Raw genomic sequence first — 57,671 nt, 5'->3', positions numbered from 1 at the left:
ACTTCATACCTGAACTAAAAACTGATGCTGAACCTATGAACATTATGAGCAAAGCCAAAATCAAAATAGGTTTTGCTGGTAGAATATCCAAACCAAAGGGAATTGATACAATTATACTTGCAATGGACGAACTGAAAAAAAGGGATATCAATGATACCGAGCTTTTTGTGGTAGGATACCCTGAAGATAAAAACTACCACGAATACCTACTCAAGCTCGCCGAGGAAAAAGGAGTAAAGGTAACATACCTCGGAAGCCTTAGTCTAGATAAGATGTTTTCCTTCTACAAGGCCATAGATGTCCTAGTCTTACCTTCCAGAACCGTATCGTGGTGGAAAGAACAATTCGGAAGAGTTTTAGTGGAAGCAATGTCTTGCGGAACACCCTGTGTAGGATCATCTTCAGGAGAAATACCCAGAGTCATAAATAACCCTGACTTAATATTCCAAGAAGACAATTACATTGAGTTAGCAAACATCCTTGAGAAATTTTATACCGGAGAATACTCAAAAGAAAAAATGTCAGAAAGTCTGATACAGTATTCAAAAAACTTCACCTTAGAAGAAGTATCTAGGCATAAAGCAGAAATTATCAAAAAAGTAGTAACACAATAAACTACGTAAGATAGGTTGATTCAAAGTAAACACCTTATCTCTACCTACCCACCACAAGTAGAAGTAAAGGAAGAATAATACAAAAAATAACTATGGAAAGATAGTACTTGCAGAGAATGACTAAATCTCTAGCTAAATTCAAGCTTTTTAATAAAGCTAATTTTATTTCTACAGAAGCCATTACTCATAATAGTTTGCTATGAAAAAGCTTGCACTAACATGTATAGGTAAAGATAAACCGGGAATAGTAGCAAAGGTCTCCGAAGTTCTGTTTAAAGCAGGATGCAGTATTGAAGGCTCAAGAATGTCACTACTACAAGGAGAATTTACTATCATACTGATATTCACACTCTTTGAGGAAAAAAACTACCACTTCCTGAAAAGAGAACTTAAAAGAGTTGAATACGAGATGGATATAGAGATAATTATCAGAGAAATTGATCCCGAGGAATATATTGAAGTGCAAAAAGTCCCTAAAAAAACCTTCGTAATCAATGTATATGGTGCAGACAAGCCAGGAATTGTATTCAACGTCACCAACCTTCTCTTCATCAACAACATAAACATAATTGATCTATTCACAGATGTTATAGAGTCTGAGGGGAAAAAGCTATATATTATGTCCATAACTGTTGACGGTAGTAATATTTCATCAATAGAATTTCTCAAAGAGAGGATTGAAAAAATCTGCAAAGACATGGGACTTGAAGTTAGTGTTGAAGAGATAGAGGAAGTGGAGATGTAGTCATGATTCTGAATGTGCTAAAGATCCCCGATCCTAGACTTAAGGAGATTGCCAGCGAAGTATCACCAGAGGAGCAAAACGAAGAAGAACTACAAAAGTTCATAGATGATCTTATAGAAACTATGTACAACTGTCCCGGAGGAATCGGAATCTCTTCACCCCAAGTAGGAGTGCCAAAAAGAATAATAGTTGTAGATGCAAGAAACAATAAAAAAACAACACTAACACATGGACTCATTGTTCTAATAAATCCAAAAATAACTTACTCAGAAGGGAAAGTGATAGTTAGAGAGGGATGTATAAGCATACCAGACTATACTGGGAATGTTGAAAGGTCCGCAAAAATAGTTGTCAGAGGACTGGACAGACAGTTTAGAGAAACCGAGATAGAAACCGAAGGCATGGAGGCAGTAGTGATACAACACGAGATAGATCACCTAGATGGCATTCTCTTCATTGATAGAATAAAAAATCTCCACACAGACCTATTCAGAAGGAAAAAATACCTGTAGCCTAAAACTTGGGTAGCTTTGAAACGATAAACCCCCTAAGGTATAAAGTCTCAGGCATCTGTAGTATCCAAGGATGATCTGGAGACTGCAACAGTTCTCTCTCTATTCTCAATCTTACCCCAAGTTCCATCCCAGCTATTCTTATAGCAGCAACAAAGTGCTCTTTCAACAAATTGTAGGAACATGTAAAAACTATAAGCTTGCCTTCAGGTTTTAGAAGTGAAAGAGAAGACTTTATTAAGCTTATAAACGCAGGCAATCTCTTTCTAGACTCCGATAAGCTCTTTACAAAAGTAGGTGGATCAAGAATGATCAAATCAAACCTATCATCAACCTCTTTTACTTTCTCAAAAGCATCCCCAACTACAACACTAACATTCTCTTTCACATCATTCATCAAAGAGTTCTCCCTTATAAGATCCGAGTAATATTCATTTTTTTCAATACACACAACCTTAGCCCCTTTCTTGGCACAGTATATTCCAAATCCCCCAACATAACTAAATACATCCAAAACCTTCATTCCATAAGAACACAAACCAGCAACAATCTCTCTATTAACACTCTGATCTAGGAAAAAACCAGTCTTCTGTCCCTTAAAAGGATCAAAAACAAACTGCAACCCATTCTCCCTAATTCTAATAAGTTCGGGAATTCTCCCCTTAACAGGAACATTCCTTGACTGCAATTTCTCTTCCTCTTCCCTTGCCTCACCATAGCTTCTCTCGTAAATATTCTCAACCTCAATAAACTTCACTATGCTATCCACTACCACATCCCTTAAACTCTCAAAAAGCCTGTTTCTCAGCTGTATCCCAACAAATTCCTCATACTTGTCAATTATCAGTCCCGGAAGAAAATCAGACTCAGAATAAACAACCCGGAAGTTTTCGCTATCAATCACCCCCGAAAAACCAAGCTTCCTACGCATCTCAAAAGAAAATAAAATCCTCTTCTTCACCTCAATATCAACATTCACGTTTCTGTCATACGAAAACACCTTAACAGGTTTAGAAACATCAGGAGAATAAAAACCTTTGCAAATAAAATCCCCATCCTCCGTTAACACCGAAACCCATCCTTCTCTATTACCACTAAACGAAAGCTTCTTTATGTCATCTTTGTATACCCAAAGATAAAAATTCCTCACCCTTTTCTCAGCCTTTTTCTTTAAAAAAACCTCACCAATAGTCTGCATAAAAAATATTATCTATTTCAAAAAATACTATTTTCTAGTTAAAACGAAAATTCAGTAAATTTCAATCCTATCATCCACCCTCTCCTAACTTCTTAAACTTCTTGTCTCCAAAATAACATTTCAAAGGTTTAAAACTTCCACCAACTTATGGTCTGGCAATCAAAAACTTCTCTAACTTGCCGGCAGTATTCCTCCGCTAATATACTTTCTATCCAGACAGAATACACCATATGGAAAAGCTAAACAAAAACTTGGGCTTCATAGGCTTTGGTAATATGGGCAGTGCCCTAGCTAAAGGATTACTCTATGCAAAAGATAGCATCATTCCAAACGAAAACTTCTACGTCTACGACAAAGATGAGAATAAGATGAAAGAGGCAAGAAATGCCGGACTGAAAACTCTTGATAGTGTTACCTCTCTGTTCAACACCTGCAACATAATATTCCTATGTGTTAAGCCCAAAGACTTAACCAACTCACTCAGAGAAGTAAAACACATGATCAACGAGGCAATAGACAAAAGAAATGAAGCCTATCTCTCACTTATCAAAGATAAAGTACTAATATCTATTCTTGCAGGCATTAGGGTTGAGAAGATAGAAGAAGCAATAGGTGGTCAAGTGCAAATAGTCAGAGTAATGCCAAACACTCCTACTTTGGTTGGAGAAGGAGCATTTGGAATATTCTTCAGCGAGAAAGTAGAAGAAAAGAATAGGGGAATCGTTTTAAAACTTTTTGAACAGCTCGGTAAGGGAGTGGTTGTTGAAAATGAGGATCTTATTGACGTAGTAACAGGACTTTCTGGAAGTGGTCCTGCATATATATTTATGGTCATACAAGCTCTTGCGGATGGAGGAGTGAGAATGGGACTTAGCAGAAATGACGCTTTATTACTTTCCGCACAAACTGTGCTAGGAAGTGCAAAGATGGTTTTGGAAAACTTCAGCAAACTACACCCTGAGGCTTTAAAAGATATGGTAATGTCCCCCGGTGGCACAACTGCCGAAGGCATAAAGGCCCTTGAAGAAAATAGGCTCAGGTTTGCCTTCATCAAGGCAGTTGAAGAAGCAACAAAAAAATCTAGAGAACTATCAAAATGATCTCATCCATCGTAAAAAAACTACTCTCAAGATACATACCTCCAAGTATGTCAATAATGTACTCCATTCTCTCCAACTGGAAAAATATAGCAGGAGATTTTCTCTTCAAGCATGCGGTCCCCTATAAGTTTTTTGTGAAAAAATCAGAGCTTTACATAGCTTGCGATGACCCCATCATAGCCAACGAGATCTACTTCAGCCAAAACGAACTAAAAAGAAGAATAAAAGAGGAAACCAAACTAACAGTGAAAACGATAAAAACAGTGTATGACATAAATAAATTCACTAAATTCAGTTCCCTTCTTGGAAACGAAAAAAAAGAGAAAGAAACTACTCCCAGCATTACTACCGAAAAAAAGAGAAAGATAGAAAAACTCACTAGCAAGGTAAAAGATACCGAACTAAAAGAAGCTCTAAAAACCTTCTTTGAGACACTCTCTATTGTAGAAAAGTATAGAAAGCTCTAGATTGATATTTTTGCTTTGTTAAGCAACTCAACGAAAATTCTTTTCCAATCTTTCACCTCCCCACTCTCAACTTTATCAAGCATTGACTCCATATAAGATGTTAGTCCTAGATCCACAACAGACGGATAATTTTTCTTTAGAAATTCATATACCGCAAACCCCAATTCAGTAGGAACAAGAGATTTACCCTTTTTTTCAACATACTTTCTAGCTATCAACGTTGAGACAATGGTAGCATAAGTTGAAGGTCTACCAATCCCTTCATCTTCAAGCTTTTTTATAAGGGTAGCCTCTGTATACCTCGGTGGTGGTTGAGTCACCTTTCTACCATAAACTAGCCTAGCAGGCACTAGTTTTTCTCCTTCCTTTAATGAAGGTAAAAATACTTCCTCAGGAATACTGTGAGGATAGAAGTTGAGAAACTGCCTGTCAACAACTATCTTTGAAACTCCATAGAAACTATATCTACCGTCGCTAACTAAAACCTCAGCTGTTTCCACAACAGCATCTTTCATCTGACTTGCCAGAAATCTCTTCCATATAAGTTCATACAACCTAAAATGTCCATCAGGTATCTTACCTTTTAAAGAAACTGGAACCCTGTACACATCCGTAGGCCTTATACATTCATGAGCACCTTGTTCATCATCCCTACCCTCATAAACCCTAGGTAAGGGTGGCAAATACTCTTCTCCCAATCTTTCCCTTATAAACTCTCTAACCCTCTTTAGAGCATACTCCGAAATTCTCACAGAATCAGTCCTAATGTAGGTTATCAACCCTACGAATTCTCCGTCTATCTCAATCCCCTCGTATAACTCTTGGGCAATCTTCATAGTTTTTGACGGAGTGAAACCTAGTTTAGCTGAAGCTTCCTGTTGTAAAGTGCTAGTTTTAAACGGAGGTAAAGGCTTTATACTGTCTCTAAACTTTTTTGAAAAAACAACCCTAACATCCGAGAGGTTAACATTATCTTTTATCTCACTTAGCTTCTCTTCGTTTATTCTATTATCAGGACCAAATTTCACTTCCTTGTCTCCCAACCTTTCACTAACCAACTTCAAAAAGAAAGTTTTTCCATCTCTCTCACTCTCAAGCATAACGTCATAGTAAGCTAGAGGTGTAAAATTTCTTATCTCCAACTCTCTCTCACAAACCAACCTAAGAGCTGGTGATTGAACCCTACCAGCAGAAAACGACTTTCCTTTGAACATCCCCCTAAAGTGCCTAAACAGAATTGGTGATATTACATACCCAACAACTCTATCCAACATTCTCCTAGTCTTCTGAGCATTAACAAGGTTATGATCTATATCTCTTGGCGATTGCAAAGCGTTCAATATCCCTTCCTTAGTCACTTCAGTAAACTCAATCCTCTTAGTTTTACCAACATACTTTGACACAATCTCTTTCACATGAAGTGAGATTATCTCACCTTCTCTGTCCTTGTCCGAAGCAAGTATAACCTCCTCAGACTTCTTCGCAAGCTCAACAATCCTCTTCACAATCTTTCTCTTTCCGGGTAAAAAAACATATCTCGGCTCAAGCCTTACGAAATCAATCCCCATCTCCTTCCGTGGTAAATCTCTTATATGCCCCATCGTCGCAATAACTACAAAATCCCTCCCAAGGTATGACTTAATAGTCCTTGCCTTAGCGGGAGACTCAACTATAAATAATTTCATCTCAACCCCAACAAAAACTACCAAACACCAAAATAATTGACACCTTTACAGAGAATCTTCAGTCCTCTAGACAATTATTTTCTCTAAACTCACTTTTTTCCTTCAAGTTCACTTTGGGTAGTCTAATAAATCCAAAATTTGATGATCAAGTATGGTTTTCATTTTGTTTCCATCGTAGTCCCTATCTGAACTAGGTGCAGTTTTTTCCTATTTCTCTCGTAACCCTAGTTAGGACTGGTTAAAATTGTTCTCTTAATGAAAGCCGAAAGTTAAATGTAAAGTGACACTCGGAAATTAGAATCTATTGAACTTGGAGTTTTCAACTAGAAAAAAGTATGTACTCGTGAATATACTTAAGCTATGAAGAAGAATAAAAAAGACGAACTACTGTCAGTGCTACTTAATGGAGGTATAATCTCAGGAGAAAATATAGCCAAAACAATAGGCATAAGCAGAGTAATGGTCAACAGATACATAAAGGACCTACAAAAGGAAGGTTTTGAAATAGAAACCTACAAAGGAATAGGATACAGAATTGCAACAATTCCTGATGTAATGTATCCATCCTTGATCAAATCCAGAGGTGGTCCGATATCTGAATATGAAATTTTAGTTTTTGATTCACTACCCTCAACTAATGATTACTGTCTCAAAAACTCAGACACAATTAGAAACAAAACTGTTGTAATAGCAAGGGAACAAACAAAAGGTAGAGGTAGGCTTGGTAGAAGTTGGTATTCCGAAAAAGATAAAGACATCACAATGAGTATAGTTCTAAAACCTATGGTATCAACTGATACAATCATTAGATACTCTATCTCAATTTCTCTATCTGTAGTTGACACACTAAGAGAGTTTGATATAGAAGAGATCTTCATAAAATGGCCTAACGACATCTACTACAACGATAAAAAACTTTGTGGAATACTCATTGAAAGCACAATTCAATGTGACACAGGCTTAGTTGAACTTCTAGTTCTAGGAATTGGACTGAATGTAAATAGTTGTACAAGCAGGACCATTCCTACAGCAACTTCTGTTTACGAAATATTAGGTTTTGAAGTAAAGAGAGCTACAATAATAAACAAGATAATCTCTAACTTTGAAGAAAATCTATCTCTAAATTACGATACTTTGTTCAAGAAATGGAAGGGAAATATGGGACTTATTGGCAAAAACATAATTATTAAGTCTGGTGACGAGGAAATAAAATGCAAGTTTATAGATGTATCTAAATCAGGAGAAATAATTGTTGAGGAAAACAACAAAATCAGGAAATTCAGTTTCGGTGAAGTTAGTCTAAGTATTGACTAACCTTTCGTTAATCTTCTAGAAAAATCGAAAACTGGTTTTCTTATTCTAACCATAGTGTAAAAAGTAGAGATCTCTAGAACAGTCCTTGTATAGCAAAAACGAATTGCCAGTTTTCAAAAAACTTATCACTTAAGTAGAGCTTAGGAATACTATTTTCAAACACTATCTGGCGAGCGAGATAGATTCTTATAGGAAATCCTGGAATATTTATCATAGCTCCTAGTCCAAAGCTACCATAGTATCTATCCAAGAATGTGGTATATAGTTGCGGGTCGGAAAACATAGAACCTAGGTCAGTAAACATTACTCCCCAAAGCTCATTTCCGTAGATAGGAGCCCTAAGTTCTGAGGAATAGAAAGATTTTACTCTACCTCTTATACCTCTTCCTCCCCACCCTCTAAGCTCGTAATACCCATCAAACCAAAAAAGATCAAGAGTTTCATACTCCAACCTACCACTCAATTGTGGTAATATAATCCCATGCGATGTATACAAAACCCAAACAAGCTTATACTCATCAGTTATAGGTATTGATTGGTAGAACGAAAAGTTAGCACTTAGTTTTAAAAATTCAAAAAACCCACCGATCAAGTGCCCAACATAATCAAAATACACTCCTCCACTGACTCCTTTAGTAGAAGCTAAAGGAGCATCTCTGCTATCAAATGTAAAATTTAAGCTTAGGGAACTCTTTAACTTACCTCTGTAAATCTCCCACCAATTACTAACATATGTAAGTGTTAACTCTTTAACAACACTTTCATCGTAAGCATTATCAAAAGTCTTATCGTGAGTTATCGTGGAGTATACTGAATATCCAGCACCTAGACTATAATAACTACCTATTCTTCTACTCACATTTAGTCCCAATCCCAATTTTGTCTGCCAGTAACTTCCGTTAGTCCTTTCTGAAGTTCCATCTCTATCATCATCAACTAAAATATTCTGCACCAACGTATTGTAAAAATATATTGAAGTTGAAAAGGAGAACAAAGAACCAAAAAGATAAGGCTCAGTAAATGATAGATTCACCCCCTGCTGATTCTGTCCTACTTCTATCTTTCCTTGGATCTTCTTACCAGTTCCAAAAAGGTTAATATGTGAGATACTTCCACTGACAGTAAACCCGCTAACCGAACCATATCCAGCACTAAGTGAAACAATTCCCGTTCTACCCTCTTTTACCCTAAAAATCAGATCCATTACTCCTTCTGCCTCACCTTCCCTAACCTCCCACTCAACTTTTTCAAAATACTGCGTCATGTTAAGTCTTTCTATGCTTCTCTGTAGCTTGTTTACAGTAAAAATCTCCCCTTCCCTGATCTCAAGCTCCCTCTCAATAACATAGGTCCTTGTGTAAGTATTTCCAACCACAACTATGTTCCCAATATGTCCTATATCACCCTCATAAATGTTAACCTCAATATTCACAACCTTCGTCTCCTCATCTTTCTCAATCTTTTTATCAACCTTAGCAAATACATATCCCCTATCCCAATACATCCTACTAACCTTGTACATCCACTTATCAAACTGATCTTGAGCAAACACATCACCCTTAAGGAAAGGAAATTTTTGCATAATATCATCCTTAGTAAAGGCTCTAGTCTCCCCAACTATAGAAATCTTTCCAAAGTAGTATCTACTACCCTCAGAAACCTCCAAAAGTATATAAACATGCTTCTCAGTAAGGTTGGTTTGATTCTCGTAGAAATTACTTACCGTGATATTTGTAGAAATAACCTTAGCGTCAATAAACCCCCTTGAACTATAGAAATACTTTATCTTCTCAACATCCTTTGAAAATTTATCAGGATCAAAATATCCTCTAGTTATAGGTAATCCGAGAAATCTTACCTCTTCTTTAGTGTCAATAACTGCCTTAATATCACCTTCACTTATATTTGAGACACCCAATAGTTTTATACTCTTCACTATGCTTCTAGGTCCCTCCAATACTTCAAACGTCAAGGTAAGTTTTCCATTCTCATCTCTAGAGAAATAATGTTTTATCTCAACATCTAGCAGTCCTTCTTCCTTATACTTATGCTTCATTGCCAATATGCTACCGTAGATCTTTCCTTGACTTATGTGATCCCCCTTTCGTATAGTGATAAGCTCCTTAAGGTCATCAGGTTGAACACTTTTACTACCAACAATCTTGACTTCATCTACAATATCTGCTTCCTTACCAACTATGTAAATGTCAACAAGTTTTTTACTCTCATCAACTATGTTATACTCAACTCTAAAGTCATAAAGAATACTCAATCTATATATACTTTTTGTTGACTCAACAAGTTTATTAAAATCAATTTCTTCCCCCTCCCTTATAGTAATAACCTCCCTTATAAGGCTCTCACACTGCCTTGATAACTTTTCAAAAACAATTTTTCTTATCCTATATCCGTCAATATCACGCCAATCTGCAAAAATACAAGACAGCTTTACTACAAAGACAATAGCGAAAATAAAAAACACGAATCTTCTCATCACTACCTCCGAGATAGGAGTATATTTTAAACTAAGCCTGAAGAGTATTGAAAGTTAGAAGTTGAGGTTAGTTTGCAGAATTTGAAAAGAAAACAACAAATTTGAGATAATATTCAAAATATGAATATACTTGATGTAATAACAATCTCAGTTGTTCTACTAGGACTAATCTGGGGTGCAAGGAAGGGTTTTATCGGAGTAATAATACTCGTGATAGGAATAATTGTCACAATAGTTGTAGTTGATGCTTTTGGTGTACCATTATCATCATTTTTCACCAAGATTGGAGTGGATGAAAATTTATCTTATGGTGTGGCTGTTCTTTCAATTCTTGTTGTGTGTTTTGTCGTGTTTTTTACAATCCACCTACTTTTAAAAAACCTTGTTGACATGTTTAGAATCGGTTGGATAAATAGAATTCTTGGGGCAATCTTGGGCGGATGGGTTTTGTTTGTATTTTTGGGATCACTCTTATTCTTTTTCTCCAAAATACCTCTTATAAACTTCAAGAAATACATTAACTCTTCTGCGATAGCAAAATATTCCCACCTTCACGCTAAGGACATAATGTCTCTCTCAGGCTCTGAAGAGAGGATTGAGAAGTTTATTGAAGGAGAAGAATAATAGGGTGCTGAGATAGAAAAAGAGGAGGGGCAAAGCCCCTAAATCTATCCTCTCAGTAATGCTAATATAGCTTGCGGTCTAGCATTTGCTTGTGCAAGCATTGAAATACTAGCATTAAGCAATATCAGGTTTTTGGTAAAGTCACTCATCTCATTTGCCATATCTGTATCTCTAATTCTTGACTCTGCTGCTTGCATGTTCTCATACCCGGTGAGTAAAGACTTTGCAGCATACATCAATCTATTTTGATATGCTCCAAGGTCAGCTCTTTGCTTATTGACCTTAGAGAGTGCCCTATCAATTAAGCCTATTGCAGAGTTAGCCTTATCTGGCGTAGACAAAGAGATAAACGACGCGGTCAGAGGATTACCCACAGGATTCTTCAGTCCAAGTCCTTGAGAGTTCATCGTTCCAATGTAAATCTGGATTCTCTGATCCATATTAGCTCCAATATGTAGCCACATACTTCCAGTTATAGTGTTTTCACCTGTAAACTTTGCAAATCTACCTGTAAGCAAGTTCACACCATTAAACTGAGCATGAGAAGCAATTCTATCAATTTCAGCTATAAGCGCAGATACTTCAACTTGGATGTAAAGCCTATCTTCATCTGTATAAATACCGTTTGAAGCCTGAACCGCTAGCTCCCTTAGCCTTTGTAAAACATTGGTTGTTTGTTCAAGATATCCTTCTGCAACTTGAATGAAAGAAATACCATCTTCAGCATTCATCTCAGCTCTTCTTAGCCCTCTGATCTGAGACCTCATCTTCTCAGAAACCGCAAGTCCTGCTGCGTCATCCCCGGCTTTATTGATCTTCATCCCCGAGGATAGCTTCTCAACGTTAGCATCAACATCCCAACCTTTGGTCTTAACCATTCGGTTGGCAAAAATTGAACTGATATTATGATTGATTATCATACACATCCTCCTTGATGTTTTTTACTAGGCATCCTTGCCTAGCTTTCAGTAAGATTTTCGTTAATTTCAGAAAATTCTTTAGCTTTTTAAACCAATAAGGAACAAAATTTGAATTGGTAATAATCTACCTTACATAATTACAAATTAGGAGGAACTTATGGACGCCGTAACCTCGGAAATTATGGATAGGCTAAGAAGTATTGTTAACGAAACTCAGATTCTTGAAGTTCAAATCCAAAAGCTAAAAGATATCGTTGTAACCTCAGAGCACGAACTACTGAAGGTGAAGGAAGGAGTCTTAGAAGGGTTTCATTACCTAAACGCGAAAGTTAACAATCTTGAAAAAATGGTCCTAGAACTAAACACTAAAGTTGACAAACTATTGGAAGGAAAATGAAGTTTTTGGTTGTTGCAGGTGGAACGGGAGGACATATCTCCCCCGGCATCGCAATCTACAAAAAACTAAAAGAAAGCTACAAGGAGGTTTTATTCGTAACTAACCCCCACGGGCTTAAGTTTCCAATCGTCAAAGAAAACGTGGAAAGCAATGACCTGTTTATCCTTCCAATATCTAGAAGTTTCTCCAAAAACTTAATAGGAAACTTAACTACCCTCAAAGAATTTATAATCTCAATATTCTCATCTCTTAAGCTGATTTTTTCCTTTAACCCTGATAGAGTAATACTCACCGGAGGATATGTATCGGGACCAATAGGAATAGTTTCCACCATTTTTGGTAAAAAAGTCATCCTTCTTGAACAAAACTCTGTGATGGGACTCACCAACAAGATACTTTCGCTCTTCGCAAAAAAGGTTATCCTAAGTTTTCCCCTCAAAGGCCAAAAAGACTACCCTAGCAAATATGAAAGAATAGGAAATCCCATAAGATACTCAGAAACAGATATCCTAATAAAGGAATATGCTAAAAATACCTATGGATTTTCAGAAGAGGATAAAGTTTTAGGAATAATTTTAGGTAGCCAGGGGGCTAAAAAAGTAAATGAATTTATCTTAGAACATATTAAAGAGTTGGCAGAAAGATACAAGATACTCTGGATTACAGGACAAGATCATTACGAAATGGTCTACAGAAGATGCATGGAAGAGAAAAACATCAAAGTTTTTCCTTTCATAAACGAAATCAATGTCTTTATGAGTGCAGTAGATGTTGCTATATCAAGGGCAGGAGCAAGCACACTATCAGAACTATCTTTTTTCGGTGTGCCTACGGTAATTATACCCTTCCCATTTGCCTCAAAAAACCACCAATACTTCAACGCATTATTCTTCGAAACCCACGGAGCAGGAATAATAATCGAAGAACCAGATCTAACTATTGAAAAACTTCTATCAGCCCTAGATACAATCTTTAGAAACATAGAAATATTTAGATCAAATGCGAAAAAAATATCACCTAGTAACGCCACTCAAAAGGTAATCCAGAAAGTTTTGGATCTTTAGGACCTACCTAGAGAACATTTTTAGTTGAAGGTATAGAGTCCGAAACTACAGATATTGAAGCTTTTAGAGCAGTTGCAAAGGATTTGAACACAGATTCTGCGATATGATGTTTATTGCTACCTCTGACTAAGTCAATATGAATAGTAATTCTAGCTTCCCTCACAAACGCAGAGAAAAACACCTCCAGCAGTTCCATATCAAAATCTCTTATCCTACCCTTCAAAATCCTTTTATCAAAATATAAGTAACTTCTCCCACTTATATCTATAGATACTTGGGTCAAGGCTTCATCCAACGGAACTGAAGAGAAAGCAAACCTAGCTATTCCTCTTTTATCCCCCACTGCCTCACTAAAGCACTTACCAAGCACAATCCCAACATCCTCAACAAGGTGATGGAAATCTACATAAATATCACCAACACATTTCACAATTTCCACATCAATTGAAGAATGCTTAGCAAGCAAAGACAGAAGATGATCAAAAAAACCTACTCCTGTAGTTCCAGAAAATTTCCCACTACCATCAAGATTCACATAAATCTCTATAGAAGTCTCTGCAGTTTCCCTAAGAAATCTTGCATTTCTCATTAGAAAAACCCTAACATCATCAGAATAAGGGCAACAAGGATCAGGCCCCCAGCTGCTATGCCAACGAAAATCAGAATATTAGTAATACTATCACCCTTTTGCAAACTTTCCTCACTCAACACCTGATCTGATCTTGGACCTTTCAATATCTCTCCCTCATACTTCTTTATTTTCACGTTATCTTCTTCTATGGATTTACCGTAAATTCCAGGCCCTATGCTTGTCAATATAACATAACTCTTACCAACAACCTTTATCTGTTCAATCACAGAAGGAATAGGTTTTTCTTCATTAGTTTGAGTGTTAATAGCCCCAAGTAGCTCCTTAAAATATTGTCCCCGTTGGGTCTTCTCCGTTATCCTAGTCAAAACCTTATCTCCAGGTTTTAACTCATATATCGGAACTCCTGTTATAGGAGATAAAACTAGTGATGACTCAAGAACTATCGAGTTTGGAGGTAAGCTAAATTCATCAGTATCCTGCTTTACTGTCTGTTGAGCCTGCTGAGACTTCTTCTCCGACTCCTTCCTCATCCTTCTCAAGTTTATCTCATCAACTTCATCCTGACTCACAGTCTCCAGTTCCACATCAACAGAAACATTTCTATCACCTGTAGGCCTCTGTAATACAGCTTGCAAAAACTCTGCTACCTTAGGAGTAGCACCTCTAGAAATAAAATATACTATCTCCTCTATCCTATCCTTGGACTTGAGTTCGTAATCCACCGCCTTTTGTATATCGTTGGTAATACTTATAGAGTATTCCCCCCTCCACTTAACGTTTATAATTCTCTCCTCAAAGTCATACCAAGGCATCTGAGGATTGTTTTCATAAATAGAACTAAAGTGAGAAGAAGCTACTTGTATCTTCTCCAAACTCTTTGAGAGTAGATTAAAGGAAACAAACACCAGTCCAAAAGTGTTTGTCCCAACAGCCTTAAATCTACCCTTTATAACTCCATACGCAGGAACACCAGACTCTGGCATTTTCCCACTCCAACCTTAAAGATTTTCGGAATAATTCCCTCACATCTAAATTGTAAAACACAAACACCTAAAATGAAAATTTAGCAAACTTGAGTAAATTCAAGAGCATCATACAGAATTAATCATAAATATGATCATAAAGGGCAAGGTCTGGAAATACGGCGATGATATAGACACTGACAAGATAATCCCTGCAAGGTATTTGAACACAACAGATCCAAAAGAACTAGCAAAACACTGTCTTGAGGACGAAGATCCAACGTTTGCAAGTAAAGTCCAAAAAGGAGACATTCTCGTTGCAGGGAAAAACTTTGGCTCAGGTTCCTCAAGAGAGCATGCAGTCATATCAATAAAATCCGCTGGAGTAAGTGCAGTTGTCGCTAAATCGTTTGCAAGGATATTCTTCAGAAACTCAATAAACAGAGCACTACCCATTGTTGAGGCACCCGAAGCTGTTGACAACACAGACACTGGAGACATAATTGAAATTGACCTAGAAAAAGGTATTGTGAGAAACATTACCAAAGACAAAGAGTTCAAGATAAAACCTTTCCCAAAAATACTCTTTGAGATATTTAGACACGGCGGTTTGATGAACTACGCCAAGGCAAGAATAGAAAAAGCAAAAGTTAGTAAAACAACGGGCGGTTAGCTCAGTGGTTAGAGCGCTTGCCTTACAAGCAAGAGGTCAGAGGTTCAAATCCTCTACCGCCCAAATACTTAAGGTTCTATCCACAAAATGACTTACCTAGAGTTTGTCAAAAACCGCTTCTTCTCAAATAAGCTAGGTATCATTGGGCTTTCTATCGTTTTTCTCCTTCTCTTTACCGTCATATTCTCACCGTTTGTCGCCAACAATAAACCCATATTCTGCATACTTGACGGGAGAGTATTCTTTCCAGTGCTTCTACCCTCCAAATACGCCGAAGAGGTAGATTGGTCAAAAAGTAGTTTCAAAATAATGCCACCTATTCCACACAACCCATACACAATAAACCTTGAAAAAAAACTCCTACCACCCTCTAAAGAACATCTTCTCGGAACTGATGACCTAGGAAGAGATGTTCTCGCAAGAATAATATACGGGACTCAAGTCTCAATATCCGTAGGAATCGTAGCAATGGGAACAGCATTCATCATAGGCACTACCCTAGGACTTCTAGCAGGATACTTCAAAGGAATAGTTGACGCTATCATCATGAGGGTAATAGAGGTTTTCATGACCTTTCCAACTCTCTTTCTTATCCTCACTATCTTAGCCTTCCTACCCCCCAACATCTATAACATAATGTTCGTAATAGGACTCACTGGCTGGACAGGAGTAGCTAGGCTTGTAAGAGGAGAAACCCTAAGAGTCTCAAATATGGACTTTGTTAAAATCTCTAAAATAACAGGAACAAGTAATATATACATACTGACAAGACACCTCCTACCCAACGCTATAAATCCCGCTATTGTCTCCTTAGTCTTTGGTATAGCAGGAGCAGTTCTTGTTGAATCATCCTTAAGCTTCCTAGGACTCGGAGTCCAACCTCCTACCCCAAGCTGGGGTAATATTCTCCTCCTCGGAAACCAATATATAAGTTATGCATGGTGGCTGGCAGTCTTCCCAGGTATCGCTATATTCATAACCGTGGTTGGACTAAACCTACTAGGAGAAGCCTTAAGGGATGCTATGGACCCAAGAGTGCATATTGAATAAACAAGGAGTAGAAATATGATACTAGGTAAAAAGAACTTCTTAGTATTAGGATTCACTCATAGAACAGGCTTTCATACTGCCAAGTTCCTAGCCGAAAAGGGTTGCAACGTTTTAATCTCCGACAAAGTCAGAGACCCCGAAAAAGAAGAACTTCTATCCAAGGTCAAAGAAAAAGCAAAAGGAGAAGTCATTGACCTACTAGGCACAGAGGATGCAGAGCTTGATAATGTAGAGATGATTATCTCAAGCCCAGGTGTGCCTCTGACTAATCCAATTATAGCTAAAGCTTTGGAAAAAGACATTGAAGTCATAGGAGATATTGAACTTTTTTACAGGCTAAAACCCAATATCAGATACATCGCTATAACAGGAACGGACGGTAAAACAACAACAACCAATATAACACACAAAGTCCTAAGTTCCTACCTCCCTAAAACATTCATTGGCGGTAATGTAGGCATACCAATATTCTCACTCTTTGAAGAGGATATTGAAACTCTCGTTCTAGAGATAAGTAGTTTTCAAATAGATACCACAAGAGAGTTCACCCCAAAAATAGGAGCTATAACTAACATTGCAAAAGATCACCTTGATAGATACCCCTCGTTTGAAGATTACATTGCGTCAAAGTTTTCCTTGTTCAAGAACTCTGAGGAGAAAGAAATAAGCGTTCTAAACAAATCCCTTCTGAACTTACCGCAAGTAAATAACCTAAGGTGCAGAAAAATCTTTTTCTCGGCCTATGAAGGTAGAAACGGAAAACTAAGTAGCAAAGAGGTATACCTCAGAGACGGCTATATATGGTTTGAAGAAGAAAAAGTTATCAATACAACTAGAGTTAAACTGATAGGCAAACACAATATTGAGAATATCATGATAGCAGTTGCAATAGGAATGGAAATGGAACTACCCAAAGAGATAATTGAGGAAAGCATTTACTCTTTTGAACCATTACCACACAGGATGGAATTTGTTACAGAAATAGATGGAGCAAAATACATAAACGACTCTAAGTCCACAACTATAAACGCAATGGTTAGTGCAATAAGAAGTCTAGATAACCCAATAGTCCTGATCGTAGGAGGACTTGACAAGGGAATGGACTTTGACGAAGCTGTTCCCATAATAAAGAAAAAAGTTAAGTATGTTATCGCAATCGGAAGCACTAGAGAACTTATAGTTGAAAAACTCAAAACCCAAGGATACAACAAATTCTACAAAGCAGAAAATCTAGAAGACGCAGTAACAAAAGCAAGAGAAATTGCTGATAAAGGAGATATCGTCCTATTCTCACCAGCTTATGCAAGCTTTGACATGTTCAAAAACTATGAACACAGAGGTGAATGTTTTAAAAGCATAGTCAGAAAGTTAGCAATAAATTCCAATTTTCATTAGGAGAGTAAACAAGATTCTAAAATTTTTGCTCACTTCTATTTATCCCCTTTGGTTCTAGGCAGTGTTCTTCGGTAACAAAACCTCATTTCATACTAGGCTAGGTGCTTGCCAAAAGAGAAGTTCATCAGTCCCGCCAGGGACTGCGAGGAAAATAAGGAGAAGAAACTGCACCCAACTGTAAATCTTAGACTTCATAGGAAACTAGTGAGCTAAATAGATAATAAGGTTTGCTTAAAATAATTGACAACCTCTACTCTAAGTAGACTCTATCAATAACTGTCATTCCCGTTCTATTTTTCTGTATATCATCCAGTTCAAAGCATCTTTTGATAAGATTGATATCATCACCTCCGTATCTTTTTAGCAGTGCACTTAGAAGCTCAATAGCAACTACAGATTCAACAATGACACCCAATGATGGAACTGCAGAAACATCAGATCTCTCAACATGAGCTAGGAGTTCTTCCTTAGTAACTATATCAACCGATCTTTTGGGTCTTACTAGCGTAGAAATTGGTTTCATAACACACCTTAGTATTATAGGTTCACCATTTGTCACTCCTCCCTCAACTCCACCAGCATTGTTTGTCTTTCTAAAGAATCTCTGACCATCCCAGAATATCTCATCATGCATCTCACTTCCTCTGATTTCCCCAGCTTTAAAACCTATCCCAAATTCAACTCCCTTTACCGCTTGTATGCTCATAACTGCATAAGCTATCCTAGCATCAATTTTGTCCTCCCAATGAGCATAACTTCCCAAACCAACAGGAGGATTTAAAACAACTACCTCCACTACTCCCCCCAGAGTATCTCCCCCCTCTTTAGCTTTGTCAACACACTCTTTCACATCTTTTTCAAATCTAGGGTTACCAATCCCAACATCTGAAGACAATGAGTTTTCCATTATTTGTCTATAGGTAAGCCCCTTTAGGTCAATCTTCACACCACCAAATAACACAACATGTGAGAATATCAAAACATCAAAAAACTTCTCCAAAGTATACTTTGCTAATGCACCTACTGCAACTCTAACAACTGTCTCCCTTGCACTTGCTCTTTCCAAGACATCCCTTATATCGTCAAAACCATATTTCAAAACTCCAACCAAATCTGCATGTCCTGGACGAGGTTTTGTTACTCTAGGTAAACTTCTGTCTTTCCAATTTTCCCAATCTCTATTCCAGACAACCATTGATATTGGCACACCCAGGGTTTTACCACCCCTTACTCCACCTAAGATCTCAACAACATCCTTTTCTATTTTCATTCTATCACCACGACCATAACCTCTCTGCCTTCTTGAAAGACAAGAATTTATGTAATCCAAGTCAACAGGTATATTTGACGGAAAACCATAGACCACAGCAGATATCCCTTTACCGTGAGACTCGCCCGAGGTAAAATACCTTATCATTTCACTTTACCTCATAAGCTCCAATGTTCCTAAACTTCGCATATCTCATTTTCAAAAGCTGTTCATTTGAAAGTTTGAGCAGATACCCAATATCCTTTATTAGCTCTGCTTTCAAATTACTAAAAACTAAATCAGGATTTCTATGAGCACCCCCTAACGGTTCTTTTATTATCTTATCCACTACACCAAACTCTTTGCACCATCTTGCGGTGAGTTTTAACGCTTTTGCAGCCTCAGGCGCCTTAGATGCATCCTTCCAGAGGATAGAAGCACACCCTTCGGGAGATATTACGGAATATGTAGCATACTCAAGCATATAGATTCTATCCGCAACACCAATAGCTAAAGCTCCACCACTTCCTCCCTCTCCTATGACCACCGATATTATAGGGGTTTTAAGCCCAGATATCTCCATAAGGTTTCTAGCAATAGCTTCTCCTTGTCCTCTTTCTTCCGCTCCAACACCAGGGTAAGCACCAGCAGTGTCTATAAAGGTTATCACTGGTATTCTAAACCTCTCAGCAAGCTTCATAACCCTGATGGCCTTCCTATAACCCTCAGGATGAGGCATACCGAAATTTCTCCTTATCTTCTCTTCAACTGACTTGCCTTTCTCCTGACCAACTATACAAACAGAAATGTTATCAAGCTTGCCAAACCCAGCAATTATCGCCTTATCATCGCCAAAATATCTATCTCCAGCAAGCTCTATAAAATCAGTAAATATTGCACTAAGGTAGTCAACAAAAGTTGGCCTATTCGGATGCCTAGAAATCTCAACAATCTGCCACTCAGAAAGGTTAGAGTAAATCTTATTCTTTATATCCTCCAACTGCTTGTGTAAATTCCTTATCTCGGGTGAATCATCATTCAGCCCAAGAACTTGTTTCATCTCTTCTATCTTTTTCTCCATCTCAACTATAGGCATCTCAAAACTAAGCGGTTTTATGTTCTCCATTTACTTCTACCTCCGTTCTACTACTTTACTGAAAACCCTCTTATCATCAGCATATTGTCTCTATAGAACTTCACTAAAAACTTCTTAGCATCTTTATTAGCTTTAGCAAAATCTTGGAAATCAGAAAGTGTATATATCCTCTTACCGTTAATCTCCACAATTATATCTCCCTTCTGTAAGATTCCACTAAAAACACTATCCTCCTTCACTGTCACAACGACTACTCCATTACCATTCGGATTGCTAACAACTACTACCCCCCTATACTCATACTGATTCCCACGATAACCTTCCTCACCACTCTCAAACTTCTTCGCAAGTTCCTCTTCAGAAGGTCTCAAACCAACCTTAATACTAAACTCTAGGTATTTATTATCTCTAAAAACCCTAACTTTCGCCACTTCACCAGGAGACTTTGACGCTATCTTGTTAACCAAAGCATCACTAGAAGTAATTCTTTCTCCATCAACCTCAGTTATAACATCTCCTTGTTTTATACCTGCCTTGTCTGCAGGACTATTCGGCTCAACCATACTAACCAACACACCTAAATCTTCTGGTAATCCCATCTGCTTTCTAGTTTCACTATCAAGATTCAGCACCGTAACTCCCAAATACCCTCTCTCCACCCTACCTTTCTCAACCAACTGTTTCACCACCTTCTTAGCAGTATTTATAGGTATAGCAAAACCAATACCAATATTACCCCCAGTTCCCATCTGACTTGTAGAAACTATGAATGTATTTATTCCAATAACCTCACCAAAAAGATTAACAAGAGGTCCACCACTGTTCCCAGGATTTATCGGAGCATCAGTCTGAATATACTTTGAGAAAACAATACCTTGTATATCCCTGTTCACTGCACTTATAGTTCCAAATGTAAAGGTTCCATTAAGCCCAAATGGGTTACCTATCGCAATAGCAAAATCTCCCACCCTAACCTTATCAGAATCCCCCAGGGTCACTACAGGTAACTCCTCCTTTGGCTCAATCTTTAGAACTGCTATATCTGTCGCTTCATCATATCCCACAACCTTGGCCTTATATTCTTTACCAGACTTAAGAACTGTAACGATTATATCCTTTGCCATTTTGCCTCCAGGTCTTACAACGTGAAGGTTGCTAAGTATATAGCCATCCCTAGATATAATAAACCCTGAACCTAAACTTGGTATAGTGCGCTTATACTTTCTCTCTTTGAAAAAATCAGGAACATCAAAAAACTTCCTCAGAAACTCATCATCTCGGAAAAACTCATAGAACGGATCCCTATAGGTATACTCCACAACGCTCTCACTCTTTATGTTTACAACAGCAGGAGACACCTTCTCAGCAACATCATTCAACACTCTCTGAACTGAATAAGCATATCTATACTCCTCTGGAAGCTTGGAAAGATCAACACCACTACTACTAGCAAAAGAAACATTCCCTCTATCCTTAGTATAACTACAACTGCCTCCTAAAACACCAAACGAAAAAATGACACCAACTAAAAAACCAGTAAGAACTAAATTCAGGACAAACCAATTCAACATAAGCTTAGAGAAAAACCTTCTTACCTTCATATCTAAACCTCCCTACAGCAAGAAAAATGTCAAATATATTGTAAACTTTCCAAAACTCCATTTTCAAAAACACAGGAATGCTATCCAACAAATTCCAATTTCTACCAAGTGAACAATCAGGATTCCAAACTTCTGCTTACTTCTTTCGGTTCTAGATAGCGTTCGTCAGTTATGAAACTTAACTTCACACCAAGCTTCTTAGATGCTTACTAGGAAGAAAACTTACCTAGTCCCCGACAGGAAACTGCAAGAGAAAGAAGGAAAAACCACACCTAGCTGTGAATTTTAAACCTTATTGACTACCAGATATCCCTAAAAATTGAGAAATCTTCAAAATATTAGTTATAATAAACCTCAAAAAGGAGTCAACTATGAGCAAAAAGAAAGTGTTGATGCCCTACCTACTTACTGGTGGAGGACATTTGGGACCTGCTAAAGCTCTTAAGGAAGCATTAGAAACAGTATACCCTGACACATTTGAGTGCATTCTATTTGAAGGCTTCGGCGAAGAGAATAAAATTCTCAAATCTCTAATAGAAAGCGGATATACAGTAGTCTCCGCTAAAGCCTTGCTAGCGTATATAACCGTATACTATATAAGCATCTTACGCCCCGTAATGAGTATTGAACAAAACTTAATAAAAATGAGAACCATTAAAAGGTTTAGAAAGGCTCTGGAGGAGTATAACCCAGATCTTATAGTAAGTTTTCATCCTCTACTTAACGGTGTAATAAGACAAGCTGTGAAAGATTCTGGTAAAAACATACCAATATATGTGATGGTGTTAGATCCTTTCACTCCTCATCCCGCTTGGTTTCATTACCGTGATCTCAAGATGATAGTATATACGGACTACTTATACAACATTGCTGTAAAAAGATACAAGGTCCCTCCCGAGAATTTGGTAAAACTTCCCATGATCCTCAACCCAAAATACTCAAAGAAACTACCTCCTGAGGAGTTAAGGCAGATCAAGAGTAAACTAGGGTTTAACCCTGAAAACAACCTAGTGCTTATAGCAAGTGGCGGTGTAGCACTAAGAAATGCTGATAGTGTCGTAAGACATTTTCTACTCAACCAAAACGCTAAAGGAATAGACCTTGCAGTAGTCTGCGGAAGAGATAAAGATATGGAGGAGAGAGTAAGGAAAATAGTAAATGAACACAATAAATACAATTACAATGTCAAGGTATTCGGTTTTATAGACTTCATGTATGAGTTACAAAACATCGCTGATGTTATAATCACCAAAGCTGGAGCATCAGGAACTATGGAAGCACTAGTTCTAGAAAAACCAATCATAATATCAAGCTATATATGGGGACAAGAAACAGGAACTGTAAAATTCGTTGAAAGAGAGAAACTAGGACTACACATAGAGAATCCAAAAAAAGTTATATCAAAAACTATAGAACTTCTAAGAAACAGGGAGATGTATGAAACCTTCGTAAACAACATAAAAAAACATAATTTCAAAAACGGATATGAAGATCAGTCAAACTTTTTCTATTCCCTTTTCACTAAGTAGGAAGTAGCCAAACCTACACCTAGGGATTAAAACCAGTCTTACTCTTGTTTAGTTTACACTCTATACATTGACTAGAAGCTGTTGTTAGCAATATCCTTTTCAATAATTCTGGAACCAATAAACTCCAAAATTTAGCAATTAGGCACAGTTTTTCTTTTACTCTTTTCATCCCTATCAGGACTGTGTAAACACCCTTCCTAATAGGAGGCTTGGTATGAAGTGAATTTGCAACTGATAAACACTGTCTAGAAACAAAGGAGGTGGGTAAACAAAAAGTTGAATCTTATCTACTCATCTAATGGAAATTGGAATTTATTATTCCGGAGCATCTTTAGTGGAAACCCCTTGAATACAGAAATAACGGAGGAGTTTCACTCCCCCGTAAGTGAAGTCTCAAGGTGCAAATTCTCTACTTTTTTATCAGTATCATTCCACTTATTGGTTGAAGCACAACATCACCAGAAACTGAGCCAAAAGGTTTTGTCGTTGCAACTTTGTTATCTGCGAGTATCTGCCACTCTCCTTCTGGAAGAGTAAAAGTTGCAGAACTTACTTGATTTGCGTTAACTAGAACTACTATCTCCTTTCCCCCAGTTGTTGTGTCACCTGGTAGCACCCAACCAAGAGTTGGAGATATCTTCTCTTTAGCATTTATAAATTTTATTGCTTTAATATCTGCCTTTCTGAAGGGATCAAACTTTTTCCTTATTGCTATCAAGCCTTTGTAGTATTCTAGCAGTTCTCTGTTAGGCTCTAGTTTTAGTGCTTCGTCGTAATTTATCCAGTTAGTCTCATCATCTTTTTCGTAACTATCATGATCCACTGTATTGGGTTTTGCCTTACCACCAGGCCACATAACCTTCTTTGTCTTTCCACCGGGTAAAGCTACTTCCTTAAACCAATTACCCTTCTCATCTTGCTTAAAATCCTTAAGCCAAATACTTTTAGGATCAACAACCTTAGACCTAGCAAACTCTTGTCCTTGGTGTATCATTATTCCTCCCTGCACTGAGAATAGGAACAATCCAGCAAGTTTATTCTGGGCTAGCTGTTTAGGTGTAAGTTTTACAAACTCAGTTCTGTTGTTAACAACTTGATGTGGTTTGTAGTCACCGTTTCCTATTCTTATGAAATCTCCGAGAGTTTCGTTATCATGAGACTCAGCATAGTTTATGTTATGTCCTTTCTCGCAGAAATCGCCACCTACATTTGTCAAAAATCCTAGCACAAACTTTTTCATTTCGTCATTACTACCTTTGCCAAAAATAATCCCTGCTTGAGGACTGGAAGAAGCGGAAGCACTTCCTCTTATGAAGTTTCTTATTCTATCATTCCAAGCACCCATTCCCCTCTTTGAGAATCCGATCAAAGTATATCCACCTCCATCTCTAGGTTCACCTCTACCACCTCCCCAAGGCTCAGCTACAAGAATTATATCAGGATTTATCTTTTTCGTCTCCTTAATTACCTTCTCGTGAGTCTTCCAATCAATTATGGTAGCAAGGTCAAACCTAAACCCATCTATTTTGTAATCTATTACCCAGTACTTTACGCTGTCAACGACTAACCTGCTAGCCATTGGCTTAGCTGTATCAACATCGTTTCCACAGCCACTTCTCGCATCGTATCCGTGAAAGTCGTTCAAGAAGAAGTAGTATTTCTTACCAAGTCTTTTTAGAGGATTGTAGTCATACTGAGAGACATGGTTATACACAACATCAAGCAAAACAGCAATCTTTTCTTTGTGCAGTTCCTTAACAACATCTTTAAACTCATCAACCTGTTTTCCACCAAGTCCACTATACTTCCCAGGTGTTAGGTCACCAGATGAGTAATAGGACTCTGGAGCGAAGAAGCAAGACGTCATATACCCCCAGTGGTTCCTACTATGTGCATTCCAAGTGTTGACCACAGTACCTCCCTTCTCCGCACCAGCATGCTCAACCTGTTCTCCAAATGGTGGCTCATATGTACCAGACTCATGTATTGGCAAAAATTCAACAGCATTCACTCCTAACTCTTTAAGCCAAGTTATCCCTCCTATCACTCCCTTACCTCTATATATGAAACCTTTGTAAGTTCCTCTTATATTCTCAGGAACACCTGAAGATGGATGAGCAGTAAAGTCTCTGATATGGGACTCATATATTATCGCATCTTCTGCCTTAAGCCCAGTCCAAGTCGTTCCCTCCCAATTGTATTTAGTTGTGTCAACTATCACACTCATACCTTTTTGTTTGTAAGAATTTTCAACAGCAACAGCCTTAGAGTATGGGTCAAAAACAATTAGGTCAGGATCAAAGGCCTCTGTAAAGTGTTTAGGACCTTCCGCTCTGTAACCATAGTATTTGCCCCATAAAACACCAGGAACCTTTGCTTCCCAAACATAGTTCTCATCGCATGTCATTTCGTATTCCTTTTTATTCTTCATCTCAATAGGATCATCAGCTATAACGAGAATAACTTTCTTCGCTCTGGGTACAAAAACTCTAAAAACATTCATGTTGCCCTCTATAGTATGTCCTAGAGGCTTGTCTGAATAAAACTTATACAACATTTTTTCATAGTTAATAAATCTCTTGTTCTTGAAAGTAAGATCATCACTTGTTGATATGGCCCATACCTCGTCTATAGTCACAGGATCCTCAAGAGTGATTCTTATTTCCTTCTTCTTAATATGTTTCACTTCTTTTACCCTCAAGATCTTGTTAGTATCAGAATCAGACCTTACTACAAACATATTAGGCTTGAATTCAAATCCTTCAGGTGGGGTATACTTAAGAACTACATTTAAGTTTGTCTCGTCTATAGCAGAAACCACAGCTATCTGCAGTTTATATTCCTTCTCCTTAGCCTCAACAGAAGGCTTCTCTTCAGAAGGTGGTACACAACTATAGGTAACCAAAATGCTTAAAAATGAAACAACTAGAAAAATAGTAATCTTTTCCTTTTTCATAATTCCCTCCTACTTCACCGTTTATTTTGAATCAACAAAATGCGATATTCAATAAAATTAACAAGGCCAATAAATCCAAAATCTGAAAATCCTGTGTAATTATAAAATGATTCCACATTGAAACTCTCTTTTCTTTCCTGCTTTAAAAGCATACTATGCAAATTATACCAAAATGTCTTGGTTTTCCAAACTTTTAACGGCATAAAATGATGTATTAGTAAATCTCAAAAGCATCATAGCTCTTTTCTAAAGGGCTTTCGGAACATATGAGTGTAATTCTTTCATCTTTACAAACAGAAATTAATATCACTTTACCAACATATTTTAGTGCGAAAAAATGCATTACTAGAGGTTCCGGAAAAAATACCTTCATCTTGACATTAAGATCATTTATAATTCAAAAAAGAGCTGGAGTTATGAGGTAGGAGTGAATACCAAAGTATTTTTCAATTTGAACGGGTTTTAGCTCCCTTTTGAGGGATTTAAAAGACACAAAGGTAGTTTGATGTTGAATGAAAGTTGAATGAAAAAAGTTTTAACTCTCTTTAAGGAGCTTAAAGCAATTGTAGAGTCTAGGTGTATAGGAGAGTGATTTGTTGAATGAAAATTTAACAATGTTTATAATATTACCGATAATAGAATAGCGAAGAGGTGAGATATGGTTGTAAGAGGAATCGGTGGTCCAGAACCAATAAAACCCAGCAAACCTTCCGATAAACCCGAGAAAGTCAGAACCAACCTAAACAACATAGGAAAAGACGAAGTTTCAATCTCCGAGGACGCAAAACAAATTCTTCAGAAAAAGCAAGCAGAAGAAATAGCACTATCAACTATTAAAAACATTCCTGAGATAAGAGAATCCGCAGTTGAGAGAGGCAGAAGATTTATAGAGTCTGGCGAATACAAGAGTGAAAAAGCTATAGAAAAAGTATCCGAAAAGATAGGAGAAGAGATTGTAGCATCTCTTCTTGTGAGAGAAGAAGATAAATCCTAACCCTTCACACTTATTATAGGTCTTAGCTTTGCTACCTTTGCTGACAATCCCGAATAACTAACTGACTCTACAACCTCATCAATGTCCTTATAAGCCTGGGGAGCTTCTTCTGAAATACCAGCTTTTGACGCAGACATTACTATTATCCCTTTACTTTCAAGTTGCTTCATAATTTTCTCATAAGGAAAAGTCTTTTTAGCCTGATTTCTTGAGAGAGATCTACCTGCACCATGCACAGTTGAACCAAAGGTTTTGAGCATAGCACTTGTTGTCCCCACAAGAATATAGGAGGAGGAACCCATAGATCCACCAACTATCACTGGTTGTCCTACACTAATGTATTTTTCAGGTATCCCTATCGTGCTTGGACCAAAGCCCCTCGTGCTTCCCTTTCTGTGAACGTATACTTTGATACTCTTACCATCAGGAGTGGTATGTATTTCTTCCTTTACAGTGTTGTGTCCTATGTCATAAAGAAGAGGCATGGATACATCCTTAAACATTTTCTTAAAAGTCTGTCTCACGAGATAGGTCAATACCTGTCTATTAGCAAAGGCATAATTTATCGCACATTTTGCTGCACCGAAATACATTTTCCCCTCTTTTGAATCTATCGGAGCACAAACTAATTCCTTCTCCTTGATAGGAATCTTGTATTTCTCAACAGCCGAAGAAAATGTCTTTATGAAATCCGTATTTATCTGATGTCCAAGGCCTCTGGAACCACAGTGAATAGTCACAACAACTTGCCCCCTAAACAACCCAAAAATTTCACCTATTCTTCTATTGTATATCTCATCAACCACCTGAACCTCCAAGTAGTGATTTCCAGAACCTAGAGTTCCTAATTGACCCTTTTCCCTCTCAATTGCTTCATCACTGACATATTCTGGAATAGCACCTTCAACTGTTCCATTTTCCTCAGTATTCTCAACATCCTCCTCCTCAGCATAACCATGCTCAAGACACCACTTTACCCCCTCCGTAAGAACCTTAACAACCTCTTTCCTCGGAAGTTTTATCTCACCATCCCTGCCAAGCCCGGCAGGTATATTCTCAAAAAGCCTCTTGGCTAACTCCTCTATATCCCTTCTCGTAAGACTCTCATACCTAAGGTTTGTCTTTATAGTTCTAACACCACAGTTTATGTCAAAACCTACTCCTCCTACACTAAAAACACCACTCTCGTCAAATCCCGCAACCGATCCTATAGGAAAGCCATACCCCCAGTGAGAGTCAGGCAAAATAATAACATCACCAACAATTCCCGGAAGACACGCTACATTAGTAGCTTGACTAAGCACAGCCTCATCCATTGACTCCAAGATCTGCCTTGAACAAAAAAATCTTACATCAGCATTCATGTTTCCCCTTTTTCTGTAAACCCACTCAGACTCACTAACTCTCTCCAATAAGCTTAAATTCATCCTAAACCTCCAATAGCATTAAATAATTTACCTAACCAACACTATTGCGTCAAGAGAAAAACCCTAAAAGTCTATCAACCAAAAACACCACTAAAATAAAACTTTTAAGGACAAAACCACAAAAGAAGAAGCCTTTGAACAACTTCCAATGCTACTTTACATTCGCATTCTGATCACTTTACATTCAATTTACACACAATGTTTAGGATTTTATAAAACTTATAGGAGGTATGCATATGAAAGCCTTTAAACTATTGATAGCTACTTTAGTTGTAGCCTTTTCCACAACTGCTATAGCTCAAGAAAAGAGTATAACCGTAAAAGGCTCGGATACTATGGTTATACTCGGACAGAGATGGGCTGAAATATATATGAAGAACAACAAGGGTATCACAATTCAAGTCACAGGAGGTGGGTCCGGAACCGGTATAGCAGCCCTAATCAACAAAACAACAGATCTTGCAAATTCCTCCAGACCTGTCAAGGATAAAGAAAAAGAACAGATAGAAAAAGAAGGAGGCAAATTAATTGAGATTCCTGTCGCTCTTGACGGCATAACGATATATGTTAATAGTGCAAATCCATTGAAAGAAATTGATATGGAGACTCTGAAGGATATCTTTACAGGGAAAATATCCAATTGGTCTGAACTTGGATGGGAGAATAAAACCATAAAGATATACTCAAGAGAAAATAACTCTGGAACCTATATGTACTTTAAAGAACATGTGCTTAATAACGAGGAATTTTCAGTATACGCTCAACATATGCCTGGGACAGCATCAGTGCTTAATGCTGTGAAAAAAGATAAATACGGTATCGGCTACGGTGGTATCGGATACCTCAAGGGAGCTAAAGCTCTAAATGTTTCAAAGAAAAAAGGAAGTGAAGCATTTGCACCAAGTATGGAGAACGTATTAAAAGGAACATACCCAATATCAAGATACCTTTTCATCTACCTCACTCAAGATACTTTGAACAGACCAGAAGTAAAGAAATACATCTCTTGGATTCTCTCCAAAGACGGACAGAAGATTGTAGAAGAAGTAGGCTTCTACCCACTACCTAAAAAGGAGTTAGACAAAATTAGAAAATCTCTAGGTCTTTAACAACAAAAGGGGGGTTTACTTTTGAAAACCCAAGTTTATCACTACCCCCCTCATGTCTTACAAAGTAAAGATACCGTTTTCGCTAACTTATCAGGTATCTCAACAGGACTCATATGTCCAGCTCCGGAAAGTATGTATACCGGTTTCTTGAAAAGCTGGGAAAACTTATACTGAACCTGCAATGGCACAACCTTATCCTCAGCAGTCCACACTATATCTACCTCAGGCAGTTCACTCCTCTCTATATCCTCAACAAAAACATCAAACAGGTTCTTAGTAATCCTTAATGCACACCTCTTATTCCTAAACGACTCAAAGTGGGAAGAAGTATACTCTGATAAATACTTTGAAATATTCTCTTTTATCTCCTCAGACAGAGGGAAAAGAAATAGCAATTCCTTGAAGTAGAACTTTATGAAAAACGGTATCGTGAAAAATCCTATTAAGGATCTAATAGGCTTGTATAACATCACCTTCATAAGAGTAGGAAGTGATCTCCAAAACTCGTATGAACCTATTGAGTTAACAATTATAACTTTCTTAACCAGAGTTTTTGAAAAACCGGCTAACCTATTAGCCAAAAACAATGAGATTTTACCACCTAGAGAATGACCAACAATAACGATATTCCTAACTCCTAGAGACATAGCAAACTTCGCAAGAATTGAGACATTCTCACTAGTATCAAACTTAAGCCTAAGTGATCTAGAACTACCCCCATGCCCGAGCAGGTCAACTGCTATCACCCTAAATTCCTTGTTATCCAAAAATTGGATCATCGGTATCCAACTCTCTTTTGAGGAAAGCCATCCATGGATTAAGAATAAAACATTCTCACCTTCACCTACCTCAAAGTAGGATATATACCTATCATCATTTATTTTGAAAATTCTATTTTCAAACATATCAGCCTTAGCCAAATCCTCCCTAAACCTTACTTCTCACCTTCTCTCTGACCTCTATTTTTATAGGAACCCCACCAAAGTCAAATATTTCCACTATCTTTCTTTTTAGAAAGTTCTCAAAGTGTTTCTTAAAGTGTTCTCTTTTATTAACAAATACCACAAATGTCGGCGGACCAACTTCTACCTGAGTAATGTAGTATATCCTTAGCTTAGTAGATACTTCACCGCTGAAAAACTGAGGGATAACCTCCCTAAGCTTCCTATTTACAACACCTGTTGAGATCCTTTTCATAGACTTTCTAAAAACATCAAAAGCTTGACTAAGCAATAAATCAATATTGTATCTCTCCTTGGCAGAAGTCAAAATAACTGGTACACCTTTAACATTCTCAAAAGTTCTTGAAATAAAGTCCACAAATGCAGAGTGATACCTTCCCATTTCAACTTTATCACTAAGTTTATCTTTCCCAACAACTAGATCCATCTTATTCACCGCTATCACAAATGGCTTATAATTCTCAACTACTATCCTCAAAACTTTCTTATCTTGTTTTGTAACACCTTCTTTACCATCTATAACCACAATCACAACATCTGCGTTCCTTATAGCATTTTCTGTCCTCTCAATACCAAACTTCTCAATAGGTTCCAGCTTGAAAATACTTCTTCTAAACCCTGCAGTATCCGTAAGTCTCACTAAAGCATTATCCTTTTCAACAAAATCATCAACACTATCCCTCGTAGTCCCAGGCTTGTCATCTACCATCACTCTCTCATTTCCAACAAGCTCATTCATAATTGTAGACTTGCCCACATTTATCCTACCTACTATAGCAACCTTAACCTCAGTCCTAGAGTCTCTTTCAAACATTCCCTCACTAGTCTCAAGTATAAACATTCTCACACTCTCAACCAGCTCATCAAAACCGTATTTAGTCTTAGATGAAACAAAGAAAATGTTTTTAAAACCTAACTTGTATACATCATCAGAAACCATAATCCTCTGATGTACCGTATCAACCTTAGTTACAACCAACTTTACCTTATCGTAATACTTTCTAAGCAAGCTAGCAAGCTCATAATCAAGGAATGTCACATTGTTAAACTCAACCGTAAAGAGTATCAGCGAGGACTCTTCCACTGCTTTTTCAAGAAGATGCTTAACTCTAAGCGTCAGCCTATGCGGTATTTCAGAAAAACCACTTTTCTCTGTCATATATCCACCCGTATCCTGAAGAATAAACCTTACCCCATCAAGCTCAACAATCTCTCGGTTTATATCAATAGTAGTTCCAGGTTTGTCATAAACTATTGCTTTGCCCCTACCAACAAAAGTATTAAAAAGTGAAGATTTACCAGTATTTGGTTTACCAACTATTGAGACAATCTTTAGCTTCATAGCTTGACTTTAACACACCCCAAAGCACAGAAAGGTTCCGAAATAATACTATCCTTCCTCATTACTATAAGGTTATTAAGTGCATTCTCAACCTTGAGAATAAAAGAAACATTCTTTACTACTTCCCACTCCAACTCAACAGAAACTCCAAGATAAGGAGCTATGTCTTCTTGCCCAAATTCACTTCTTTTAGCAGTTTCTCCTACCATTCCCAAAGAAAAACTAAAATTACCTAACAACAGCTTAGCATTAGCTTCCAAGGAATGTAATGAGGTATAAGGTAGAAACGGAACAAAAAGAGAAAACACATATATCCCCTCAAAATTTAACCAATCAAGAGAAATAACATCCACTTCTACCTTTGAATACACTTCGCTAGCATTTGTAACTTCAACAAAGTAGATATCACCTTCATACCTATCATATACCTTAGTCAGGTAGTATGAATAACCACCAGAAAGACTAAAGGAATTATTACCCCAAAAGAACAACTTAGAACTTAGCTCAACCCCCATTACTGAGTCTCCCGGCAAAACACGATTAACAAGATTTAATCCCCTGCTTAAGAACTTTGAACCAAATTTTTCATAGTCCTTGAATACGGAGAAATAAACAATAAAATTTTCACCAGGCTTATAACCCAAATCTAACCTCAAAACCCACTCCATAGGAAGGAAGGTATCAGGTATAATACCTCCCTCAGTCCCCAAAAACCAAGTATTTGCATATATCGGAAATGCAAAAGAGAATGAAACCTTCCCATTCACACCGCTTACAATCTCTTCCCTGTCAGTAAATTCCAAAACCTTCGCTCCTATCTCAAAATCCACACCAAAGAAATTAAATCTCTCCAGGCCATACCTGTAACCTACAGCAAGAAGTAGATCATTAACAGATGTGTGTAAAGACAGAAAATCTCTTCTCCTTACCACATCGTAGTGATGATCTAAAACAATACGGGCATCTAGATTTGAATCTCTATCAATTTTGTATCTCAGCTCAGAATCAAAACTTATGTTTCTATTCTTCTCGTCCAGGTAAGTTGGATTGTTCCAAAGGCCCCTAAACTCCTCAAAAAACTCAACTACAGTGCTCCAAAAAATGTAAGAGGATGAAATACTTACAGAAACACTTGCAAGGTCAGTATCCTTAGATGTGTTTCTCAAAATAGTAGGAACATTGTAGTAAAACACTACATCAGGTCTTTTGAACCTATTGTACTTTATCACCGTGCTGAGACTAATAGGGTCAACAGGAATCTGACTCAGTCCTATTATTGAAAAACTTAAGATGTCATTGATTCCATAAGAGAAGAGAGAGATTATCTTTGATCTTATTCCCTCAGACAGCTCCTTTTTAGCTTCTTTCTCCAAAAGTTCCACGCTCTTTATACTTGGAGCTTCATACAGATCCCTCCTATCCTCTCTGGAAGGAACAACAATATCCCTCTTTTCTATAACCGGAGGAGTAGCACCTTCAACAAAAAACTCTGTTTGAGGCAAAACTACACCATTAGTGTTCGTTTCTGTAGCAACAGCAGAATTCACAACCAGTAGATACAAAAAAATAAGTACTACTCCTAGACCTCCCCTCCCCACAAAAAACTCCATACTAAACCAAAAATACCCTTATTCCACTAATTTATTCTACCAATCAGAGCTTAAAACCAAATCCAAGAAAACCAACTATTTCTCCTGAAAAGTCATATCCTACGTTTAGCTCAAATGGTTCTATGTAGACATCTATTCCCGCTATCAAATGATAACCGAAGCTTTCTAAATCTGTTTCCAGATCAGCTTCAAAGTAGGCAGATACAGGTATACCTGTAAAGCTTTCAAACGAAACTACAGGCGCAACTATACCAGTAAGAAGAACTTTGGGGAAAACCGGAACTGCAATATTAATCTCTATAGAGAATATCTCCTTTACCAGAGAGAGCTCGGTATGGTATTCAAAACCGAATGTGAAATTCGTAAACTCCCCTGAGTAATAACCTAGACTTAGTGCCAAGATATTATACTCAAGAATCGCCAGCTCCCCCAAGTCGTACCTTGGCATTAGCCAAGCTCCATGCCAATGAAACTCTCCATTTTCCACCGAAAACTCGGAGAAACACAAAGTCAAATCAAAATTAGGTAATACACCAAAACTCCCACCTAACTCTCCACTAAAGCTAGAAAAATCTGTAGGAACGTGCAATGCTACATCTAAATCTATACCTTCTGAAATCTCCTGCATAGCACCAAAAGACCCAGCAACAGCTAAATTTCCGAAAAACAACATCAGTATCCAAATACAAGCTACTCTTTTCACACCCATATCAAAACCTCCTTTCTCATCAAAGCAATTATAAATGAAGGACTTACACAAAATCAATAAAATTCGTATGTTACTATTCAGCCAGAGTAATTCCTTTTGCAGATCCTATTTCCTTGACCTTAAACTTGTTCAGCTCAACACTAAGTGTTTTAATACTGTTAACTATTATAGGTAATTTCTCACTTGCTCTACCCAATATATCCACTGCATTAGTCATTACACTATATACTTTCCCGAAACTCTCATTCAGACTGTTCGTCGCATCATTTACTTCATATACAGCCTTTACTATTTCCTCCATTCCACTCTTACCCTCTACCATTGCTACTTTTATACTCTCGCTATAACTTGCAAGATTACTTATCACTCCCATAACCACCTTATTTGTCTTTTCTACTTCAATCATACTGGCATTTATCTCACTCACGAACACACTTACCTCCTTAACCCCCTCTGCTATCCTAACAAACCTTTCCCCATTTTCTTCTACGCCTTCCATACCTTCCTTAACCTTGGTTATCACATCTCTAACCATTCTCTCAATCTCCACAGCTCTCCTCCTACTATCTTCCGCCAAATTTCCCATCTCCTCTGCTACAACTGCAAAACCTCTTCCAGCTTCACCCGCATGCGCTGCCTCTATCCCAGCATTCATTGACAAAACCTCTATTTTACTACTTATCCCCTTTATCACATCTACCACCTCTAACACATTCTTCAAAAACATATCCACATCCCTTACCTCCTCAACATTTTTTCTAACAATCGCACTACTTCTCAGCGCCTCATCACGAAGAGACAAAAGCACCTCATTCACCTTCCCCACTCTCTTCCCTATGTTATTCACAGTCATTATCGTCTCCTCAACCATACCACTCATCTCCTCTATCATTGAGTATTGCCTCTCAATATTACTCCTTATACCTTCAAAAGACCGTAACATCTCCTCAACAATTGTCCCAATCTCACTAGACATAGCACTAATCTCTTCCATCATCTGTCTTACTTCTCCTTGCTCTGCTACAATCTCCTTTATTCTCACTACCTCATCTCCAAGCTCAGATAAAAACCGCATATTCTCCTCAGCATCCTTAAACGTCCCCTTACTCCTTCTAACAATATCTTCAACAGTAGAAAGAAATTCGTTTATGTTTTCAGCAACCTCTCTAACCTCCCTTACACCTACCTCCATTTCAATTCTATACGAGAGATCTCCTCCACTCCTCCCAAGCTCGGCCATCTTCTCACTTAAAGCCCTTATCCTCCCAATAACACGGTTGGTGAAAAATAGCACTAGGATAAACAACACTAGAACAATAGGTAAAGATACAAGTATTGACATCTCAACAATACCTATGGGTAATATATACCTCAAAGGTACCTCAATAACACCATTGAAAATAAATTGCCCATAATCGTGAACTATCAAAAACTCCATAAACCCACCCTTTACTCCACCTACAATGTCAAAGCTTTTATTCTTAACTTTCCTAATCAAATCACCATACACCTCCTCTGGCTTTATACCTACTTCATCAACTTCGTTTATGATTTCAAAAAAATTGGTTCTTAAATCTCCATTCTTCGGTGAAATTGCACCGTAAAAATCAATCTTCGCCTCCTTAAGTATACTTCTTAGCCAAACCCTGTTATATATCTCCGGATACACCCTACATCCAATTACTCCCTTTCTAAGTTTGAAAAGGTAAGTGCCACTAGAGCGTTCATAGTCTATATAGACATCTTCCTCTCCCACTCTCAGATTCAGCTTCTTAAGAAACTCTATAAACTTACTGTCCTGAAAGGAAGGGTCTCTTGAGTGAACAACACTACCATCCCAATAAAAAACCCCAGCAACAAACTCACTAAACTCCTCTGGACTTTTAGTCTGCCATATATCGTAATCCTCCGCAAAGCCTATAAGAGATGGCTCAATAACATCCACAAAGTTTTCATACTCGTCTAAATTCTCACTTATAATCTTCTCACCATACTCCCTAATGGCTAGAACCTCATAATCGTAGTAGTCCTCCTTGAACCCCTTGTTTATAACCTTAAGAGTGTTTATAATCCTAGTTTGGATTAGGGAATATAGAAAATCTAGAACAAAATATGTAACTACAAAAGATATAGATAGAACAACTAACGATACAGCAAGACTACTTTTAAAGGCAAAACCTATCTTGGGCTTTCTCATACTCACCCCCAACTACCAAAGTTACAATTATTATACTCATACCATACACTTAATTTCTATTGAATACAGTAATACTCTCTAACGAACATCTCTACGCACTAGACCTCCTAGGCATTCTTTGAGAAATCGTTCAACTAGTTCCAAAAAGGATGCAAGAGAAAAACCTTCCAGCTTCAAACTCTAATTCTACGAAATTCTGCAAGAAGGTAACTCTTAACTTCTCCAACAAGACAAAAATAGTTGAGAAAGTCACAATCACCTCTGACAGAATACTAAACTTCCAAGGCCAAGAAATGTCACTAACTTACTATCCTATACACTTTGAAAGATTGTTCCTTACCCTTAAGGACTACGGGTGGAAGTTCTTGGTAGTCAAAATTTTTACTAGATGCTTCAACTATGTCCTTTGAAGCTACTATTTCCATAGGCTTTGCTATGGAGCATAATCTAGAGCAAGTATTAACAGCATCGCCTATACAGGCAAAATCCATTCTAAATTCTGAGCCAACGTTCCCCACAACTACATCCCCTATGTGCACTCCTATCCCAACCTCAAACACTGGCAACCCTTTCTTTTTCCTCTCTTCATTTAAACCTTGAATAGATTTTATTATTTCAATCGCTACTTTTATTGCAGTATCCGCTCTTTTCTCACCACCAAAGTGTGCCATTATCTGATCACCTACAATGTCATCTATATCTCCCTTGTATTTCCTCACTACTTTTGATTGAACATCTAAATAAGTGTTAAGAACATCAACAACCACTTCTGGTGGATTTTTCTCAGAGAACGAAGTAAAACCTCTTACATCACTAAAGAGAAACGCTAGATTCTTTCTGCCAACCTTGCCAAGAGCCAGAGCTTTATCCTTCTTGTCTTTTATCATACTCACAGTACTTCTAGAAACAAACTTTTCTAGATGGTATCTAGATACTATTTCATCAAGCATATAGTTGAAAACATCAGCAAGTCTCCCTATTTCGTCATTGGACCTTATCTCTACCTTTGCAGATAAATTTCCTTCACTTACTTCCATACCCCATTTTTCAAGCTTCTTCACATTCTCAACATATACCTTTGACACTAGAAATATAAAAAGTATGCTTAGAAGATATACACCCAAAAAGATAATAACCAGATTTCCAAGATTTTTGTTTATCTCTTCCGACAGTTTAGTTATATTGAAGACCACAATGTTAGAACCTATAAATCTACTTTTCTCACCGTACTCTCTGATCCTAAGAAAGTTCTTGAATATTCTGTCATAAGCATTCTTAACCAAAGTCAAATTTTGTTCACTTATTCCTCTCTCTATCTTTTTCTTCTCACCAACTAGCCACTTCTCATTTAATAAGTGTCTATCACCTTTGGAAACTACGAGATTGTCCGTATCCGCAAGATATCTATAAAGGTCCAAAAACAGATAGTCAACATCCTTATAGCCTTCACTATTCCTCAGAAAGTCCTTATACTTATTCACCATCACTTTACATATCTCTTCTCTCTCTTGTCCGCTTACTCCAACTTCATAGATCTTTTTGTAAATTTTGTCAAAGTCTTGGTTCACACTAACTAAAAGCCCAGAGTTCTGCTGTATCTGCAGTGCTATCACTCTACATTCGTATATATTCGTCTTTCCTTGGAAGATGTTAGTTACAACTACACTTGCAACCCTGCTTCTTCCCTCTGCCAGTAAGGAATTTATCAATTTTCTTGAAATAACTCTATCTCCCTTAGAGAGCACCACTTTCCCACTTCTGTCAACTAGAATTACTTCCAAAACATCTTCATTTAAGTTCATAAAGTTTTCAATGTTTGACTCCACAAAACGCCTTTGGCTTTCAATATCAAGTTTAGAGCGATCAAGACTCTTCTCCAAAAGAATCTCCGAAACGTTACCTACCACCTTGCTAAGGTTGTCTACACTTCTCATCTTTTCGTTTAGAAGCAGAGAATATTGGTAGAAATAAGTTATAAGTAAGAAGATTCCTAGACACACAAGAAATATCAAACTAAACCCTAAGATTAACTTAGCTCTTATACCAAATATTACCCTCCTACCATAGTTGCCAACTACCTTGTCAATAATCTTAAATTTTTTTAACATCCCCGTAATCCCCACCTTGCTTTTTTCAAACTAAAGTATACTTTCTAGAAATAGGTTTTTCAACTCCAGATTTCCTAATCTAGTACACCACTTTCCTTTTCCCTTTTATTCACAGGACAAAATAAGATTATACCTCACCCAAATCAACAAAGGTCTCAATAAATTCCAAAACTTAACAATTAGGCATAGTTTTTCTCTTACTTTTCTTGAAGTCCTATTGCGACTAAATAAACACTGGAGGTTATTGTTACAGTATTTATACTTTTGATTTAGGTTATATTTATAATGATAGAGGCTTTATGGAAAAGGTGGACAAGTTTAAAGAAGTGGAAGGCACTATTATTGAAGACCCTATATTTATCTCAAAAGTGCTTATGGAAGCTGGACACGAGTGCTATGCGGTAGGTGGAATAGTGAGAGATCTAGTTTTATACAAAAGGATTCCTGAAGAATCGGATTGGGATTTTGCTACCTCCGCTACACCAAGGGAAGTTATCAAAGCTTTCTCAAAGAGGGGAATAAAAGTAGCACCAACAGGTATAAAACATGGCACTGTCTCAGTAATATACAAAGGTAAGGAGTATCAAATAACAACTTACAGGGTAGATAAGGATTATTCGGACTTTAGACATCCTTCGGAAGTTGTATTTGCGAAGAGTATAAAGGAGGATCTGGCTAGAAGAGACTTCACTATAAATGCAATGGCTTTAAATCTTGTGACTGGAGAATTTGTTGACGAATTTGGGGGACTTGAAGACATTAAAAACGGCATAATAAGGTGTGTAGGGGATCCTATAGTAAGATTTAGAGAAGATGCTCTTAGGATGCTTAGGGCTTGTAGGTTTGCATCAAAGCTTCATTTTAGAATAGATGACTTGACCCTAGAAGCAATTCGTGAAAACGCAGAAAACATAACAAAAATCTCCGCTGAAAGAATAAGAGATGAGATAATAAAAATGATGCTATCACGAAAACCTTCAATAGGGATAGAGTATATGAGAAAAACGGGACTTTTAAGGTATATACTACCCGAACTACAAGATTGCTATGGGGTATCTCAGAACATTTATCACAAGTATGATGTTTACTATCACTCACTTATAACAGCTGATACCGTGTCCTTTCTTGCTGAAAAAATCAATGATACCAAGAGAATGTATAGGTTAAAACTTGCAGGATTACTTCACGACATAGCCAAACCTATTACAAAGCAGGAGGTATCAGAAAATGGTGTTGATCTCTCAACTTTCTATAACCATGAGGTTATCGGCGCAGGGATTGCCAAAAAGATCCTCAGGAGACTCAGATTTAGCAATGAGGATATAGACTACATAGTAAGATTGGTCAGACACCATATGTTTTATTACACGGACGAATGGACTGATAGCGCAGTGAGAAGATTTATGAGAAATGTAGGGCTTGACTTAATAGAGGACCTTTTTATACTCAGGGAAGCAGACAGAATAGGTAGCGGTAAGAGGGTTGCTGGTAGCACTTCAATCCAGAAACTTAAAGAGAGAATACTAAGGATAATTGAAGAAGAAAACGCAATCACCGTTAAGGATCTAAGAGTCAACGGATACGATATAATGGAAACTCTCAATATTCCTCAGGGGCCTATGGTTGGTAAAATCCTCAACACTTTGCTCCAAATCGTTCTAGAAGACCCAACTAAGAACAAGAAAGAAATCTTACTAGATATGGCTAAGAAAATATATGAAGAAGAAACAACAAAACCAAACTCCATAACACCTGACAAAAGTCTTGCAGTAGCCGTCAAAACCGACGATCCTACTAAAAACACTTAACAGAATCTAAAAGTGATCTACCACCCTTAGTAACGAATAAATAGAAGTTAGCTTCAACACTAGATCCAAGTTTTGGAGTATAAACTTATGGCAAGAACCCTGTGTTTCTCCTTCATATTTACCTTTCTGATAGACAGTTACATATTTCCGCAGATCTTGAGCTTTTTCAATACCCCAGAGTTTGGAGATAAGCTAAAAGACATAATTATAGCCTACATCAACTACTCACAGGAAAGTATTTCAATTAGTGCTTACTCATTTGACGATCCAGACATAGCAAACGCTCTTTTAAACGCTGGTCAACGAGGAGTGAAAATTAGAATGGTCATTGATAGCGATAACTGGAATTCACTAATTGACATTCTTGACTCCCACCAAAATATAGAAATATTCAATGACCTAAAACTTAAGGGGAAAAAAGCAAACGCACGACAGCATCATAGTAAATTCATTGTTATAGACTATGGCTCTATAACCTCACCTGTAAGAAACACCATCATAACAGGTTCTTTCAACTTCACAGTAAATAGTAGCCTTATGCAGTATAACAACATCATCGTTGTAGAAAATAACATAGATGTAGCCAACATGTACATTCAAGAATTTAACGAAGAATGGGGAAGTAGTAGCTTTCAGTTTAATCCTGAAGCAAGTAGATTCGGCAAACAGAAAACAGATCCCCCTCCATACCTACACTCATCAGGAAACATAGAAGTCTACTTCTCATACTCACCGGAAAACAAGATAAAAGATAGAATTATACAACTGCTCTCAAGTGCTACTAATATCTTTTTCTGCATTTACTCATTTTCAACCAACTCAGAGATATTCGGAACAGTTTACGAACTTACCGACATTAAGGATATCTTTGGCGTCTTTGATGAAAGTCAGACTGGACAGTTTTCAGCATTCCACTACTTAATAGATAAGAAGCCCGAAAATTTTGTAGTTGATAGCGAACACAAAATTCTACACAACAAATACATCATACTAAACTATGATGAGAACCATCCCGAAAACGCAATAGTCATAACCGGCTCCTATAACTTTTCCAGAAACGCCGAAGAAAACAACGAAGAAAATGTAATAATAATAAAAAATTCTCCCGAAATAGCCAAAAAATTTATGAAAGATTTCCTATACCACTTCACTAGAAGCGGAAAGACTATTCCTACTCTATCAATCCCCTCATTTCTCAAAACAAACATAGTTTGTCTGCAAAACTCAACCAACACCCTATTAGGTAAGAACTTACATAAGATCGTATCCATATTTATCTCAAACGAATCAGTATATCTGCCAGTCACTATAGTATCAAATCTGACAAACAGAATAGTTTTTTCTGTTCCACAAGTAGATGGAAACTTCAGTGTGATATCACTGCTCATAAATGGAGAAACAGAAGTAACACCAGTAAACCTGACTATTCTTCCAAGATCAAAACAATTTTTACTTGTAAACAAAGGAAAAAACTTCATAAGAATAGATGAACCCGTTGAAATAAGACTCTATTCTCATGAAGCTCTATCAACACCATACGTGAAGATACAAGCGGATAATAAGACAAAATTTGTTCTCCTAAAAGACGAAGGAGAATGTTATTCATCTACCATATTCCTAGATACCTTTTTGGAAAAAGTGAGCAATAATACGCCAATAGTGTTTAGCTACAGTAACATATCTTTGACAAACTACGTTGTCTTACCTTCGTTCTCTTACATAATAATCAAACCTAGAAAAGTTTACAGGAATTCATATTCAAGCATTAAAGTAGAGGTTAGATCTGTGTTTGATAGAAGGATTAGAATTTCTGCAGATGGCAACATACCATTAGTTATCTCTGAAGACGGAACTGTATCATTTTTTGTCAAAAACGAGGAAAAGGTAAAAATTTTCCTTAGCATAGAGGATGAACTTGGTAACTCATCTTCAGAGTATATTGAACTTGAAACCTACGGATCTGACAATATAGTGGTATATCCAACCGTTGTAAACAAAGGTGAGAAGATATTCGTAGATGGCGAATTTGAAAAAGTTGAGATATTCAACAAAACTTATGATATCGTTAGCTTCTCCTCTGGAGAAGATGAAATCGGAAGAAGGTATATAGTCCCTACGGTGTCTAAACCCTCAGAACTACTTTTCTTAATTTTTCATGCCAACAACAAGAAAATCATCAGAAAGGTTATAGTAAGATAGTAGTGTTTTCACTTCGTCAAATTCTCTACAAACACCATTGTTGATTTTATACTTTCAACTATGGATTTTACGGAGTTTTCCACCGAATTACTAGCAACCAGTATATCGTCAGAGTACTTTCTCAGTTTCTTGTAATTTAGAAGAATATCCTCCCCCCTTTTACTTATCTCCATTGAAAACTCTGGAATCATAAACATCATCTTATCTATTTCCTCTATCCCCTTTCTAATGTTCTCCGCTGTGGTTGAGAGATTTTCAAACTTTTCAAGAATCATAGAAATACCCTTTGATATATTCTTTAAACCAGTTTCCATCTCTACAAAAGACATGACTAGAGTTTTCACCATATGTTCGCTAAACTCCGCTTTAGAATCAAGCTCGGTTATTAACCGTTTTGTCGTTTCAACATTTGAGTATATCAGGTCAGAAAACTTCTTAGCCTGTTGAGATAATTTAGAAAACACCTCACCCTTACTACCAAGTTTTGAAGCTTCTACACTTATGTTTATGGAAAGTATTGAAGAATGTTCAGATATCTCACCAAATACCTTCAGGTTATCAGTAAGGTTTCTAGCAGTAGCTCTGAGTTCTCTTATTGACTTAGACGCATTCATAACTGCTCTCTCACTATCAAGTGCAACTTTGACTAAAGACATAACGTTTGTATTCGTTTCCGAAAGAGCTTGTCTTGTATTCATAAGCTCGGAAAAATCTCTAGCAAAATTTTCAGAAAGAGCCGGTAAATCTTTTACCATTTTTTCTACTCTGTTCTGATAATCCTTTATTGTCCTCTGAATGAACTCAACTATAGGACTTAATTCCATAACACTTGATATTAACTCTTTTACAAATTCCTGCACTTTGTTCTTTTCTATTTTGTCTACACTAAGCTCTAATGACGAATAACAATCCTTCAACTTTAAGACGATTTCTTCCATTCTAGATGTAAAATCTTTGATTTTATTACTTTTCTCAAGCACAACTGCAGTAACATCATTGCTTAGAGTATCTATAGTTCTAGTGTAGCTAAGAAGCACAACTAAATATGAAGCTACTGAGGACAATATAATCGGCAACCCAACTATCACCTGAAGATACGCTATATTGAGCAAACTTAATGTACTAACCACTCCTATACCCGTAGATATGACAACGGAAATAGTAATAACAGCCTTCTTTATCTCAACTATAACATCTGACCTTAAAGAGGCATAGTAGACAGTATAGAGAACCAGATACACAATTCCTAAAGGCAAGAATACATTCATTTTCAAGATAGTTTCTGCAATTCCTACTAATGTGAAGGATATTGTAGCTAAAAGATCTACCGCAACTAACTTATTTTTTTGCAAAACGTTCGCAAGAAGAGTTGTGAAAGAGAAGTAGATAACTAGAAGGTATTTGACAAACTCTATTGGTATCAAAGTCATAGGTATTGTTATCACCGAAACAGCAAAAAGGTATCTAATAAAGTTTAGAAGAATATTTTGGAAACCTTTCAGCTTTCTGATAATTCTAATGGAATAGTAACCTGCGAGTATAAACCACAGATACACAATACCCATCACAATCAGTACTTCCATAACCAGAATATTATATCTATTTCTCTTTTAACATCAACTAAAAATAAACAAGCTTCAATAAATTCTAAAATTTAACAGTTAGGCATAGTTTTTCTTTTATTTTTTTCGCAGTCACTATCAGGATTGAGTGAACACCTCTCCCAAAAACACCTAAGAGACTTAGTGTGAAATGAAATTCTGAGATCAAACGAGCACCATCTGGAATCAAAGTGAGTAAGTAAAAAGCTTGGAGTCTTGGTTAGTCATCCAGTGGAAATTGGAATTTATTGAAACAAGCTTAGCTAGGAGATTAACTAAAGTAACCCTAAAGCCAAGATACTGAATGAAACCTTCACCTTTATATTCTTTTTCCAAGCGGAAATTTTGGTTTTTACTTGAGAAAGCTAGCTTTGTTACGAAAATTAGCTTAGGTATAAATTGGAGGAGTAGGATGGTTAGATCTCTATGGACTGGAGCTTCTGGGATGATAGGAGGACAGTTTAATATTGATGTTATAGCCAACAATCTTGCAAACATAAACACAACAGGGTTTAAAAGAAGCAGAGCTGAGTTTGAGGAACTACTGTATCAGACTCAGAGGATGGCAGGAACCCCCTCTTCGGAACTTACTATATATCCTGTACCAATCCAAGTTGGTTTAGGAGTAAAACCTTCTGCTACATTTAAGTTTCACACCCAAGGAGCACTCCAGAATACGGGAAATAAGCTGGATATAGCAATCGCCGGAGAGGGGTATTTCAGAGTTGTTATGCCAGACGGTAGCTATGCCTACACTCGTGATGGTTCACTGAAGATTGACTCAAATGGCGAATTATTGACTTCAAATGGTTACAGATTTGAACCACAAATAATCTTCCCAGAAGGATTTAGATTTGAGAGCATAAAGATACTAGACAACGGAATGGTATACGCAAAAGTTTTGGACTCAGAAGAAGAGATAGAAGTTGGACAAATAAAACTTTACAGATTCACTAACCCTGCAGGACTTGACAGTATAGGCGAGAATTTATTTAAAGAAACCCCAGCCTCAGGTCCAGCTTACGAAGGGATTCCTTCAAAAGATGGTTTTGGTAAATTGCACCAAGGCTTTCTTGAAATGTCAAACGTCAACGCAGTAAGAGAATTTGTGGACATGATAGTAGCCCAGAGAGCTTACGAATTTAACTCAAAAAGCATTCAAACCACCGATAGTATGCTGGCAACCGCTATTAACCTAAAAAGATAGCTTATGAGCATAAGAGAACAACTAGTAGTAATAAACTCAACTGTCAATAGAAGAAAGAGACTAAGATTCCTTAGAGAATCATTGGAAGAAAAAAGTCTAAGTTCGGTTCTACTGATAGTATCTCTCATATTTATCACAATAAGTGTATATACAATCACATCCCAAATTTTAGTTTTCAGCAACAGTAGCTTAGAAAAATTAATTATGGAAATCTCCTGGAGATATGTAAACCCAACAGATGAGCCAATAATCCTCAAGGAATATACAATCAAGAAAGGTGATACCCTTTACTCTATATCAAAGAATATAGGCGCTTCCATAAGCACTTTAGTTTCTTTGAATAGGCTATCATCCCAATCTCTTTTGCCCGGAAAGAAGCTTCTATTTTCAGAAAAGGATGTGGTAAGACACACTGGCAGTAAATTTTCAGTTTTTGATGTTGGTAGAAAATACAAAGTGCACCCATACGAAGTATTTGTAGCAAACGGCTATAGGTTAACTTTTGAAAATGAATGCCTAGTTCCGGGAGTACAACTTAGTTGGAACCAGATAAGAGAAATACTAGGTATAGGCTTTCTTAAGCCATTACTTGGGAGATTTACATCAGGATTTGGCTACAGGAGACATCCCATCTTAAAGGTAAGAAAATTTCACTCGGGGTTGGACATATCTGCTCCCTATGGCTCAAAAGTCAAAGCATCAATGTCTGGAATTGTTCAAAAGACAGGATATGACGAAGATGGATATGGATATTACATTGTCATAAAACACCAAGATAATACAAAAACCTTATACGGTCATCTGTCGGAAATACTTGTTAATGAAGGACAGAAGGTAAGTAGAGGCCAGGTAATAGGCAAAGTCGGAACCACAGGCATGACTACAGGCCCTCATCTGCACTTTGAAGTGATAAAAAATAACAGAAAGGTAAACCCGAGAAAGTATATCATCAGGTAACTTTTGTGATCTCAACCTTATCCAATAACTTCAGCTACCCATCCATTAGCTTGTAATAACACCAAAAATGGAATAAGATCTACCTTGTAGTAAAACTGAGAATATATTCCTGATCCTCAGCAGATACGAAAGTAAACATAACAGCAACCCAAAGTTTCTTGCTAGTCTTAGTAGTATCTATCCTTAAAATCTTCCCAGTAACTTGAATATCCCGCCCCTCAATATTTGTAAATATCCTCACAGAATCACCAACTCTTAGAAGTTTTCCAACAATACTGTCAACCTCAAATCTAACCCCACCCGCACTTATGTCTATCACCGGGAAAAGCATTTCAGTAGTATTCTTTACAGAGTTTATCTTATTCTTTATGTAAGCCTCAGATATGATACTTCCCAATGCATCAATATATAGTGCATCCTTGACCGAGAAAACCTTCTGAGAAGATTTACAAAAGATAAAACCTATTACTTCGTTTAGGACCCTTATAGGCACACATATAAAACTTTTTACATTTTGTGACAAAAACGATGCTCTAAGCTTCTTTATCTGCTCCAAAACCTTAGTTTCATCCCAGGACATTTTCCTCATATAATCCCCATAAGTAGTTATGTTAAATCCCTCATATCTCACTATATAGCTTTCTAGGTTTGAAGTATCCTCAACCAAAAGAGGACTTTTAAAATGCATACTTACAACAGCAGAAGAAGGTAAACTCATCCCCCTCTTATAAAAAACAAAATCATATTTCTCAGATATTTTCTCTATTTCCCGAATCACCATGGACACAATCTTCTTCATATCTGGTAAATCCTTCTCAAGCTCTCGCCTAATACCTACCAGATTTTCTGGTATCTCTTCCATACTAGCAACAGATGGATAATCTAACTGCTTTATAAAAGATACTCCTAAGTAGAGTTTACCATAAACATTTTTCCTAGGAAACTTTCTCTTAGTCCAAATGCTTATCCTAGTTGGTAACATCAACAGAAGAATGTTCTCTCTTTTGTTCAATATCTCTGTCTTTATATGGTAAATCTTATTCTCAAGTGCTATTTCTAGCTCTATCGTTGGCTCTGTAATAGTCAAGGGCTCCTTACAGTATATCTCAAAACTATATTCACCCACATATCTCACCGAACTTTTAGTCTTGACATTTTTATAGATTGTATCAATCGCAAGATTTATACTTCTAACTCTCTTCAGAAAAGAGATTATTTTCTGAGTTTCAAAGATCTCTTCTTCCATTACTTGATCTCCAAAATTTTCGGACAAAACAGCTCCTGCTGAAGTTCATTGTCAAATCTAAACTCGTAAGAGTAGAGTATTCTGACACTTTTTGACAACGATGACCTTACCTTTTCTTCATTGCAAACTGTGGTAAACCATAAATCACCTATTTTAACGCTATACGAGTCAGGTAAGAAATCTTTCTTATAGTCAAGCAATACCACCTCATCTTCAAACACAGGCCTAAGTTCTTCATTTAATGGTTCTACTAAGTAGAAAAGACGAGCGTAGTTTCTGTGAAAGTCTAAAATTCTTATCCTCATAATGGGTAATACCTGCTCGTAGAACTTTGTATAGTCAATAGCGAGGAAATCTCTAATAAAATCATCAATCTTTTCTTTAGATATTACAAATCCCACCGCACTCTTATGACCAGCAAAGCTTTTGAAATAGTGTGATAACGACTTCATAATAGAGAAGACATCTCCCTTTCTGAATCTAGCTGACCCGAAAAAGTCATCCCCATTACCTCCATTACTCATAACAACCACTGGGAAATTAACCTTACTTGAAATTTTCGTAGAAATAAGACTTATTACCCCTCTTTCAAGAGAAGGTTCAACAAAAACACTCTCTTTTCCAATCTTTTCGGAAATAGAAGAAATAAACCTAGTTGCAATCTCTTTTCTCTTGAAGTCCAGTTTCTCTAACTCCCCGAAAAGCTTTTTTATTTCCTTCAAGTCCTTCTCTAAGAGCAATTCTACTACTTTACCCGCTCTACCCATCCTCCCAGCAGAATTTACAAACGGAATCACTTTCATCACAAGATCATTGACGCTCACCCTATCCTTGCCAACTCTACAAGACACAATAAAACGAACACTGTCAACGTCAACCTTACTTATTCTCTCAGTAGCCTCTCTCACAAAAAATTTGTTGTACGAAAGGAACGGCATACTATCCGAAAGAACCGTCAAACCTACCAGAGGAAGATACCTATCAAGATACTTTTTTATCTCAGTCTTCCCTAGAATATGCATAAGAAAAAGCACTTTGGTCAAAACCTCTGGAAGTCCACAGAAATCCGCTACTCTAAACTTATTACACAAAGCACTAAAATCCTGTTTACCCAGACCAAGACCTTTGGCAATACAGTTAATCAAAAAGTGCTTACCAACAAAGCTATGTAGGTTAGGAATAAGTGCAGAAACCGACTTTAAGTGTTCAGCATCAATAAATACAAAATTCTCCTTCTCCCTAGAAGAGATGAGATTAGAAATTTCATTCATACCCACCGTAGTCACTTTGGATACAAAGTCTTCAATCTCCAACAGTAGAAACTCGGAGGTGTCAGAAAAAAAGAATATTGAGTTTAGCCTGATACCTTTGTAAAAGTATAGTATCAGCAAGCCTAACACTAGGAAAAATACAACCCCAGCTCCAGAAAGGTAAACACCAACCCCCTCCATCTTTGGATTGATTACAGAAAAAGCAAATTTTAAAATTCCATCTTCGTAAGGCTGATGATGATCGGTAATTATCATATCAACACCTAACTCTGAAGCTCTCTTTGCAGCATCCAATGCAGATATTCCGTTATCCACCGTGATTATCAAAGATACCCTATCCCTATAGCTCTCAACACACTCTGGAACTATACCATAGACTTCATTCTCTTCAGGAACTTCGTAAAACACCTCTGACGATGAGTTAAAATGCAACTTGAACTCATCTAAAAAGTTTTTAAGTATAAAAGTCCCAATAATTCCATCAGCATCCCTATCACCAAATATCAGTATATTCTCATTGTTACTAAGGGCCTTAATTATCCTATCACAACTTTTAAACATATCTCTAAAAAGAAAGGGTGAAAACATTGAAGATATACTGGGATTTAAGGTATAAAAAAGCTCTTCATCGTTTAAAAAGCTAAAAATCTTATCAAGCAAATCCTCAGCTTCCTTAGCTTCCTTACTACGTAGATTTGCTTCATTTATGAAGTCCTGCAGTATCTTCTTGCGCATACTCTGATGAATTATAAATAACTACTCCATGAAAATTCTCCAAGAGCTTAAAGTTTCTACCATAGGCTACCAAAACAGAAAGTGCTATACCACACTAGCTTTTTAAGCATTTCCGTTCATCGGCGTTCTGCTACCACCCCTTGCATCATTAGAAAAAGGTTCAACAATTCTAAAAACACCAAAGTCATAATCTGAACCAAATTACTAACGATCATCCGAAAAATCTTAAGCCTTATTGAACACTTTCACTCTAGATTGAAATAGATTATTACCATTAATTATATTTCATCTCGGTATGAAGAGCTTGTCAAGCACTGAAATAAGAAAAGTATTTTTGGAATTTTTTGAAAGCAAAGGACACAAAGTAGTTGAGAGCAGTCCACTTATACCTGCAGATGATCCTACGCTTCTATTTACCACAGCAGGTATGGTTCAATTCAAACCATACTTTCTAAGAGAGAAAATGCCACCTTTTAGCAGAGCAACATCGGTTCAGAAATGTCTTAGAGCTGGTGGGAAAGCTAGCGATCTTGAAAATGTTGGTAAAACCCCTAGACATCACACCTTCTTTGAAATGCTTGGTAACTTCTCCTTTGGCGATTATTTCAAGAAAGAGGCAATAGAATTTGCATGGGAGTTTGTGACACAGGTGGTTGAGATTGACAAAGACCTTCTCTATGTAAGTATCTATAAAGACGATAATGAGGCATTTGAGATATGGAACAAGCGTATAGGAATTGATTCTAGTAGAATTGTAAGATTTGGCGAGAAGGATAACTTCTGGGGACCACCAGGGGACGAAGGTCCTTGCGGACCTTGCTCCGAAATCTACATTGACCTTAGAGATAGGTGGGGATACGATAAAGATAGCTGTAGATCTCCCGAGAACTGCGAAGGATTTCTGGAATTCTGGAACCTTGTCTTTATGCAATACTACCAAGACAGAAGTGGTAATAGAACCGAGCTAGAGTTTAAGGGAATAGACACAGGAATGGGACTGGAAAGATTAGCTATGATATTACAAGAGAAAAAGAGTGTTTACGAAACTGATATCTTCAAACCTATAATAAAAAAGATATGCGAAGAAACCAATAAGAAGTATGAGAAGGACAACATTTTCGCAATAAACGTAATAGCAGATCACGCAAGAGCAATAACTTTTGTAGGAGCAGAAGGAATATATCCATCAAACGAAGGCAGAGGATATGTCATAAGAAGGATCCTGAGAAGGGCACTAAGGTATGCAAGTAAAATAGGAATAGAACAACCTATAGTTTATAAGGTCATTGATGGGGTTGTTGAAGCTATGGGCAAAACTTACCCTGAGATAATAGACAAAAAGGAAGCAGTGAAGAAAGTAATAAAACTTGAAGAAGAAAGATACTTCAAAAACCTAAGTAAGGGTGTCAAATACCTTTCGGAAATCATTGTAAAGGTAAGAGAGCTTGGAAGAGATGTTTTACCTGGAGAGGAAGTTTTCAAGTTATATGACTCAATGGGAATACCTCTAGATGTAATTGAAGATGTTTGCGAGGACGAAAGAATTAGAATTGACTGGGCAAAATTCAATGAACTTATGGAAGAACAAAGACAAAGAGGTAAACTTAGCTGGAAGAAGGAAGAAAAATTTGATTTCTCACCTATTGTTAAGCAGGAAACAGTAACAAAGTATGTTGGAGAAGATTACTTTGAATACGAATCTAGAATAAAGGGAATCTACGTAAGGGAAGGCGAGAGCTTCTCCAAAAGGGAACTGCTTAGCGAGGGTGAGATTGGAGTTTTAATTTCCGAAGAAACTCCGTTTTATGGAGAAGGAGGCGGTCAAGTAGGTGATATAGGGATGATCTTCTCTGATGAGAATACTATCTTCGTTCTGGATACTCTTAAAGAGAATGATGTCTACCTACACATAGTCAGAGTTAGCAAGGGTAGCTTCAAGGTAGGTGATAAAATTAAGATGACAGTAGATGTAAACAGAAAACAAAGCATTGCTAAACATCATACTGCTACCCATATACTTCATTTCTCGCTAAGAAAGATACTTGGTGATCATGTAGCTCAAGCTGGTTCGTTGGTTGAACCTAATAGGTTAAGGTTTGACTTTTCGCATTACTCTGGCCTTACACCAGAGGATATAAAAAAAGTTGAGGATGAGGCAAACGAGATTGTTCTCAGGAACATAGAAGTTGTGAAGAAGTATTTACCGAAAAGTGAAGCGCTAAAAAGTGGAGCTCTTGCGTTTTTTGGAGATAAATACGGAGATATTGTCAGAGTTGTTGAGATACCAGGCTTTTCAAAAGAGTTTTGTGGAGGAACACATGTAAACAGAACTGGTGATATAGGACTGATAAAGATAATAGACGAAAAAGCAATAGCTTCAGGTGTAAGGAGAATAGAGGCAGTTGCAGGTAAATCTTCATTGGAAGAGTTCAGAAAGTATTACGAAGTTGCTGAAGCTGTTTCTAAACAACTTGGGGTTAGGGTGGAAAATATACCTCAGAGAGTGGAAGGTTTAATAAAAAGAATAAAAGAGTTAGAAAGATCAAAGATTCATTCTGGAAAGCAAATAGCCTTAGAAGACCTCAGCAGAGATATTGAGGAAATAGGGAAATATAAACTTGTTTTTCAACACTTTGGTGATGCTGACGCTAGTTCTTTAGGAGCAGTTGTGGATAAGGTTAAGGAAAAAATTGAAAACGTTGTGATATTTCTATCTGCTGAAAGTGAAAAGAATATCAGTTTTGTTTGTGGAACAAACGTCAACGAATTGGATCTGAGAAATATAGTGAAGGAACTAGAAAAAGTTGGAGTGAGAGGTGGTGGAAGAAAGGACTTCATAAGAGGCGGAATAGCAAAGGAAAGTAACCTTGCGGAAATCAAAAACGAGGTTATCAGACTTCTAACAAACTATTACAGTTAACCAGTTGATAAAACGAAAGCGAAAATTCGGTGGCAGTTTGATGAGTTTTAGAAGTTTTTAGGGTTATCCGAAAATTTTCTTAAGCACTATGCCAAACTTCGTTGATGTGACAAACAGAGTTGACAAACAGCATTTAAAAAAGTACTCCCTCACCATAGCATACATCGGCAGAAAGAGCTTATACGCATTTAGAAACAGAGTGAATGACATTGTTTCTTTCTTCGGAAGCATATCTAATATAGAGATAATGTATGTAGATACTTCTACAACTGAAATCTCGGATGTCAGTGACATTCTTAACAAAGCGAGAATCATAATACCTAGCGATAACATATCAATAGTTGAGGCAGTGAACACTGCAATATCATCTGCCAGTGCACCGCTTGTTTTGGTAATGAGTGTAAATTACAGACCTTCTGTGGTGAACACTAAAGGTATAAGAGGTTTGTTCTCATCTGAACCAACACTTCTCTGTATTACTCCCACAATATCCTACCAAGGCAAAAGAATCAGAGAGACAGTCAAACTAGGAGTTATGAAAGATAGACTTGAATGGGTTATCTTAGAGAATGCTAAAAATCCAGCAAGTCTAACTCCCAACAATTTTCTTGGCATATACAACAAGAATCTTTTTAACTCAATAGGAGGGTTTCTACCAGAACTGCCTACTGCTATTTCACTTGTTGAGTTCGGAATAAGAGCATGGAGCAGTGGGTGCATAATAGTATCCGCTGAGGAAAGAGATTTTGTGGTTGATAAAATAGCCGATCTTGAAATCTCAACAAGCGTATCCGAGCCTGAAAAGTCCGAACCAACCTTTAAGTATTTCCTCTCAAAAAAACCCCTGTGGACAATATTTAAGGACATTGCTTCTATCCCCCTGTTTATGCTAACCTTCAGGTTCAAAGAGGTTTCAAAAGTCTTCCGGGAGCTCAAAGTCTATCTGAAAAACAAAAACAAAATCTTTATCTTTGTTCCAGAACTAGAGAAAATAGCGTCCATCATAAGTTATTACGAGTAACTATGCGTATCTAGACTCCTAGGCTTACTCTCACTTTGCGAGAAAAAGCAACTTATGAACTTTCAAGAGATCCTATTATCAGATTATTCTCGGAAAAGTATTTCTCAAAAGCTTTAATAATATCCTCTTTGGTTATCTCATCAACAATGGTCATAAATTTTTCTAATTCTTTGTAGTTTCCTAACACAACCTCACTCCAGCCTAGTGAAGATGCGATGCCATGGTTTTTTTCAAACTCATACACCATACGAGCCTTTATCTTCTTCTTTGCAGTAATTATCTCATCATCAGTTATTCCTCCTTTGACTGCTAAGTTGAGTGACTCCAGAAGTTCCTTTTTCGCTCTCTCTACTTCAACATCAGGATTTAGGACAAGAAAAAAGTATGTTAGGAAAGGATACTTACCCATCATTGTTCCACCATTCACACTAGATGCAAGTTTTTTATTAACCACGAGATCTTTATACAGTTTCGACTTCCTACCATCTGCAAGGATGTACGAAAGAACTTCAAACGTTACAGCTTCCTTCGGTGAAGCTCTATAAGACTGTGTCCTAAAACCGACAATGACAGATTTAGAATTAGCATCCTTTCTTATTGTTTTGAACTCTACCTTGCCACTTCCAAACTCATCTACTTTTTCAACCTCGGCTTCTTTTTGCGAAAAGTTCTTAGAGGACTCATTAAAGATCTCACGAATCTCTTTTTTCAGTATATCCTTCTCAATGTTACCAACAACAATTAATACTGCATTCTTTGGTGAGTAAAAAGTGTTATAGAAACTGATTAAGTCTTGCAACGTCAGGTTTCTTATATCTTCCTCCCAGCCTATTACAGGACGACGGTAGCTTATCTTTCTAAAAGAATTACCAAGGAAATCCTCAAAAAATTGCCCAAATGGATCATCCTCATACCTCATCCTTCTTTCCTCTAGAATGACCTTTTTCTCGCTCTGAAATTCCCTTTCGTCAAACACAACATCAAACATTATCTCCTTAAGCATACGCAAGATCCTAACAGTATGCTTTGAAGGGATATCAACGTAGTACATCGTGTAGTCCCACGAAGTAGCTGCATTATCTTCGCCTCCTAATGATCTTATTATTCTTGAAAACTCACCAGGCTTTAGATTTTTTGTCCCCTTAAAAGCCATATGCTCAAGAAAGTGTGCTATTCCAGACTTACCATCTACTTCTAACCCTGCTCCAACCTTATACCACAATTGGATGGAAACAACAGGCAATACATCCCTCTTCACAAGTATAACCTTCAAACCATTGTCTAAATAAAACTCCTCTAAATCTAGTCCCATAGGCCCGTCTCCAAAGACATAAACTGCTAATAAGGAAAGCAAAACCAAAGTTAAAACTAAAGTCTTAACAAACTTCATAACACCTATTCCGCTATTCGTATAATAAGCAAAATGCCCTCTGTCTTACAAATAAAAGCTTAAAGGGTTAATAAAGTCTAAAATTCACAATTGGGTGTAGTCTTCCTCTCTCAAGAGTATGAGAGAATATTTTCTCAAAATTCTTCGTCATTTTCATCAATAGAAAACTCAACCTAAGATAACATTCCAAATTGGAAAATATTACCCAGAACCAGTATGGTAAATAGGTAGGAAACTGAGAACTTTATCAGCTCATCCAATAGAAATTAAGACCTATAATCCAAAGTTCCTTGCAAAATAGAAATTGAAATCCCACCGATGTGAGAATTATCATTCTTGCTGAATGAAAGGGTTATTGTTCTTTATGAAAAAAGAACCTATCATTATTTTTGTTTTCCTTCTGTTTCCAGTCTTCTGCATACATGGATGGGAATTTAGTTGGAAACTTAGCACTAACGAGATACTTAGGGTGAAAAGTTTTGTAAAGCAAAATATATATACAAACAACTCCTTCGTTAAGTATGTAGAAATACTTAATAAGGCATCAATTGATGTTAAAAGTGAGTCTATCTCTGGAGGAAAGAGGTACTACGGTATAGAAGGGAAATTCTACGTTTTTTCTAAGGACTATTTGTATGATAGAGAATTCAAGCTAGAAGAGACTTTTTTGAGTAAATATCTCCTTGAGGAAAGTGGAAGGATGGTGATTTCTAAAGAGCATCTAATGCCTGTGACTAGAGATGTGCCGGTTTTCGTGAAGAGAAACATAGATCTCGGAGAGGAGTGGACATACCAAGGAAAAGAAGTTCATAAGATAGGATTTGCGGAGATATATGACGTTGTTGAAGTTACATTCAAGGTTCATTACAAATTCTCCGAGATTACCAACATTGACAACTACCAAGTAGCCGTGCTAGATATAAAATACGGTTTTGCAAATGCATTTGATAGAGCAAAAGTTGTAAGATACCTTGCTGGCTCATCAGAAACCAAGTATTATTGGAATATCTCTGAGGGTAAACCCTTGTTTATGAGAGAAAGTTACTTCTTCAACGCTATATACAACAATGGAGTATCAGTGGTATATTCAGGGACCTCTGAGGGAACACTTGAAGTTATAAGAAAACTGGAAAGAGAAAAAGAGAAAGAAATACTTTCAAGTTTGACGAATGTTTTTAAGAATCAGGAGAGTGTAGAGATAACAAAGGGTGAAAGTGAAATAAATGTGTCGGTGCAAGATATCGTGTTTGACTTTAACAGCTATAAAGTCAAACAGGAATTTGTATCGGTATTATCTAACTTTGCTATCAGCTTGAAAAATTATAAGGAGTTGGATATCATTGTTGAGGGACACACGGATGATATAGGTAGTGAGAAGTATAACCTAGAACTTTCTGAAGCTAGGGCTAGAGAGGTAGCAAAGATTCTGGTAGAGCTTGGTGTAGATCCCAGTAAGGTATCTTATATAGGCTACGGCGAGAAAAAACCTAAGGTCCCGAATAATTCACCAGAAAACCGTGCTAAAAACAGGCGTGTTGAAATAAAGTTAATATGGGGGAAGTAGTATGGACGATGTGAAAAAAAATCTGATATTCAGGCTAAACAGGGTAAAAGGGCAAATTGACGGTATTATCAGAATGATAGAAGAAGGTGATGACTGTCAGTCGGTTTTTCAGCAGTTTAAGGCTGCTTACAATGCCCTTAAGAGCGCCGGTGTGGATTTTGTCGTAGACAACATAAACAGGTGCCTGAGCGTTGAAGATAAAAAAAGAGTGGAGAAGCTACTAAAAAGGGTTTTGGAAGATTAAAATGGTTATAGTCTTTGAAGGAATAGACGGAAGTGGTAAAACTACGATCTCAAATATGATTTTTAACGAAATCAGTCAAGTGTTTCCAGGAGAAGTATTTTGGTTTTCAGAACCAAGTCCCACTGAACTAGGAAAACATCTAAAGGATATTCTAACCCTTGAAAGATTTAAACTTAGTATACCCGAACAGCTACTTCTTTTCACAGCAGATAGGATGTGGTTACTAAGAAACTATGTAATTCCATACAGCAGGGAAAATAAAATAATACTTATGGATAGATCTTTTGTCTCAACTTATGCATACCAGGTGATGAATGTTGAGGATGAAGAAACTTGCAGAATACTTGTTGATCTTACAGAACATTCTATTAGAGATTTCTACATAGACATTCTATTCTACCTTGATTGCCCCTCCGAAATATCTTTGGGCAGGATAAAGGTCAAAGATGGTATTGAGAGCAGAGGAGTAGATTTTATTGAGAAGGTTAGAAGAAATTACTTAGCTTTTCTACAAACCCCTCACGAACATATAAGAAAAGTTGTAGTTATAAATGCAACTGAAGATCTAGAAAATGTTTATCAGAAAGTTAGAGGTGTGATATTGGATCACATTGGATATATAACCTAAAACTTCTCACTCTGTTTAGGCTTGAACCTTTTTAGATTTTGGTGTTCTATCTTTATGCACCTGTTCTGAATGAAAAAGATGTCATTTGCTTTTGCGATGTTTTTGGCATTTTCATTTGTAATTCCTAGCTGTAACCATATACACTTTGGCTTTATCCTTACTGCTTCTTCCACTATAGGAAGCAC

General features: G+C 37.1%; 46 protein-coding genes and 1 tRNA gene (1 of these 47 running past the window's edge). 25 read left to right on the top strand and 22 right to left on the bottom strand.

Translation table 11 applies throughout. The features are described from left to right. The 3 genes from ABDH28_01260 to def all read left to right on the top strand — a co-directional run. Positions 1 to 614, top strand: partial view of a glycosyltransferase gene (locus ABDH28_01260; GenBank protein MEN2997659.1) — the 3' portion only. Its footprint begins 529 nt before the window's first position; 614 of the gene's 1,143 nt are visible here — the last part of the coding sequence; its start codon lies off the left edge, out of view; the stop codon is at positions 612 to 614. A gap of 199 nt (positions 615 to 813) precedes the next feature. Then, entirely contained in the window at positions 814 to 1,359 is a 546-nt protein-coding gene (locus ABDH28_01255; protein ID MEN2997658.1) for an ACT domain-containing protein, read from the top strand. Between the two features lie 2 nt (positions 1,360 to 1,361). Then, positions 1,362 to 1,871, top strand: coding sequence for a peptide deformylase (gene def / locus ABDH28_01250; GenBank protein ID MEN2997657.1), 510 nt, complete (start codon positions 1,362 to 1,364; stop codon positions 1,869 to 1,871). A 1-nt stretch (position 1,872) separates the two neighbouring features. Here def and ABDH28_01245 read toward each other — a convergent pair whose 3' ends face one another. Next, on the bottom strand, positions 1,873 to 3,069 hold the full coding sequence (locus ABDH28_01245) for a class I SAM-dependent rRNA methyltransferase (protein ID MEN2997656.1): 1,197 nt from the start codon (positions 3,067 to 3,069) through the stop codon (positions 1,873 to 1,875). A gap of 230 nt (positions 3,070 to 3,299) precedes the next feature. Here ABDH28_01245 and proC point away from each other — a divergent pair, with 230 nt between their 5' ends. Together proC and ABDH28_01235 are read left to right on the top strand one after the other, a co-directional pair. Further along, on the top strand, positions 3,300 to 4,169 hold the full coding sequence (gene proC / locus ABDH28_01240) for a pyrroline-5-carboxylate reductase (GenBank protein MEN2997655.1): 870 nt from the start codon (positions 3,300 to 3,302) through the stop codon (positions 4,167 to 4,169). After that, the gene (locus tag ABDH28_01235) at positions 4,166 to 4,636 is read left to right on the top strand and encodes a DciA family protein (protein ID MEN2997654.1); all 471 of its coding nucleotides are present in this window, start codon (positions 4,166 to 4,168) and stop codon (positions 4,634 to 4,636) included. The genes proC and ABDH28_01235 overlap by 4 nt, the downstream gene beginning before the upstream one ends. On the opposite strand, the gene topA is transcribed toward ABDH28_01235, so the two are convergent. After that, the gene (topA, locus tag ABDH28_01230) at positions 4,633 to 6,321 is read right to left on the bottom strand and encodes a type I DNA topoisomerase (protein ID MEN2997653.1); all 1,689 of its coding nucleotides are present in this window, start codon (positions 6,319 to 6,321) and stop codon (positions 4,633 to 4,635) included. The two genes, ABDH28_01235 and topA, sit on opposite strands and share 4 nt — an antisense overlap. A gap of 360 nt (positions 6,322 to 6,681) precedes the next feature. Here topA and ABDH28_01225 point away from each other — a divergent pair, with 360 nt between their 5' ends. Next, the gene (locus ABDH28_01225; GenBank protein MEN2997652.1) at positions 6,682 to 7,635 is read left to right on the top strand and encodes a biotin--[acetyl-CoA-carboxylase] ligase; all 954 of its coding nucleotides are present in this window, start codon (positions 6,682 to 6,684) and stop codon (positions 7,633 to 7,635) included. A 73-nt stretch (positions 7,636 to 7,708) separates the two neighbouring features. On the opposite strand, the gene bamA is transcribed toward ABDH28_01225, so the two are convergent. Next, a complete protein-coding gene (gene bamA / locus ABDH28_01220; protein ID MEN2997651.1) occupies positions 7,709 to 10,129 on the bottom strand; it encodes an outer membrane protein assembly factor BamA in 2,421 nt (806 codons plus the stop codon). Positions 10,130 to 10,249: 120 nt separating this feature from the next. Here bamA and ABDH28_01215 point away from each other — a divergent pair, with 120 nt between their 5' ends. Beyond that, a complete protein-coding gene (locus tag ABDH28_01215; GenBank protein ID MEN2997650.1) occupies positions 10,250 to 10,753 on the top strand; it encodes a CvpA family protein in 504 nt (167 codons plus the stop codon). A gap of 44 nt (positions 10,754 to 10,797) precedes the next feature. Here the strand turns inward: ABDH28_01215 and ABDH28_01210 are convergent, their stop codons facing one another. Beyond that, positions 10,798 to 11,673, bottom strand: a complete 876-nt coding sequence (locus tag ABDH28_01210; GenBank protein MEN2997649.1) for a flagellin — start codon at positions 11,671 to 11,673, stop codon at positions 10,798 to 10,800. A gap of 157 nt (positions 11,674 to 11,830) precedes the next feature. On the opposite strand from ABDH28_01210, the gene ABDH28_01205 reads away from it, so the two are divergent. Further along, on the top strand, positions 11,831 to 12,070 hold the full coding sequence (locus ABDH28_01205; GenBank protein MEN2997648.1) for a hypothetical protein: 240 nt from the start codon (positions 11,831 to 11,833) through the stop codon (positions 12,068 to 12,070). Then, positions 12,067 to 13,134 carry a UDP-N-acetylglucosamine--N-acetylmuramyl-(pentapeptide) pyrophosphoryl-undecaprenol N-acetylglucosamine transferase gene (locus tag ABDH28_01200; GenBank protein ID MEN2997647.1) on the top strand — a complete coding sequence of 356 codons (1,068 nt, stop codon included), beginning with the start codon at positions 12,067 to 12,069 and terminating at the stop codon, positions 13,132 to 13,134. Before ABDH28_01205 ends, ABDH28_01200 begins: the two co-directional genes overlap by 4 nt. 7 nt (positions 13,135 to 13,141) lie before the next feature. Here the strand turns inward: ABDH28_01200 and hisB are convergent, their stop codons facing one another. Both hisB and ABDH28_01190 read right to left on the bottom strand, forming a co-directional pair. Continuing rightward, positions 13,142 to 13,723: an imidazoleglycerol-phosphate dehydratase HisB gene (hisB, locus tag ABDH28_01195; GenBank protein ID MEN2997646.1), complete on the bottom strand. Its 582-nt coding sequence runs from the start codon at positions 13,721 to 13,723 to the stop codon at positions 13,142 to 13,144. After that, positions 13,723 to 14,709 (bottom strand): hypothetical protein, encoded by a 987-nt coding sequence (locus tag ABDH28_01190; protein ID MEN2997645.1) that lies wholly within the window; start codon positions 14,707 to 14,709, stop codon positions 13,723 to 13,725. The genes hisB and ABDH28_01190 overlap by 1 nt, the downstream gene beginning before the upstream one ends. 130 nt (positions 14,710 to 14,839) lie before the next feature. Here ABDH28_01190 and leuD point away from each other — a divergent pair, with 130 nt between their 5' ends. From leuD to murD, 4 genes are all read left to right on the top strand, one after another. After that, positions 14,840 to 15,361, top strand: coding sequence for a 3-isopropylmalate dehydratase small subunit (gene leuD, locus ABDH28_01185; protein ID MEN2997644.1), 522 nt, complete (start codon positions 14,840 to 14,842; stop codon positions 15,359 to 15,361). Beyond that, positions 15,352 to 15,424: transfer RNA gene (locus tag ABDH28_01180), tRNA-Val, on the top strand. The genes leuD and ABDH28_01180 overlap by 10 nt, the downstream gene beginning before the upstream one ends. Positions 15,425 to 15,448: 24 nt before the next feature. Further along, positions 15,449 to 16,411 carry an ABC transporter permease gene (locus tag ABDH28_01175; GenBank protein MEN2997643.1) on the top strand — a complete coding sequence of 321 codons (963 nt, stop codon included), beginning with the start codon at positions 15,449 to 15,451 and terminating at the stop codon, positions 16,409 to 16,411. Between the two features lie 15 nt (positions 16,412 to 16,426). Then, complete coding sequence (gene murD, locus ABDH28_01170) at positions 16,427 to 17,806, top strand: UDP-N-acetylmuramoyl-L-alanine--D-glutamate ligase (GenBank protein MEN2997642.1); 1,380 nt, start codon at positions 16,427 to 16,429, stop codon at positions 17,804 to 17,806. 250 nt (positions 17,807 to 18,056) lie between these two features. Here murD and aroC read toward each other — a convergent pair whose 3' ends face one another. From aroC to ABDH28_01155, 3 genes are read right to left on the bottom strand one after another with little or no spacing between them, the layout of a single operon-like run. Further along, the gene (gene aroC / locus ABDH28_01165; protein MEN2997641.1) at positions 18,057 to 19,223 is read right to left on the bottom strand and encodes a chorismate synthase; all 1,167 of its coding nucleotides are present in this window, start codon (positions 19,221 to 19,223) and stop codon (positions 18,057 to 18,059) included. Position 19,224: 1 nt separating this feature from the next. Then, the gene (locus ABDH28_01160; GenBank protein ID MEN2997640.1) at positions 19,225 to 20,181 is read right to left on the bottom strand and encodes an acetyl-CoA carboxylase carboxyltransferase subunit alpha; all 957 of its coding nucleotides are present in this window, start codon (positions 20,179 to 20,181) and stop codon (positions 19,225 to 19,227) included. Positions 20,182 to 20,201: 20 nt separating this feature from the next. Further along, a complete protein-coding gene (locus ABDH28_01155; protein ID MEN2997639.1) occupies positions 20,202 to 21,752 on the bottom strand; it encodes a Do family serine endopeptidase in 1,551 nt (516 codons plus the stop codon). A gap of 371 nt (positions 21,753 to 22,123) precedes the next feature. Here ABDH28_01155 and ABDH28_01150 point away from each other — a divergent pair, with 371 nt between their 5' ends. Continuing rightward, complete coding sequence (locus ABDH28_01150) at positions 22,124 to 23,281, top strand: glycosyltransferase (GenBank protein ID MEN2997638.1); 1,158 nt, start codon at positions 22,124 to 22,126, stop codon at positions 23,279 to 23,281. A 409-nt stretch (positions 23,282 to 23,690) separates the two neighbouring features. Here ABDH28_01150 and ABDH28_01145 read toward each other — a convergent pair whose 3' ends face one another. Continuing rightward, positions 23,691 to 26,237: a pullulanase gene (locus ABDH28_01145; protein ID MEN2997637.1), complete on the bottom strand. Its 2,547-nt coding sequence runs from the start codon at positions 26,235 to 26,237 to the stop codon at positions 23,691 to 23,693. Positions 26,238 to 26,895: 658 nt separating this feature from the next. On the opposite strand from ABDH28_01145, the gene ABDH28_01140 reads away from it, so the two are divergent. Continuing rightward, a complete protein-coding gene (locus ABDH28_01140; protein MEN2997636.1) occupies positions 26,896 to 27,231 on the top strand; it encodes a flagellar biosynthesis anti-sigma factor FlgM in 336 nt (111 codons plus the stop codon). Here ABDH28_01140 and ABDH28_01135 read toward each other — a convergent pair. Next, positions 27,228 to 28,658 carry an RtcB family protein gene (locus ABDH28_01135; protein MEN2997635.1) on the bottom strand — a complete coding sequence of 477 codons (1,431 nt, stop codon included), beginning with the start codon at positions 28,656 to 28,658 and terminating at the stop codon, positions 27,228 to 27,230. The genes ABDH28_01140 and ABDH28_01135 overlap by 4 nt on opposite strands. Positions 28,659 to 28,894: 236 nt before the next feature. Between ABDH28_01135 and ABDH28_01130 the strand changes: the two genes are divergently transcribed. Continuing rightward, on the top strand, positions 28,895 to 29,767 hold the full coding sequence (locus tag ABDH28_01130) for a PstS family phosphate ABC transporter substrate-binding protein (protein MEN2997634.1): 873 nt from the start codon (positions 28,895 to 28,897) through the stop codon (positions 29,765 to 29,767). 50 nt (positions 29,768 to 29,817) lie between these two features. On the opposite strand, the gene ABDH28_01125 is transcribed toward ABDH28_01130, so the two are convergent. From ABDH28_01125 to ABDH28_01100, 6 genes are all read right to left on the bottom strand, one after another. Beyond that, entirely contained in the window at positions 29,818 to 30,687 is an 870-nt protein-coding gene (locus ABDH28_01125) for an alpha/beta hydrolase (GenBank protein MEN2997633.1), read from the bottom strand. A 7-nt stretch (positions 30,688 to 30,694) separates the two neighbouring features. Then, entirely contained in the window at positions 30,695 to 32,071 is a 1,377-nt protein-coding gene (gene der, locus ABDH28_01120) for a ribosome biogenesis GTPase Der (protein MEN2997632.1), read from the bottom strand. Continuing rightward, complete coding sequence (locus ABDH28_01115; protein MEN2997631.1) at positions 32,068 to 33,669, bottom strand: hypothetical protein; 1,602 nt, start codon at positions 33,667 to 33,669, stop codon at positions 32,068 to 32,070. The genes der and ABDH28_01115 overlap by 4 nt, the downstream gene beginning before the upstream one ends. A 55-nt stretch (positions 33,670 to 33,724) precedes the next feature. Next, on the bottom strand, positions 33,725 to 34,390 hold the full coding sequence (locus ABDH28_01110; GenBank protein MEN2997630.1) for a hypothetical protein: 666 nt from the start codon (positions 34,388 to 34,390) through the stop codon (positions 33,725 to 33,727). Between the two features lie 73 nt (positions 34,391 to 34,463). Then, complete coding sequence (locus ABDH28_01105) at positions 34,464 to 36,587, bottom strand: methyl-accepting chemotaxis protein (GenBank protein MEN2997629.1); 2,124 nt, start codon at positions 36,585 to 36,587, stop codon at positions 34,464 to 34,466. A 299-nt stretch (positions 36,588 to 36,886) separates the two neighbouring features. Beyond that, the gene (locus ABDH28_01100; GenBank protein ID MEN2997628.1) at positions 36,887 to 38,695 is read right to left on the bottom strand and encodes an adenylate/guanylate cyclase domain-containing protein; all 1,809 of its coding nucleotides are present in this window, start codon (positions 38,693 to 38,695) and stop codon (positions 36,887 to 36,889) included. A gap of 299 nt (positions 38,696 to 38,994) precedes the next feature. On the opposite strand from ABDH28_01100, the gene ABDH28_01095 reads away from it, so the two are divergent. Next, positions 38,995 to 40,503, top strand: a complete 1,509-nt coding sequence (locus tag ABDH28_01095) for an HD domain-containing protein (GenBank protein ID MEN2997627.1) — start codon at positions 38,995 to 38,997, stop codon at positions 40,501 to 40,503. 87 nt (positions 40,504 to 40,590) lie between these two features. Then, positions 40,591 to 42,702, top strand: coding sequence for a phospholipase D-like domain-containing protein (locus tag ABDH28_01090; GenBank protein ID MEN2997626.1), 2,112 nt, complete (start codon positions 40,591 to 40,593; stop codon positions 42,700 to 42,702). An 8-nt stretch (positions 42,703 to 42,710) separates the two neighbouring features. On the opposite strand, the gene ABDH28_01085 is transcribed toward ABDH28_01090, so the two are convergent. Further along, positions 42,711 to 44,285 carry a methyl-accepting chemotaxis protein gene (locus ABDH28_01085; protein ID MEN2997625.1) on the bottom strand — a complete coding sequence of 525 codons (1,575 nt, stop codon included), beginning with the start codon at positions 44,283 to 44,285 and terminating at the stop codon, positions 42,711 to 42,713. Between the two features lie 430 nt (positions 44,286 to 44,715). Here ABDH28_01085 and flgG point away from each other — a divergent pair, with 430 nt between their 5' ends. Then, positions 44,716 to 45,510 (top strand): flagellar basal-body rod protein FlgG, encoded by a 795-nt coding sequence (flgG, locus tag ABDH28_01080; protein ID MEN2997624.1) that lies wholly within the window; start codon positions 44,716 to 44,718, stop codon positions 45,508 to 45,510. Between the two features lie 3 nt (positions 45,511 to 45,513). Further along, complete coding sequence (locus ABDH28_01075; protein ID MEN2997623.1) at positions 45,514 to 46,467, top strand: M23 family metallopeptidase; 954 nt, start codon at positions 45,514 to 45,516, stop codon at positions 46,465 to 46,467. 79 nt (positions 46,468 to 46,546) lie between these two features. On the opposite strand, the gene ABDH28_01070 is transcribed toward ABDH28_01075, so the two are convergent. Together ABDH28_01070 and ABDH28_01065 are read right to left on the bottom strand one after the other, a co-directional pair. Further along, positions 46,547 to 47,713 (bottom strand): PilZ domain-containing protein, encoded by a 1,167-nt coding sequence (locus tag ABDH28_01070; protein MEN2997622.1) that lies wholly within the window; start codon positions 47,711 to 47,713, stop codon positions 46,547 to 46,549. Then, complete coding sequence (locus tag ABDH28_01065) at positions 47,713 to 49,719, bottom strand: DHH family phosphoesterase (protein ID MEN2997621.1); 2,007 nt, start codon at positions 49,717 to 49,719, stop codon at positions 47,713 to 47,715. Before ABDH28_01065 ends, ABDH28_01070 begins: the two co-directional genes overlap by 1 nt. Before the next feature lie 295 nt (positions 49,720 to 50,014). Between ABDH28_01065 and alaS the strand changes: the two genes are divergently transcribed. Continuing rightward, on the top strand, positions 50,015 to 52,639 hold the full coding sequence (gene alaS, locus ABDH28_01060; GenBank protein ID MEN2997620.1) for an alanine--tRNA ligase: 2,625 nt from the start codon (positions 50,015 to 50,017) through the stop codon (positions 52,637 to 52,639). An 88-nt stretch (positions 52,640 to 52,727) separates the two neighbouring features. Then, complete coding sequence (locus ABDH28_01055) at positions 52,728 to 53,660, top strand: hypothetical protein (GenBank protein ID MEN2997619.1); 933 nt, start codon at positions 52,728 to 52,730, stop codon at positions 53,658 to 53,660. Between the two features lie 52 nt (positions 53,661 to 53,712). Here the strand turns inward: ABDH28_01055 and ABDH28_01050 are convergent, their stop codons facing one another. After that, a complete protein-coding gene (locus ABDH28_01050; GenBank protein ID MEN2997618.1) occupies positions 53,713 to 55,050 on the bottom strand; it encodes a pitrilysin family protein in 1,338 nt (445 codons plus the stop codon). A 364-nt stretch (positions 55,051 to 55,414) separates the two neighbouring features. Here ABDH28_01050 and ABDH28_01045 point away from each other — a divergent pair, with 364 nt between their 5' ends. Genes ABDH28_01045 through tmk form a run of 3 tightly spaced genes read left to right on the top strand, consistent with a single transcriptional unit; the run spans position 55,415 to position 57,486 of the window. Further along, positions 55,415 to 56,614 (top strand): OmpA family protein, encoded by a 1,200-nt coding sequence (locus tag ABDH28_01045; GenBank protein ID MEN2997617.1) that lies wholly within the window; start codon positions 55,415 to 55,417, stop codon positions 56,612 to 56,614. 1 nt (position 56,615) lies between these two features. Beyond that, positions 56,616 to 56,858 (top strand): metal-sensitive transcriptional regulator, encoded by a 243-nt coding sequence (locus ABDH28_01040; protein MEN2997616.1) that lies wholly within the window; start codon positions 56,616 to 56,618, stop codon positions 56,856 to 56,858. A 1-nt stretch (position 56,859) separates the two neighbouring features. Then, positions 56,860 to 57,486, top strand: coding sequence for a dTMP kinase (tmk, locus tag ABDH28_01035; GenBank protein MEN2997615.1), 627 nt, complete (start codon positions 56,860 to 56,862; stop codon positions 57,484 to 57,486). On the opposite strand, the gene ABDH28_01030 is transcribed toward tmk, so the two are convergent. After that, the coding region (locus tag ABDH28_01030) for a CoA-binding protein (GenBank protein MEN2997614.1) at positions 57,483 to 57,671 on the bottom strand (189 nt) is incomplete at its 5' end. The two genes, tmk and ABDH28_01030, sit on opposite strands and share 4 nt — an antisense overlap.

The sequence above is a fragment of the Brevinematia bacterium genome (genome assembly GCA_039630355.1).
Taxonomy (GTDB): domain Bacteria; phylum Spirochaetota; class Brevinematia; order DTOW01; family DTOW01; genus SKYB106.
Note: the sequence above shows the minus strand (reverse complement) of the source record. Positions and strands in the feature narration are given on the sequence as shown.

Bases quoted from the DNA above. Each gene is read 5' to 3' on its own strand.
- ABDH28_01255 (MEN2997658.1), top strand. From the start codon at position 814: ATGAAAAAGCTTGCACTAACATGTATAGGTAAAGATAAACCGGGAATA.
- def (MEN2997657.1), top strand. From the start codon at position 1,362: ATGATTCTGAATGTGCTAAAGATCCCCGATCCTAGACTTAAGGAGATT.
- ABDH28_01245 (MEN2997656.1), bottom strand. From the start codon at position 3,069: ATGCAGACTATTGGTGAGGTTTTTTTAAAGAAAAAGGCTGAGAAAAGG.
- proC (MEN2997655.1), top strand. From the start codon at position 3,300: ATGGAAAAGCTAAACAAAAACTTGGGCTTCATAGGCTTTGGTAATATG.
- ABDH28_01235 (MEN2997654.1), top strand. From the start codon at position 4,166: ATGATCTCATCCATCGTAAAAAAACTACTCTCAAGATACATACCTCCA.
- topA (MEN2997653.1), bottom strand. From the start codon at position 6,321: ATGAAATTATTTATAGTTGAGTCTCCCGCTAAGGCAAGGACTATTAAG.
- ABDH28_01225 (MEN2997652.1), top strand. From the start codon at position 6,682: ATGAAGAAGAATAAAAAAGACGAACTACTGTCAGTGCTACTTAATGGA.
- bamA (MEN2997651.1), bottom strand. From the start codon at position 10,129: ATGAGAAGATTCGTGTTTTTTATTTTCGCTATTGTCTTTGTAGTAAAG.
- ABDH28_01215 (MEN2997650.1), top strand. From the start codon at position 10,250: ATGAATATACTTGATGTAATAACAATCTCAGTTGTTCTACTAGGACTA.
- ABDH28_01210 (MEN2997649.1), bottom strand. From the start codon at position 11,673: ATGATAATCAATCATAATATCAGTTCAATTTTTGCCAACCGAATGGTT.
- ABDH28_01205 (MEN2997648.1), top strand. From the start codon at position 11,831: ATGGACGCCGTAACCTCGGAAATTATGGATAGGCTAAGAAGTATTGTT.
- ABDH28_01200 (MEN2997647.1), top strand. From the start codon at position 12,067: ATGAAGTTTTTGGTTGTTGCAGGTGGAACGGGAGGACATATCTCCCCC.
- hisB (MEN2997646.1), bottom strand. From the start codon at position 13,723: ATGAGAAATGCAAGATTTCTTAGGGAAACTGCAGAGACTTCTATAGAG.
- ABDH28_01190 (MEN2997645.1), bottom strand. From the start codon at position 14,709: ATGCCAGAGTCTGGTGTTCCTGCGTATGGAGTTATAAAGGGTAGATTT.
- leuD (MEN2997644.1), top strand. From the start codon at position 14,840: ATGATCATAAAGGGCAAGGTCTGGAAATACGGCGATGATATAGACACT.
- ABDH28_01175 (MEN2997643.1), top strand. From the start codon at position 15,449: ATGACTTACCTAGAGTTTGTCAAAAACCGCTTCTTCTCAAATAAGCTA.
- murD (MEN2997642.1), top strand. From the start codon at position 16,427: ATGATACTAGGTAAAAAGAACTTCTTAGTATTAGGATTCACTCATAGA.
- aroC (MEN2997641.1), bottom strand. From the start codon at position 19,223: ATGATAAGGTATTTTACCTCGGGCGAGTCTCACGGTAAAGGGATATCT.
- ABDH28_01160 (MEN2997640.1), bottom strand. From the start codon at position 20,181: ATGGAGAACATAAAACCGCTTAGTTTTGAGATGCCTATAGTTGAGATG.
- ABDH28_01155 (MEN2997639.1), bottom strand. From the start codon at position 21,752: ATGAAGGTAAGAAGGTTTTTCTCTAAGCTTATGTTGAATTGGTTTGTC.
- ABDH28_01150 (MEN2997638.1), top strand. From the start codon at position 22,124: ATGAGCAAAAAGAAAGTGTTGATGCCCTACCTACTTACTGGTGGAGGA.
- ABDH28_01145 (MEN2997637.1), bottom strand. From the start codon at position 26,237: ATGAAAAAGGAAAAGATTACTATTTTTCTAGTTGTTTCATTTTTAAGC.
- ABDH28_01140 (MEN2997636.1), top strand. From the start codon at position 26,896: ATGGTTGTAAGAGGAATCGGTGGTCCAGAACCAATAAAACCCAGCAAA.
- ABDH28_01135 (MEN2997635.1), bottom strand. From the start codon at position 28,658: ATGAATTTAAGCTTATTGGAGAGAGTTAGTGAGTCTGAGTGGGTTTAC.
- ABDH28_01130 (MEN2997634.1), top strand. From the start codon at position 28,895: ATGAAAGCCTTTAAACTATTGATAGCTACTTTAGTTGTAGCCTTTTCC.
- der (MEN2997632.1), bottom strand. From the start codon at position 32,071: ATGAAGCTAAAGATTGTCTCAATAGTTGGTAAACCAAATACTGGTAAA.
- ABDH28_01110 (MEN2997630.1), bottom strand. From the start codon at position 34,390: ATGGGTGTGAAAAGAGTAGCTTGTATTTGGATACTGATGTTGTTTTTC.
- ABDH28_01105 (MEN2997629.1), bottom strand. From the start codon at position 36,587: ATGAGAAAGCCCAAGATAGGTTTTGCCTTTAAAAGTAGTCTTGCTGTA.
- ABDH28_01100 (MEN2997628.1), bottom strand. From the start codon at position 38,695: ATGTTAAAAAAATTTAAGATTATTGACAAGGTAGTTGGCAACTATGGT.
- ABDH28_01095 (MEN2997627.1), top strand. From the start codon at position 38,995: ATGGAAAAGGTGGACAAGTTTAAAGAAGTGGAAGGCACTATTATTGAA.
- ABDH28_01090 (MEN2997626.1), top strand. From the start codon at position 40,591: ATGGCAAGAACCCTGTGTTTCTCCTTCATATTTACCTTTCTGATAGAC.
- ABDH28_01085 (MEN2997625.1), bottom strand. From the start codon at position 44,285: ATGGAAGTACTGATTGTGATGGGTATTGTGTATCTGTGGTTTATACTC.
- flgG (MEN2997624.1), top strand. From the start codon at position 44,716: ATGGTTAGATCTCTATGGACTGGAGCTTCTGGGATGATAGGAGGACAG.
- ABDH28_01075 (MEN2997623.1), top strand. From the start codon at position 45,514: ATGAGCATAAGAGAACAACTAGTAGTAATAAACTCAACTGTCAATAGA.
- ABDH28_01070 (MEN2997622.1), bottom strand. From the start codon at position 47,713: ATGGAAGAAGAGATCTTTGAAACTCAGAAAATAATCTCTTTTCTGAAG.
- ABDH28_01065 (MEN2997621.1), bottom strand. From the start codon at position 49,719: ATGCGCAAGAAGATACTGCAGGACTTCATAAATGAAGCAAATCTACGT.
- alaS (MEN2997620.1), top strand. From the start codon at position 50,015: ATGAAGAGCTTGTCAAGCACTGAAATAAGAAAAGTATTTTTGGAATTT.
- ABDH28_01055 (MEN2997619.1), top strand. From the start codon at position 52,728: ATGCCAAACTTCGTTGATGTGACAAACAGAGTTGACAAACAGCATTTA.
- ABDH28_01050 (MEN2997618.1), bottom strand. From the start codon at position 55,050: ATGAAGTTTGTTAAGACTTTAGTTTTAACTTTGGTTTTGCTTTCCTTA.
- ABDH28_01045 (MEN2997617.1), top strand. From the start codon at position 55,415: ATGAAAAAAGAACCTATCATTATTTTTGTTTTCCTTCTGTTTCCAGTC.
- ABDH28_01040 (MEN2997616.1), top strand. From the start codon at position 56,616: ATGGACGATGTGAAAAAAAATCTGATATTCAGGCTAAACAGGGTAAAA.
- tmk (MEN2997615.1), top strand. From the start codon at position 56,860: ATGGTTATAGTCTTTGAAGGAATAGACGGAAGTGGTAAAACTACGATC.